The following is a 57,671-nucleotide window of genomic DNA, read 5'->3' as shown; positions in this document are numbered from 1 at the left end:
TTCTCGAAAATCTTCTCCTCACCCTCGAAAGCCTCGACCCTGGCGGAGGTGATCCACTCGGATTCCGTGCAGCCGAGGCGGGACGTCGAGACGGTCTTCAGCGATTGCCGCCCACGCCGCGCGATGCAGGTCCAGGTCGAGACGCCAGTCATCGAGTGCGGATCGTCCGGCGCGATCGTCCAGGTTTCGTCGCGGATGTCCTGAGTCGCGTTGCCCGTGCCGGGATGCTCGACGAGGCCGGTATTCTCGTAGATCCGGTAATGCGTCAGGCCCTTGCTCATGTCCCGTTCGACGGTGCGGCGCGTCTCGGCCGGCGAATGCTCGATATAGTGCGGCAACGGGTCGGGATTGGCCGGCTGCGGCACGACGATTTCGCGATGGTCGCCGAGAAGCGGCAGGGAAAGGGAGACGCTGGCCGTGTCGATCCTGACCCCCGGGTCGGTCGGCGACGGGAGGATGATCGGCCAATAGGACGTCGACAGCGACAGCCGGATGCGGTGGCCGGCGCGGAAGCGATAGCCGCAGGCATCGAGCACCAGCGTGACGCGCGTCTTGCGGTTCTTCTCCATCGGCACCGGCTTGGCATTGCCGTTGCGGTGCGCCAGGTTGAGAACGCCGAAGGCGACGCGGGTCGCCGTTCCGTCCGGATGGACGTCGACGATGCGCGCGGCGAGATTGGCGGTTTCGGCACTGCAGGAAAGCTCGAGGTCGAGCACCGGCTGGCCGAGATAGTCCTCCGCTTCGAGCAGGGGATGCGTATCGAAGGTCAGCGCGCCCGCATCGTCGATGCGCTGGTCACCGGGCATCTCGGCGTCGGGCTTCAGCGTGAAATACTCACCGGCAGCGGTGCCGGTATCGAGCGGCGAGCGCAGGTAAACATCGCCTATCCCGCGCCTGGACGAGGAACCGGCGGCCAGGCTTCCCTCGCTCGAAACCGCGAAGGTCCGCATTTCGGGCGTGGTCCAGGCGTCCTTGGCGATCCATCGGCCGGGGTCTTCATTGCGCCTGACCGCCGGCCTCGGGCCGTCGAGGATATAGGCGCGTACCTGCGGCAACTGCTCGGCGTCGTTCTCTTCATCGCGAAGCCAGCGGTTCCACCAGCGGATAGCCTCTCCGAGAAAGTCCGCTCGCGGCTTCGGCCAGGCGAAATGCGGATATTTGTGGACCCACGGACCGACGAGCGCCTTGGCCTTGTCGCCCAGCCCCTCGACCGCCTTGATCGGCGTGTTGCGGTAGCCGTCCGCCCAGCCGGCGATCACCAGCGCCGGAATCGGAAAGCTTTTGAAATCCTCGCAGATCGAGCCATGCCGCCAGAAATCGTCGCGGCGCTGGTGCTCCAGCCATTCCTCCAGGAAGAAGGGCTCGTTCTCGAGGCGCTCCAGCCACATCTCCCGCCAGCGCTCGCCGACGAGCTCCGCATCGGGCGATCGGGACTGGTAGGCGAGCATCGTTGCCGCCCAGGAGAGTTGCGCCGAGAGATGGCAGCCGTTCTTGTAGTGGATGTCGTCATTGTAGCGGTCGACGGTCGAGGCGATCGAAATGACCGCCTTGAGGGCCGGAGGCTTGAGGGCCGCCACCTGCAGACAATTGAAGCCGCCCCAGGAGATGCCCATCATGCCCACCTTGCCGTTCGACCAGGGCTGTGCCGCAATCCACTCGACGATCTCACAGCCGTCGGAGAGCTCGCGCGGCGTGTATTCGCCGTCGATAACGCCCTCGGATTCGCCCGAGCCGCGGATGTCGACGCGAATGCCGGCAATGCCGGCGGCCGCGAAGGCCGGGTAGGTGGATTCGTCCCTTGCACAGGTCCCGTCGCGCTTGCGGTAGGGCAGGTATTCCAGAACCGCCGGCACCGGTTTCTGTTCGGTGCCTTCAGGCATCCAGATGCGCGCGGCAAGCCGGATTCCGTCTTTGAGGGGTATCCATTCGTTTTCGATGACGGTGAAATTGCGATCGACCATCGCGGCTGCCTCCGATCGGTGCCTTACTGTTGAGACGCGCGGTGCAGGCGGAAACCACCTGCACCGCTCCTTGCACTCTAGCTGTCGAACCAGACTCGGCTTCCGACGTAGCCGTTTGAAAGGTCGTTGCCGATGTCGTGGACAAAGCCCTTCAGCGAAGCGGAGGCGGCGTTCACATAATCGTTGAAGACCGGGAGTATCAGGCCGCCTTCGTCGCGCACCATGAGGGCCATTGTATGGTAAAGCTCCTTGCGCCTGGTTTCGTCAAGTTCGGAGCGCGCCTGCAGGAGCAGCTTGTCGAAGTCCTCCCGTTTGAAACGCGTGTCGTTCCATTCCGCGCTCGAAAGATAGGAGGTGGAATAGCGGGAATCCTGCGTCGGACGGCCGCCCCAGTAGGAAGCGCAGAAGGGCTGGACGTTCCAGACATTGGTCCAATAGCCGTCCTCCGGCTCGCGGCGTACTTCGATTTCGATACCGGCCTTGCGGGCGCTTTCCTGGAAGAGGACCGAGGCATCGACCGCGCCCGGGAAGGCGGCATCGGAGGTCCGCAGCAGGATCGGCCGGTCATGGCCGGACTTCTTGTAATGGAAGGCTGCCTTGTCGGGATCGTAGGCGCGCTGCTCGATGTCGTCAGGCGCCAAAGAGTAGTTTTCGTTGACGGGATAATCGTTGCCGAGCGTGCCGTATCCGCCGAGGACACGGTCTAGAATTGCCTGCCGGTCGATCGAATATTTCAGAGCGAGCCTCAGGTCGTTGTTGTCGAAGGGGGCCGTGTCGCAATGCATGAGGAAGCTGTAGAAACCCTTGCCCGAGGTCTGCAGGATCTCGACGCGGGGCGCACGTTTCAGAAGCGGGACCGTCTTCGGATCGACCCCGTTGATGAAATGCACCTGCCCGGAAGAAAGCGCCGCAATACGCGCCGTGTTGTCGTTCATGACGATGATCTCGACGCTGTCGACATAGCCACGGTCCGAACGCCAGTCGGCGGCGTTCTTCTCGAAGGTTGCCCGGATGCCTGCCTCATAGCTGGCGAGTTTGTAGGGGCCGGTGCCGATCGGCGAGGCCGGGTTGTCGACGCCGCCGCCGGGCTGAATGATAAGGTGATAGTCGGTCAGCAGCAGGGGCAGGTCCGCATTGCCTTCCGTCAGCGTCAGGACGAGATCGCCGGCTTTTTCCTCGATTGTCTTGACGGATCGCATCAGCCCGAGCGCGCCCGACTTGGAGCCCTCGTCGGAATGCCGCTTCAATGTCGCGATCACGTCCGCGACGGCGAGCTTGCTGCCGTCGTGGAAAGCGATGTCCTTTCGAATCCTGAATGTCCAGACTGAAGCATCCGCCGACGACTCCCAGGAGGAGGCGATCGACGGCAGCGGAGCGCCGGTCACCGGGTCGGATTCGACCAGCGTGTCGCCCCAGAGATGGCCGATCACGAAAGATACCGAACCGCTATAGGTCGCCGGGTCGAGCGAATCGGTCGTCGCACCGCCGTCAAGGCCGAGCTTCAGGTGGCCGCCGCGTTTGGGCTCCTGCGCTCGTGCCTCGCCCAAGCCGATGGAGCTTCCGATGCCGGCGGCGAGGCCGAGCGCTGCAGTGCCTGCGAGGAAGCCGCGCCGGTTGACGCCGGCCGGTACGATGAGGCCGTCGGGACGCTTCGTGAATTCGGTCATTTCCAGTTCCCCTTTGAGTGTTTGTTCGAGAGAAACCTAACGCCTGCCGGACATCACACAATTTCGCGACTTGACGCGAGTTTTCGCTGGTTTACGCTGTCGGCAATCCCCGGGGGCTGGAACACTGCAGCAGGACGACACATTCGCAATCAATCTGCGTTTTGCCTGTGCGACGCGGCGCTCGATCTCGCAGGTTTGCCGGGAGATCGGCATCAACCGTCAGCAGTTCAACCGCTACATCAACGGCGAGGCGCGGCCCTCGGCGCACAATGCCGCACGGATCGCGGCATTCTTCGGGCTTTCGGCCGAGGACTTCTCACTCTCGCCTAAACTCTTCGAAGGGCGCATGATCCGTCCCGAGCGGCACCGGCTGGAGGCGGGGCAGCTTCTCGAAGGGTTCCCCGGCGATGCCGCAGCCCTTCGCCACCATTTCGGCTACTACCAGACCTATCATCTTTCGCTCTCCTGGCCCGGCTTCGTCGTCTGTTCCTGCGCCCACATCTATGAAGAAGGCGGCTCGATCCGGGTAAAGTCGATCGAGCGCATTCGCGACAGGGCAAACGAAATAGAGCAGTTCTCGAAATATGTCGGACTTGTCACCTTCTGGCGAAACCGCATCTTCATTGCCGAGCGCACCGTAGGGCAGGCATCGATGCTGGCGCAGACGATCCTGATGCCGTTCGAGGTGCACCAGCGGGTCTATCTGCGCGGCACAACGATGGGGGTGTCGTGGCGGAAGGAGAATCTGCCCTATGCCTCGCGAATGATCTGGCGGCATATCGGACAGGATCCGGACAAGCGCCAGATGCTTTCGCGCTGCGGTCTGCTTCCTTTCGGGTCGCGGCATTTGCCCGCTGCGGTCAGGCGCTTTCTGGAGGCGCCGGAGGCCGAGGTGCTGACCATTCCGGCGGAGTATTAAGGAAGGCGGATCACCGCAGCACGGAGCATCCTGCGGCATCGCCGATGGGGGCAAGGGGCGGCCGCGCCTCAGCCGCCCCTCTCGATCAATTGCCGGCGCTCTCCATGCGGCGGGTCTGCAGCACCTTTTCCAGCCAGCCGATTTCCATTTCGGGAACCGACTTCAGGAGCAGATCGGTATAGTCGTCGAAGGGCGGCGAAAGGACCTTCGACTTCGGGCCGAAGCGCACCAGCCGGCCGCGATGCATCACGGCGACGCTGTCGGCGATTGCCCGGACGATGGCGATGTCGTGGGTGATGAAGACGTAGGAAACGGCGGTTTCCTCCTGCAGCTTCAGCAGCAGGTTCAAAATGCCTTCCGCCACCAGCGGATCGAGCGCCGAGGTCGGCTCGTCGCAGAGGATGAGTTCCGGCTTGGCGGCAAGCGCCCGGGCGATCGCCACGCGCTGCTTCTGCCCGCCGGAAAGCTCGGCCGGGTAGCGATCGAGGAAGCGCGTGCCCATCTCGATCTGGTCCAGCAATTCCTTCACCCGCTCGGTCTTTTGGACGCCGTGCATGCCGAAGTAGAAGGAGAGCGGCCGGCCGACGATCTCGCGCACCGTCTGGCGCGGATTCATCGCCGTGTCGGCCATCTGATAGATCATCTGGATCCGGCGCAACTCGTCGTTGGTCCGGCCCTTCAACGCCTTCGGCAGTTCCTTTCCTTCGAAGGTGATGCGGCCTTCGCTCGGCGGCAGCAGGCCGGTGATCACGCGCGCGAGCGTCGACTTGCCGGAGCCCGATTCTCCGACGATCGCCAGTGTCTGACCCTTCGGCAGGTGCATCGAGACATCGTGCAGTACCTTGAAGCCGTTGGCGTAACCGGCATGGACATGCTCGATCTTGAGAAGCGTGCCGGTCTGGTCCTTGGCTTCGTCGCGCTTGGTTTGGCGCACGCTGACGAGGGCGCGGGTGTATTCCTCCCTCGGAGCCTCGATCACCTGCTTCGTGGTGCCGTATTCGACGGTCTTGCCGTGGCGCAACACCATGATGTCGTCGGAGATCTGGGCAACGACGGCGAGGTCGTGGGTAATGTAGAGTGCCGCGGTATCGGTCTCCTCGATCGCGTGCTTGATCGCCGCGAGCACGTCGATCTGGGTCGTCACGTCGAGCGCCGTGGTTGGCTCGTCGAAGACGATCAGTTCCGGATTTGGGCAGAGCGCCATGGCGGTCATGGCGCGCTGCAATTGCCCGCCCGAGACCTGATGGGGGTAGCGGTCGCCGAAGGAATCGGGATTGGGAAGGCCGAGCACCCGGAAGAGATAGAGTGCACGCTTGGTCGCCTCTTCACGGCTCATGATGCCGTGGCGCAGCGATGCCTCGATCACCTGGTCGCCGAGCTTGTGGGCGGGGTTGAACGCAGCCGCGGCGGACTGCGCGACGTAGCAGACATGGCGTCCACGAACCGAATTGATGCCGCCGCGGCCGAGCTTCAGGATGTCGCGGCCGTTGAGCAGCACCTCGCCGCCGGTGATGCGGCATCCGCCGCGGCCATAGGCGAGTGCCGAGAGACCGATCGTCGACTTGCCGGCGCCGGATTCGCCGATCAGGCCCAGGACCTTGCCCCTTTCGAGATCGAAGGAAACGTCCTCGACCAGCGTAACCACTTTGGGCGGTTCGCCCGGCGGGTAACTGGTCGCTTCGATCTTCAGGTTCTTGACGGACAGCAGCTCAGGCATCGCCGCGGCCTCCTTTCAGGCTCGAGGTGCGCTTCATCAGCCAGTCGACGACGAGATTGACGCAGATGGCCAGGGCGGCGATCGCGCCGCCCGGAATGAGCGCGGCCGATATGCCGAAGATGATCCCATCTTTGTTGTCCTTGACCATGCCGCCCCAGTCGGCGGCCGGCGGCTGAATGCCGAGGCCGAGGAAGGAGAGGGTGGAGAGGAACAGGATCGAGAAGGCGAAGCGCAGACCGAACTCGGCGAGCAGCGGCGACAGCGTGTTCGGCAGGATTTCCCGGAAGATGATCCAGACATTGCCTTCGCCGCGCAACCGCGCAGCCTCGACGAACTCCATCACCGCGACGTCGAGGGCCACGGCGCGGCCGATGCGGAAGACGCGTGTCGAGTCGAGCACGGCCATCACGAGGACCAGGACCCAGAGATGCTGTGGCAGCACCGCCAGAACGACGAGTGCGAAGATCAGCGTCGGCACCGCCATCATCAGATCGTTGAAACGGGAGAAGAACTGATCGACGAAGCCGCCGGTGACGGCTGCGGTGAAGCTCAGGATCATGCCGAGGGCGAACGACAACACGGTTGCCGCCAACGCCACGAAGATGGTCGTACGGGCGCCGTAGATCAGGCGCGAGAGGAGGTCGCGGCCGAGATTGTCCGTCCCGAGCAGGAAATCCCCGCCTGCCGGGAGCCAGATATCGCCCACGACTTCCCGCTCGCCATAGGGCGCCAGGACGGGAGCAAAGAGGGCGCACAGAAGTGCGATGGCAATGCCGATGATGCCGATCCAGGCACTGAAGGGAATAGATCTCAAGTTCATCGCGGGTGCCTCAATCTCGGATTGGCGAGAATGGCGAGAATGTCGGCCGCCATGTTGAGGAAGATGTAGAAGGCCGCAAAGATCAGCCCGCATGCCTGCACGACGGGCATGTCGCGCACCGTCACGGCATCCACCATGTATTGCCCCATGCCGGGATAGACGAAGACGACCTCGACGACGACGACGCCGACGACCAGATAGGCGAGGTTCAGCGCGACGACGTTGATGACCGGCGCCACAGCATTGGGGGCGGCGTGGCGCGCGATGATGCGGAAAGTGCCGAGTCCCTTGAGTTCCGCCGTCTCCACATAGGCCGAAGACATGACGTTGAGAATGGCCGCGCGGGTCATGCGCATCATATGGGCGAGGACGACCAGCACGAGGGTCGCGACGGGAAGTGCAATCGCCGAAAGCCGCTCGGTAAAGCCCATGCTGTCATAGACGGTCGCCGGGAAGGTGGCGACGCCCCATTTGACGGCGAAGAACATGATCAGGAGATAGCCGATGAAGAACTCCGGCAGCGAGATCGCCGCAAGCGATATCACGTTGATGATCTTGTCAGGCAGGCGGTTGCGGAATTGCACCGCGAGCATCCCGAGTCCAACGGCGAGCGGCACGGAGATGATTGCCGCGAAAAAGGCGAGGAAGAGCGAGTTGCCGAGCCGGTTGCCGATCTGCTCGCTGACGGAATTCCTGCTCGCCCAGGAGGTGCCGAAGTCACCCTGCACGGCGCCGCCCAGCCAGCTGAGATAGCGCTCGCTCCAGGGGCGGTCGAGCCCGAGATCCTTACGGATGTTCTCGACGGCCTGCGGCGTCGCCGACTGGCCGAGATAGGTGGTGGCGAAATCGCCGGGCAAGGCCTCGATGCCGCCGAAGATCATCAGCGACACGGCGAAGAGCAGGCCGACGCTCAGTCCCAGGCGCTGAAGGATCAGCGCCGCGAGAGGACGGCGAAAGGCGAAGCGCCGCCAGAACGTGCCGCCGAGCTCGTCGGCGGCCGGGTCGGGTTTGGCTGGGACACCGGAAAGATCGGGGGACCGCAGGGCTGTCTCGCCTGCGGTCGCATCCGTCACGACCGGACCCGTGATCGGTCCGCTTTCCATCATCAGGCGTCCAGCCATACCCTGGTCGCGACATAGCCGTTCGACATGTCGTTGCCGATGTCGTGGACGTAACCCTTCACCGTTTTACCGGCCGCGTTCACGAAGTCGTTGAACATCGGCAGGATCAGGCCGCCTTCGTCGCGCACCATCATCGCCATGGTGCGGTACATGTCCTTGCGCTTGGCTTCGTCGAGCTCGGAACGCGCCTCGAGCAGGATCTTGTCGAAATCCGGACGTTTGAAACGGGTGTCGTTCCAGTCGGCCGTCGAGAGATAGGCGGTGGAGTACATCTGATCCTGGGTGGGACGGCCGCCCCAATAGGACGTCGAGAAAGGCTGAACGTTCCAGACGTTGGACCAATAGCCGTCGCCCGGCTCGCGCTTGACCTCGATCTCTATGCCGGCCTTCTTGGCGCTCGCCTGGTAGAGAACGGCGGCATCGACCGCGCCCGGGAAGGCGACGTCCGAGGTGCGCAGCAGCACCGGACCGCTATGGCCGGATTTCTTGTAGTGGAACGCGGCCTTGTCCGGATCGTAGACGCGTTGCTCGATGCCTTCCGGAAAAAGCGCGTAGGTGTCGTTGATCGGAAAATCGTTGCCGACCTTCCCGTAGCCGCCGAGAATGCGCTGGACGAGCGTCTCGCGGTCCATTGCGTATTTCAGCGCCATGCGCAGGTCGTTGTTGTCGAACGGCGCCGTGTTGCAATGCATGATAAAGACGTAATGGCCGCGGCCGGACGTGTTGAGGATTTCGACGGTCGGCGCTTTCTTCAACAGGTTAACCGTCTTCGGGTCGACGCGGTTGATGAAGTGGACCTGGCCCGAGGAAAGCGCCGCGATGCGCGCCGTCGCATCGTTCATGGCGATCAGTTCGACGGAATCGACGTAGCCGCGATCGGTGCGCCAGTCGTCGGCGTTCCTTTCGAATGTGGCCCGTACGCCCGGCTCGAAGCTTGCGACCTTGTAAGGCCCTGTTCCGATCATCGCGTCGGGATTGTCGGTGCCGCCGTTCGGCTGGATGATGAGATGATAGTCGGTCAGCAGCAGCGGCAGGTCCGCGTTGCCCTCGGTCAGCATCAATACGAGCTTGTCGCCGTCGGCCTTGATTTCCTTGATGGACTTCATCACGCCGAGCGCGCCGGACTCGGACTTCTCGTCCGTGTGTCGCTGCAGGGTCTTGATGACGTCGTCGATCGTCAGTTCCTTGCCGTCGTGGAATTTGACGCCCTTGCGGATCGTGAAGGTCCAGGTGGCTGCGTCGGCGGAGGGTTCCCAGGACTCCGCAAGCGCCGGCACCGGTTCGCCGGTCGTCGGGTGGCTCTCCACCAGCATGTCGCCCCAGTTGCGGCCGACGACGAACATGAATTGCGACAGCGCCTTTGCCGGATCCCGCGAGTCGGTGGCAGCAGCCCCTTCGAGGCCGAGCTTCAGGTGACCGCCGCGCTTCGGCTCCTGCGCCGCGGCGCTGGACGCAAAGAGCGTATTCGCCGTCGACACGGCAATGCCGAGCGCGGCAGCGCGTCCGAGAAATTCACGCCGGTTCATTTTGCCGAGCATGACCTGACGTGCCAAAAAGTCTTTGTAATCGCTCATTCCCCTGTTCCCTTCTTCAGCCGGCATTCGCCGTTCGTTGTGATTGGTAGAGTGTTCGCGTATTGCCATCGGTCGAGATGGCCGGAGGTGGTTTGCAGTCCACCGTGATCGTCTCTGTCCTGACCTCCTTGTCTGGGCCCTTTGCGCGCTATCCGCGCTGTTCATCCATAAGGCTAACCGCTTGGACGGGGCTTGTAACGTCCTAAATTATAAATCTTTTCCATAAGCGTGTCTTATGGAATGACTGCTCAGCCGCACGCGCCGGTGCTCGCGGCGCGTCACGCTGAAGGGCCGGCATCCTCCGGCTCCAAATCCGCCCGCGGCCGAAGAGCCGCGTATCTCAACGTCCCTTCCAGACCGGGTCGCGCTTTTCTGCAAAGGCGCGCGCGCCCTCGAGCTGGTCCTCGCTCGAGTAAAGGACGTCGACGGTCCTGAACTGGCGACGGGTGACCTTGTTCATGGTCGTCTGGAAGTCCCGACCTTCGGCATCGCGGACCACTTCCTTGATGGCGGCATAGACGAGCGGCGGTCCGCTTTCGAGCAGGCGCGCCAGTTCCCAGGCCCGGTCCATCAGCCGTTCAGCCGGCAGGATTTCGTTGACGAAGCCCCAGCGGTTCGCTTCCACGACGTCGAGCCAGCGGCCGGTGAGCAGCATGTCCATGGCGATATGGTAGGGGATGCGCTTCGGCAATTTGATCGAAGCGGCATCCGCAAGCGTACCCGAGCGGATTTCCGGGAGTGCGAAACTCGCATGTTCGGCTGCGAGAATGATGTCGGTCGAAAGCGCGATCTCCAGTCCGCCGCCGCAACAGATGCCGTTGACGGCCGCAATGATGGGCTTGTTGAGGTCGCGCAGTTCCTGCATGCCGCCGAAACCGCCGACGCCGTAGTCTCCATCGACGGGGTCGCCTTCCGCGGCCGCCTTCAGGTCCCAGCCGGGGCAGAAGAACTTTTCGCCGGCACCGGTGATGATAGCGACCCGAAGCTCCGGGTCGTCCCGGAAATCGCGGAAGATCTCGCCCATGATGCGGCTGGTCTTCAGGTCGATGGCATTGGCCTTCGGCCGGTCGATCGTGACTTCGAGAATGCCGCCTTCGCGGCGCGTAAGGATCGGTCCGGTCATGGGGCGTCAGTTCCTCCGGCGGATCAGGGCGTCGGCGGCGAGGGCTCCCTGACCCTCCGGCAACACCATTATAGGATTGATATCGAGTTCTTCGAGTTTGGAAGCGTTTGCAACGACATAGGATGCCGCTGCAGCGACAGTTCGGACCAAGGCGGCTATATCGCCCTTGGGATTGCCGCGATAGCCATCGAGCAGCTTGCTGATTTTCAGGCCCGCAATCGCATCGCGGATCATCTCTTCGGTGGCCGGCAGCGTGAGGATTGCCGAATCCCCCAGCAATTCGACGAGAATGCCGCCCGCGCCGATGGTCAGTACCGGACCTGCGATCGCGTCGCGCATGGCCCCGACGATCAGTTCCGCCACCGGCCTCGCGATCATCTTCTCGACGAGATAACCGGAGGCGATCGCTGCCATGCCTTGCGCCGCCGCGATGACCTCGTCACGGCTCGTCAGATCGAGCTTGACCGCACCGGCTTCGGTCTTATGCGCCACACCGAGGCCCTTGAGGACGACGGGGAAGCCGAGGGCATCGGCAGCGGCCGCGGCTTCCTCGACGGTCGTGGCGGTCCTGCCGCGGGGAACGATCACGCCCGCTGCTGACAGCTCTTCCTTCGCTTCGGCCTCGCTCAGGGTGACGATCTCGCCTCCATCGGGATGCGAGCGAAGGAGGGGAGGCGCTGCGGGTTGCGCCCAGACGGCGCCGATCGCAGCGGCGGTCTCGACGGCGGCGAGCGCTTCGTCGATGCCGAAGAAGGGCACGACCCCCGCCGACACCAGCGAGAGCGCGGTTTCCTCGGGCATGTTCTCGCCAAGGCTGGCGACGATGCCGGCGACCGCGCCGGTAGCCTTCGTGGAATCGATGACTGACTCACAGGTCGTGGCCCAGTCGGCCGCGTCGCAGCGATCGAGCCGCGGGAAATCGAGCACGATCAGGTTGAGCGCATAGCCGCCCTGCATCATGGCCGTGAAGGCGGCCGTCTGCTTCTCGCGATTTCCCCAGACGAAGGTGTGGTAGTCGAGCGGATTGGCGATCGTCACCATTTCGCCGAGGCTCTCGCGCAGCGGCTGACGCTGTTCCTCCCTGAGTGCCCGGAAATTGACTTTGCGCCGGACCCCGGCATCCGCCATCAGCGATGCCTCGCCGCCCGAACAGCTCATCGAGGAGATATCGGCACTGGAGAGCGGCCCATGAAGATGCAGCAGCTTCAGGGTTTCAAGCAACTCGGGCAGCGTATCGACGCGGCCGATGCCGACGCGGGCGAGCAGGGCCGAGGAGACCCGGTCGTTGCCGGCCAGCGAGGCGGTATGCGAGACGGTGGCAAGCTGGGCGGCTTCCGATTTCCCGACCTTCAGCGTGACCACGGGTTTGCGCAGCTCGCGTGCGCGGTCGGCGAGCCTTTCCAGCGCCTCGATGCTGTCGAAGCCTTCGATATGGAGACCGACGGCGGTGACGCGCGGATCCTCGAGCACGGCGCAGGCGATGTCGGAAAGGCCCGTCTGCGCCTGGTTGCCGGCCGTCATGACATAGGCCAGCGGCAGCCCGCGCTTCTGCATGGAGATATTGCAGGCGATGTTGGAGGACTGCGTGAGGATCGCGACGCCCCGTTCGACCCGGAGCATGCCGTGCTGGTCGGGCCAGAGCAGTGCGCCGTCCAGCATATTGATGAAGCCGTAGCAATTGGGTCCGACGATCGGCATGCCGCCGGCCGCCGCGACGAGCGCCTCCTGCAGATCGTTGCCGTCGGCAAGCTCGTTTGCCGCCTCGCGGAAACCGGATGCGTAGCAGACGGCACCCCCGGCGCCCCGCGCGGCGAGATCGCGGACGATCTCGATCGTGAGCGCCCGGTTGACCCCGACGAAGGAGGCATCCGGCGCCCCCGGCAGGTCGGACACCGAGCGATAGCAGCGGCGGCCGAGAATCTCTTCTTCGCGCGGATGGACCGGCCAGATATCACCGGCAAAGCCCATCTTGTCGCACTGCTCGATGACGCGGCGCGCCTCCTTGCCGCCGAAGACGGCGATGGAGCGCGGGCGGATAAGGCGGTCGAGGGAGCGGGGAGGGATGGTCATTGCGTCACCTTCCGAACGCTGCCATGCCCCTCATCCGGCTGCCGCCACCTTCTCCCCGCAGGCGGGGAGAAGGAATATGCCGCGCCATTCTGCTCAACTGCAGCCACTGCGCAAAGGGTTAGTCCTCGGGTTAAACCCGAGGAGAGGGGCAAGCTGCCGAAACTAAAGCGCTGCCGCATCCTCAAGCTCCCAGCGGCCGAAGCAGATCGCGGCTGATGATGTGCCGCTGGATTTCCGACGTCCCGTCCCAGATGCGCTCGACGCGCGCGTCGCGCCAGAAGCGGGCGAGCGGCAGGTCGTCCATGAGCCCCATGCCGCCATAGACCTGGATCGCCTCGTCGGTGACGCGGGCGAGCATTTCGGTGGCAAAGACCTTGGCGGAAGCGATCTCGCGGTTGGCCGGCAGGCCCTGGTCGAGCCGCCAGGCGGCCGAGAGCGTCAGGAGGTCGGCCGCGTCGATCTCGGTGATCATGTCGGCAAGCTTGAAGGAGACGCCCTGATTGGCGCCGATCGGCTTGCCGAACTGCTTGCGTTCGGCTGCGTAGGAGAGCGCGTAATCGAAGGCGCGACGGGCGCGGCCGACGGAGGTGGCGGCAACCGTCAGGCGCGTGGCATAGAGCCAGTCATTGGCCAGATCGAAACCTTTATGGACCTCGCCGAGGATCTGGGCGGAAGGCAGCCGGCAGTCGTCGAAAGTCAGGATGCAGTTCTTGTAACCGCGATGCGAGACGGAATTGTAGCCCTCGCGGATTTCGAAGCCCGGAGTGCCGCGGTCGACCAGGAAGCAGGTGATCTTCTTCTTCGGTCCGCGCGGCGTCTGCTCCTCGCCGGTGGCGATGAAGACGATGACGAAATCGGCGATATCGGCATGGCTGATGAAATGCTTCGTCCCGTTGACGATCCAGTCGTCGCCATCCGGCCGGGCGAAGCATTTCATGCCGCGCACGTCCGAGCCGGCATCCGGCTCGGTCATGGCGAGTGCGTCGAACTTGTCGCCGCGCACGGCCGGTAGAAGATAGCGCTCTCGCTGATCCTCGTTGCAGGCCATCAGGATGCCGGACGGGCGGCCGAAAAAGACGGTGAGGCCCATGGACCCGCGGCCGAGCTCGCGTTCGACCAGCGTGAAGGTCAGATGGTCGAGGCCGGCGCCGCCGACCTCTTCCGGGAAGTTGCAGGCGAAGAAGCCGAGCTCCTTGCATTTGCGGGCGATTTCCAGCCCGAGTTCGCGCGGCACCACTCCGGTCCGCTCGACCTCGTTCTCATGCGGATAGATCTCGGTCTCGACGAAGGTGCGGACCGTGTCGACGATCATCTGCTGTTCTTCGGTCAGTGCGAAATTCATTGTTCTCCCTCATTTCTTTGCCCCTCCCACGGTAGATGGGTGCAAGCGGCTGCGGCATATCCCTTCTCCCCGCAGGCGGGGAGACGGTGGCGGCAGCCGAATGAGCGCTGCCGCACGCAGTCCTTACCGCTTCTGCCCTACATGCCGCCCCGCGCCATCAGGAGCGTCCAGCTTTGCATGACCTTCCGCGATCGGCTTCAGCTTGGCCATCACCTCCGCCGGTGCCGGCACGGATTTGCCGGCCTTGGCGTCGACATGCAGCATCATCTGTTCGGCGGTGGCGATGACGTCGCCCGAAGCCGCATCGTGAATCCGCGTGAAGAAGTGGATCCGCTTCTCGTCCGACGAAAGAAGCTGCAGGGTCGTATAGAGCGCCTGTCCGAGCTTGGCTTCGCCGAGGTGTCGGATATGGGTCTCGACCGTATAGTAGCTGTGGCCGGCCTCGACATAGGCGAAGTCGACGCCGATCAGTCGGAGCAGGGCATCCGACGTGTCGCCGAAGAGCTGCAGATAGCGATGCTCGGTCATGTGGCCGTTGTAGTCCACCCAGGCGGCATTGACCTTGGTATCGACCAGACGCAGCGGATCGGACGCGTCCGGGCTGTTCGACGGGCCGCCGCCCTTTTCCCAAAGCCGCTTCTCGAAATCGGCGAGCAGTTTGCCGGCACCCCAGCCCTTGCCGCCGTCGCCCGCCTTCAAGGCATGCATGATACCGACGAGGTTTTCGTCACGGATGCGTTCGAGTTCACGGATCGAGCGGCCGGCGGCCTGCGCGTCCGATTGCGCTCCGATCTTCTCGACAAGCGCGTCGTCGAGATCCACCACGTCGGTGAACTTCGTCCAGGGCCATTTGAGGCAGGGGCCGAACTGGGCGAGGAAGTGGCGCATGCCGGCTTCACCGCCGGCGATGCGATAGGTCTCGAAGAGACCCATCTGTGCCCAGCGCATGCCGAAGGAGTATCGCATGACATCGTCGAGTGTTTCGGTGTCGCAGATGTCGTCCTGAATCAGCCAGAGTGCTTCGCGCCAGAGCGCTTCGAGCAGACGGTCGCCGACGAAAGCCTCGATCTCCTTGGCAATGACGACACCCTTCATGCCGATCTCGGCGACCGCTTCCTCGGCGCGCCTGATCGTTTCCGGCGAGGTCTTCCTGCCGCCGACGAGCTCCACCAGCGGCAGCAGATAGACCGGGTTGTAGGGATGCGCGACGAACATGCGATCGGGGCGCTTCATCTCCGCCTGCAGGTCGGACGGGAGCAGGCCCGAAGTCGAGGAGCCGATGAGAGCGTCGGGGCGGGCGGCCGCATCGATCTCGTTGATGACGCCGCGCTTCAACTGCAGCCGTTCGGGCACGCTTTCCTGAATCCAGTCAACGTCCTCGACGGCTTCCTGAATGCTCTTGCAGAAGGTGAGTTTGCCGCGCGGCGGCAGCGGCGCCATGGTCAGCATGCCGTAGGCGCGTTCCGCATTGGCCATGACCTCGCCGATGATGCGTTCGGCTTCCGGATGCGGGTCGAAGATGTTGACGTCTATTCCTGCAAGCGCGAAACGCGCGGCCCAGGCCCCGCCGATGACGCCGCCGCCGACACAGGCGGCCTTGGTGATTGTGGTCATTCCCCCTCCATTAAAATTGTTGTAAGAGCCCCTCTCGACCCCTTCGGGACCACCCTCCCCACAAGGGGGAGGGATAGGCGGTGCCGGCGCGGCAGGTCAGCCCTCCCCTTGCGGGGAGAGTTGGGAGGGGTCTTGTTACCGCTTCGTCAGCTTCAGCTTCCTGCGGACCTCCTCCGGCCCGATGATCTTCGCGCCCATGCCCTCCACGACCGACGCCGCCTTTTCGACAAGCTGGGCATTGGTCGCGAGCTGGCCCTTTCCGACATAGAGATTGTCTTCCAGACCGACGCGGACGTTCCCGCCGGCAAGGATCGCGGCGGCCGGATAGGCCATGGCGTTGCGGCCGATCGAGAAGGCGGAAAAGGTCCAGTTCGAGGGCACGTTGTTGACCATGGCCATGAAGGTGTTGAGATCGTCCGGCGCGCCCCAGGGGATACCCATGCAGAGCTGGATCAGCACCGGATCCTCGATCAGGCCTTCTTCGGCGAGTTGCTTGGCGAACCACAAATGCCCGGTATCGAAGGCCTCGATCTCCGGACGCACGCCGAGTGCGGTCATCTGCCGTGCCATCTCGCGCAGCATCGACGGCGTGTTGGTCATGACGTAATCGCCAAGCGAGAAATTCATAGTGCCGCAGTCGAGCGTGCAGATTTCCGGCAGGCATTCGGCGACATGCGCGACGCGTTCGGTGGCGCCGGCCATGTCCGTACCCTTCTCGTTGACGGGGAAGGGGCTCTCGACGCTACCGAAGACGAGGTCTCCGCCCATGCCGGCGGTCAGATTGAGCACCACGTCGATATCGGCGGAGCGGATGCGATCGGTCACTTCCCTGTAGAGATCGAGCCGCCGGGCAGGCGCGCCGGTTTCGGGATCGCGGACGTGACAGTGGACGACGGCGGCACCCGCTTTGGCGGCCTCGACCGCCGACTCGGCGATCTGTTTCGGCGTGACCGGAACGTGGCTGGATTTCGAGACGGTGTCTCCGGCGCCGGTGACGGCGCATGTGATGAACACCTCGCGGTTCATGCTGAGCGGCATTGATGTCCTCCCTTTCGTTGTCCGTATTACGAGCCAGAAAGTGCCGCGCTGCTTTTCATTATGAGAAGCATCCTATACATTATCGGAATTCTCGGGAGGAAGTTTCGCCTTGGACAGCAGCATCGCGCAGGCGCAGCATATCGATCTTCTAATCCTGCCGGAGACCAATCTCATCCTTGTCGCATCGGTCGTCGAACCGCTGCGCGCCGCCAACCGCATCGCCGGGCGCACGCTTTACAGCTGGAGCCTGTTCAGTCCGGACGGGAGGGCGATCGATACGAAGAGCGGCATTCCGATCCCGGTGGCCGGCCCCTTCCGTCCGCAGCGGGAGACGGCGCCGCTCTTCGTGCTTTCCAGCTACAACTGGCAACGCAGCGCCACGTCGCAGCTCAGGATGCTCCTCTCGCAGACGGCGCGGCACAGGGAAGTGATGGCCGGCATCGAGTCCGGCTCCTGGCTGCTGGCGGAGACGAGCCTCCTCGACAATTTCTCGGCCACCACCCACTGGGAGGATTTCGAGGATTTCGCCGCCGCCTATCCGCAGGTGACGATGGTGCGCGAGCGTTTCGTCGTCGACCGGAAGCGCATCACCACCGGCGGCTCGCTGCCGACGCTGGACCTGATGCTGGAACTGATCCGCCGTGCGCACGGTTATTCGCTGGCGCTCGAAGTGTCGCGCCTCTTCATCTACGAGCAGGAACGCACGCGCGGCGACCTCCTGCAGGTGCCGGCAATCGGCAATATGCGCATCCTGGACGCGCGCGTCGGCGCCGCGGTCAAGCTGATGGAGGAGACGGTCGAGTCGCCCCTGACACTTCAGCGGCTGGCGCGCCGGGTAGGGGTGAGTGCCCGGCATCTACAGGATCTGTTCAAGGAGACCATGGGCGTCGCACCGCACGAACACTATCTGGCGCTGCGGCTCAACGCAGCGCGGCGCAAGGTGATCGAAACGCGGATGGAGTTCGCCGACATCGCGGCGATTTCCGGCTTCAACTCGTCGTCTTCATTTTCGCGCAGCTATCGCGCGCACTATCGGGAAAGCCCCAGCGAGACGCGCAGGCGGCTCAAGCTGAAAACCTGACTCAAGGGCGCACGCATCGCTTCGGCGCGCTTCGCGTTCCTTCCCTGCGACAAGCACAGGGAAGAGGGAGAAATATGTCTCAAACCACCGTCTCGCCCCCGTCCACCACAAGGATCTGCCCGGTCATATAGGAGGAACGGTCGGAAACAAGGAAGAGGATCGACTCTGCGATCTCGTCGACGCTCGCCCAGCGGCCGAGCGGAACTTTCTCGCGGATATAGGCTTCGATTGCGCCGCGCCCGCCCATCTGAGCGATGAAGGGCTCGTTGAAGGGCGTGTCGACCCAGCCGGGGCAGAGCGCATTCACCCTGACGCCGTATCGCGCATAATCGCCTGCCATCTGCCGGGTCATGGCGATAACCGCGTGCTTGGTCGTCGTGTAGGCGATCATCTCGCGATCGTAGAGCACACCGGACGATGACGACGTGTTGACGATCGCGCCGCGGCCGGCCGCCCTCATCGAGGGCATGACGAGGCGGGCGGCCATGAAATGGGCACGGACGTTGAGGTTCCAGGAGCGGTCGAAACCCGCCACGTCGACCCCTTCGAGATCGCCGGCGACCTGTGCGCCGGCGTGGTTGTGCAGGATGTCGATGCGGCCGTGCCGGTAAAGGATATCGGCAATGCCGTCCGCAAGCGCCTCATCATCGGTGACGTCGAGGGCGAGCACCTCGGCGCTGCCGCCCGTGGCGGCAATGGCCGCCACGGTTTCTCCGGCGGCTTGCGCGCTCCGGTCGACGACAACCACATGGGCACCCTCGCGGGCCATGATGGCGGCGCCCGCCTGGCCGATCCCGGAGCCCGCTCCGGTCACGATCGCGATCCGGTTGTTCAGGATCATTTGGTTTACTCCCCGGATTTGCTTTTCTTTTCGCGCATGAGCACGCGGGCGGTCAGGATCAGAAGCAGCGAGGCGACCAGCACCAGGGTCGCGATCGCGTTGATTTCCGGCGTCACGCCGCGGCGGATCGAGGCGAAGACATAGATCGGCAGGGTGGTCTTCGAGCCGGCGACGAAGAAGGCGATGATGAAATCGTCGAAGGAGAAGGTGAAGGCCAGCAGGAAGCCCGCGAGGATCGAAGGCAGGATCTGCGGCAGCACGATGAGCCGGAAGGTGGTGAGCGGCGTCGCGTAGAGATCGCCCGACGCTTCGACGATATCGCGACCGAGGCCTGCGATGCGCGCCTTGACGATCATGGTGACGAGCGCCATCGAGAACAGCCCGTGGGCGGCGATGATCGAACCGTAACCGAGCCCCAGTTGCGGCGGCTTGCCGCCGGGCCAGAGGGCGGCGATCGTCGGGTTGACGAAGGAGAAGACCGCGACGAGCGCGACCAGTGTCGCGATGCCGATGACGACGCCGGGGACGACGATCGCCGCGGCGAAGAGGGCGTCGAACAGCGCCCGCATGCGGGGGCTGAGCCGCTCCATGCCGAGCGCTGCCATGGTGCCGAAGACGGCGGCCAGCCCGGCGCTCGTGAAGGCGATGATCAGGCTGTTCTGCAGCGCCGAGACGAGAAAGGTGTTGCCGAGCGCCTTGCCGTACCAGGCGAGCGAAAAGCCGGTGAACTCGCTCGCATTGCGGCCGGCATTGAACGAGAAGAGCACGACCAGCGCGATCGGCGCGTACAGGAAGAGATAGACCGAGGAGATGAAGGTGCGCATCAGACGAGATCCACCTGTCTTGTTCCGGCGACCTTCCAGGCGATCCGCATCGCCACCATGAGGACGACGACGACTATGGCGACGAGGGTCACGGCGATCGCCGAGCCGAAGGGCCAGTTCCGCGACTGCAGGAAAAGGTCGACCAGCGCATTGCCGATGAAGAAGACCTTGCCGCCGCCGAGCAACTGCGGGATCAGATATTCGCCGAGCAGGAGAATGGTGACGAGCGCGACGCCGGTCATGACGCCCGGCAGCGACAGCGGCAGGGTGACGCCGAAAAACGTGGAGACGGGCTTGCCGCCAAGATCGGCGGAGGCCTCCAGCAGGCGGCGGTCGAGCCTTTCCAGGCTCACATAGATCGGCATGATCATCAGCGGCAGGTAGCCGTAGACGATGCCGAGCAGCACCGCGCCGGGCGTATTCAGCATGCGCACGTCCTCGATGCCGATCATCGACAGGAGATTGGGAATACCGCGCGAGCCGAGGATGTACATCCAGGCATAGGTGCGCACGAGCAGGCTGGTCCAGAACGGAACGACGACGAGGGAAACGAGGATGAGGCGGTAGCGCGGGTTTGCCCTGACCGCGAGGAAATAGGCGACCGGATAGGCGACGACCAGACAGAGCAGGGCGCCAGCCGGCGCGAGCAGCAGGGTATTCCAGAAGGCGGCCGCGCGGGTCGGCAGATTGGCGAATTGCGCAAAGGTGAAGGCCGCCTGATAACCACCCTCGGGCGCCCGCTCGCCAAAGGCGAAGACAAGCATGGCCGTGAAAGGGAGAACCAGGAAGACGGTGAGCCACGCGGCCGCCGGCGCAAGCAGTGCCGCCGTTATCAGGTTCCTCTTCGTGTTCGTTGCCACGCGCATGATTTGTCCGTGAACTGGAATGAAACTGCCCCTTACCCTAACCCTCTCCCCGCAGGCGGGGAGAGGGGACTGGGGCGTCGCGGCTTGTGTCCTTCTCCCCGTCAAACGGGGAGAAGGTCGCGGCAGCGGGATGAGGGGCGATCTTGCCCGTATGCTCAAGCCGATTTGAAGCGCGCCATCAGTTCGGCGCGGCCGGGATCGGTGAGCGTCACCGCGGCGCCGAATTCGAGCGGGGTCAGGGCCGCTTCGTCCGGATAGACGATCTTGTTCGAGGTCACATCGGCCGGGAGCAGCTTCATGACGCGGCTGTCGGTCGTCGGCGCGCCGTTGGCGATGTGTTCTTTCACGGCGTTTTCCGGGGCCATCAGGTAATCGAGCAATGCGTAGCCGGCAGGCTTGTTCGCGGCACTCTTCGGGATCGCATAGAAGTCCGACCAGATCTCGCCGCCGTCCTTGCCGAGCACGAACTTGATGTCCGGCATGTCGCGATTGAGTTGGGCCCCGTCATTGGTCCAGCACATGGTCATCCATGCATCGGTGGCGCGCATCGCCGGCTGATAGTCGCTGTTGATGGCGTAGAGATGCGGCTTGACCTTGATCAGCAGTTCTTCGGCCTTGGCGAGCTCTTCGGGCTTGACCGAGTTGAAGGAGAAGCCGAGCGAGACCAGCGCATTGCCGATCGTGGTAAGCTGATAGTCGTGCACCATGGCGCGGCCGTCGGCTTCCGTCATAGCCACCTCGAAGAAGTCCTTCCAGCTCGCAACGGGAGCCTTGATCTTGTCGGAATTCACCGCGATCCCGGTGGTTCCCCAGTTCTTCGGCACGGCATAGGTCTTGCCGTCGACAATGCCCTCACTGGTGAAGCGCGCATTTTCCGTCGAGGCATCGTAGTTCGGCAGCTTCGAGAGGTCCAGCTCGTCGATCAGGCCGAGCTTTACATAGGTCGAGATCGTGTAGTTCGTGGGTACGAAGAGGTCCCAGCCGGTGCCGCCCGCCTGCAGCTTCGCCAGCATTTCCTCGTTCGAGCCGAAGACGTTGACTTCCACCGCGACGCCGGTCGCGGCGGTGAACGCTTCGAAGGTGGCGGGGTCGTGATAGTTCGGCCAGGTGGCGATCGACATCTGCGTGCCGAGGTCTTCGGCGTAAGCGGTGGAGTTGAAGAGGCCGGGCTGGCGCGCCAACACGGCCGTCGCGAGGCCGAGGCCGGTGACGCCAAGGAAGTGGCGGCGCGAAACGGAGCCGCGCTTGAGGCGCATCAGCTCGTCGGCGAGCTTGTCCGCGGTGATCGGGGCATTTTCTCTGTACCACTTGGTCATGATGCTGTTCCCTTATCGTTGACGTCAATTGATTGCGGCAAACCGGTTCCTTCAGGCCGGAAAGACGTGCATTGCATTCGGGTCGAAGCTGAGCCCGATCCTTTCGCCCGGCTCGGCGAGATCGCTTTCGTTGAAGCTGCGGCGGTCGGCGGTGACGAGAAAATCGCCAAGGCCCTCGACCTCCACCGAATATTCGACGGACGAGCCCAGGAAGATGCGGTGGGTCACCGTGCCGCGCAGCGCGGCGTTGCCGTCGCGCACCAGACGTATCGCCTCCGGGCGCAGAGCCACCGTGACCGGGCCCGCCGTGCCGTTGGCGTGGGCGGGCCTGGCCAGCCCGATGCCGTTTGCGAGAAGCACCGCATTCGCGCCGGGCGCGATCGTCGCGGCGATGCGGTTGGCCTTGCCGACGAAATCGGCGACGAAAAGGCTTGCCGGCCGGTCGTAGATCTCCTGCGGCGGCCCCATCTGCACGATACGGCCAGTGCTCATGACGCAGACGAAATCGCTCATGGAGAGCGCCTCTTCCTGATCGTGCGTGACGAGCACGAAGGTGATGCCGAGCTCGCGCTGCAGGCTCTGCAGCTCGATCTGCATGGCCGTGCGCAGCTTCTTGTCGAGTGCCGCGAGCGGCTCGTCGAGGAGCAGCACCTTCGGCTTGTTGACGATGGCGCGGGCGAGCGCCACGCGCTGCTGCTGCCCGCCCGACATCTCGTGGATGCGGCGCTTGCCGAAGCCGCCGAGGCGGACCATCTCCAGCGCCTCCTGAGCGCGACGGGTGATCTCGGCGGCCGGAATGCGGGGGCGCATCTGCCTAAGCCCGTAGGCGACGTTCTGCTCGACGTCGAGATGCGGGAAAAGAGCATATTGCTGGAACACCATGTTGACCGGCCGGCGATAGGCAGGCACGCCGTTCATTGGCTGGCCGCCGATATAGACCATGCCTTCGCTCGGCTGCTCGAAGCCGCCGATCATGCGCAGGCATGTGGTCTTGCCGCAGCCGGACGGCCCGAGCAGCGCCACGAAGGCGCCCGTCGGCACCGCCAGGTTGATGTCCGACACGGCCGTCACGCTGCCATAGCGTTTGGCGACCGAACGGAATTCGATGTCGTTCGTCGAAGCGGATGTCACGTCTGTTCCCTGCGGTCGTTCTTGGAATCGCTCGCGGTTCTTGCGCCGCCGCTTCCACCGTCATTGTCTGTCAGACTAGTCAAATGCGTCCGGGCCGGTATATACCCCAAGAGAGGTATTTCAACCGGGAAGGCGCTGTGGAAGGAGTATACCTCACAGCGGCGGAGCGAGCCGGGAGAACCGTTTGGGCATCGACCTCGACAGACTTTTTCAGGCCATGGCGCCGCTGGTAAACGGCGCAGCGATGGGGGACGAGGCTGTCGGGGATACGTTCCGCCGATTGATGTCCACCCTGATGACGTTCGATTACGTCGTCGTCTTCGCCTATCGGGGAAAGGAACGGCCGCTCGATCTTTACAGCACGTTCGATGCCAAGGATCACGTACTCTTCGTGGGCCTCTATCAGGCCGGACCTTATCTGCTCGACCCGTTCTACCACGCCGCGCGTGCCCCTAAGCCCGGCGTGTGGCGCATGCGGGAACTGGCGCCCGACCGCTTCTTCTCGAGCGAATACTACCGGACCTATTATGTCCAGACGGGGCTCGCCGAGGAAGTCGGCTTCTTCGTGCCGGTCAGCGAGCAGGTTACCGTCGTCCTGTCGTTGATGCGGCGGGAGGCGACGGGCGTATTCAGCGCATCGGAGTTCGCGCTGCTGAAGAAGGCGGAGCCGCTGGTGGCGGCCCTTGTGCGCCACCATTGGGCGGAACTCGACCGTCGCTTCGATACGGCGCTCGCCAAGACCGGCAGGGGCCGCCGCAAGGCGGCGCATCCGCCGGCAGACGGCGTCTGGCGGCACCTTAACCTCACCGAGCGGGAAGCGGCGATCATCGAGCTCGTGCTTCAGGGGCATTCTTCCGAATCGATCGGACTGAAGCTCGGCATCTCGACCGGCACGGTCAAAGTCCATCGCCGCAACGTCTATCGGAAGCTCGGCATTTCCTCGCAAACCCAGCTTCTGTCTCTCTACATCAAGAATCTCGGTCAGTAGATCGGTCAGTAGAGAAGAGAGGTCAGCCCCTCTCTGCCGCCCCCACTTCTTTGCCGTTTCGAAAAAATCCGCCGCGGAACGCGTCGCCGAGGATTTGCCCGCATTTTTTCGGCATGCGACCGACTGGGACTTGACAATTTTTTCAACGCGTGAAAATTATTTCATATCGAGATAAAAATATCATGCGATGCAAAAATTATCATGCAGCGCAGCATCGGGTGGAGACATGGCGATCATCGGTGGAATGGCTGTCCGCGACGACGAGGCGAGCATGGCGACGCGCGCCGCGTGGCTGCATTATGCCGGCGGGCTGACCCAGGCCGAGGTCGCCAAACGCCTGGGGCTCACGTCGCTCAAAGCGCACCGGCTGATCATGAAGGCCAACCAGGAGGGGCTGGTCAAAGTCTATATCGACGGCGACGTTTCCGAATGCGTCGAGCTGGAGCAGAAGCTTTCCGGCCGTTACAGCCTGGACTATTGCGAAGTGGTCCCTGACTTCGACAGCGACGACCTGCCTCTGAAGGCGCTCGGCATCTCCGGCGCACAATTTCTCAGGCGCGAGATCGAACGCGGAGAGACCGCGCTGATCGGCGTCGGCCACGGGCGCACGCTGGCAGCCAGCATCGAATACATGCCGCGCATCGCGAGCAACAATACGCGCTTCGTTTCGCTGCTCGGCGGGCTCACGCGCAAATTCTCCGCCAATCCGCATGACGTGATCCATCGCCTGGCCGAGCGCACGGGCGCCGAGGCCTATGTGATGCCGGTGCCGTTCTTCGCCAACACGGTGGAGGATCGCGATGTCCTCTTCAGCCAGCGCGGCGTGCGCGAAGTCTTCGATCTCGCGAAGTCGGCCGACCTGCTGATGGTCGGCATCGGCACGGCGGAGCGCGAAGCCTCGCTGGTGGCGACCGGGATGATCGAGATGCGCGAAATCGAGCAGATTCAGAAAGGTGGCGGCATGGGCGAACTGCTCGGCCACTTCTTCGATGAGAAAGGCAGGCCGATCGAAACCGCGCTTTCCAACCGGACTTTCACGCTTGGCCGGGAGGACCTGAAGAACCGCCGCACCGTTGCGGTCGCGGGAGGCAGGATCAAAACGCGCGCCATTCGCGCGGTGCTCGAAAGCGGGTTCCTGAGCGGGCTCATCACGGACGAGCGCACGGCACAGGCGCTTGCCGCCTGACATTCACGCGGGCCGCGAAAGCGACGAAAATTCGGCGCCGCGGTCCGGGGAGGCAATACCGGTTGGGTAGCCGGCAGCTCAGTCGAGCAGTTTTACCCGTAGTGGAGGAGAGAACAGATGTACGACAAGGAGAAAGACCTCATTGGCGCATTCCTGCGCGGAGAGGTGGACCGCCGCGGCCTGCTGAAAGGCCTCGGCGCGGCAGGCCTGACGGCGGGAACCGCCGGCACCCTGTTCAACATGATGTCGACCCAGGCGCTTGCCGCCGACTTCGACTGGAAGGCACATTCCGGCAAGTCGCTGAAGCTGCTCCTGAACAAGCATCCTTACGCGGATGCGATGATCGCCAATCTTCAGGCGTTCAAGGACCTGACCGGCATCGAGGTCACCTATGACGTCTTCCCTGAGGACGTCTATTTCGACAAGGTGACTGCGGCACTTTCTTCCGGCTCGTCGGAATACGACGCCTTCATGACGGGCGCCTACATGACCTGGACTTATGGTCCGGCCGGCTGGATCACCGACCTCAACGAATGGATCAACGATCCGTCGAAGACCAATCCGCAATATGGCTGGGACGACTTCCTGCCGGGCGTCAAGGCATCCTGCGCCTGGAACGGCCAGCCGGGCGGCGCACTCGGTTCGGAAGATGCCAAGCAATGGTGCCTTCCGTGGGGCTACGAGCAGAACAATCTCTCCTATAATCAGGAGATGTTCGAGAAGGTCGGCGCCAGCGTTCCGAAGAACCTCGATGAACTCGTCGCCACGGCGGCGAAGCTCACCAAGGATGTGGGCGGCGGTGTCTACGGCATCGGCGTGCGCGGTTCCCGCTCCTGGGCGACCATCCATCCGGGCTTCCTTTCCGGCTATGCCAATTTCGGCCAGAAGGATCTGAACGTTTCGGAGGACGGCAAGCTTTCGGCCGCGATGAACACGGCGGAATCCAAAGCCTTCCATGCCAAATGGGTACAGATGATCCAGGAAAGCGGCCCGAAGGACTGGTCGACCTATACCTGGTATCAGGTCGGCACCGACCTTGGCGCCGGCGCCTCCGCCATGATCTACGACGCCGACATTCTCGGCTACTTCATGAATGGCGGCGACAACAAGATGGCGGGCAAGCTCGCTTACGCGCCCTTTGCCGCCAATCCGGAGGCGACGGCACCGACGCCCAACATCTGGATCTGGTCGCTGGCCATGTCCAACTTCGCGAAGGACAAGGATGCGACCTGGTATTTCCTGCAATGGGCATCGGGTCTCGAGCATGCGATCTTCGGTGCGACCAAGATGGACTTCGTCAACCCGGTCCGGGCATCGGTCTGGAAGGACGAAATCTTCCGTGAGCGGCTGAACAAGAGCTATCCCGGATATGTGGAGATGCACGACGTTTCGGCGCCGGGTGCGAAGATCCACTTCACTCCCCAGCCCCTTTTCTTCGATCTCACCACCGAATGGGCGGCGACGTTGCAGAAGATGGTAGCGAAGGAGGTGCCGGTCGACGAGGGCCTCGACAGGCTCGCCGAAAGCATCAACCGGCAGCTCGCGGAAGCCGGGCTCGGCTGATCAAAGTGCGGGGCCCGGAGCGGATGCACTTCCGCTCCTGGCCCGCCCGCCGCCGGCGGGCCGCCGTTCTCGGCACGACAAGGCAAACGAAGAGGGGGGTCTGGCTGCGCCGGCCGCGGCTGACCCCCTATGTCATAGACACAGGCATTTTAGACGGAGCTGGCCATGGCTTCAGTAACGCACTCCGGCGCGAGGAGCGGCAGGTTCAGGATCAGCAGGAGGGCCTTGCCCTATGTGCTCTCCCTGCCGGCGCTTCTCGTGTGCATCGGTATCCTGATCCCGTTCTTCACGGCGGTGGTTTATTCCTTCCAGCGCTACCGGCTGAGCCAGCCCTGGGCACGCCAGTTCAACTGGGGTGAGAACTATCTGAACTTCTTCACCGATCCGGGCTTCTGGAACACGCTCAAGATCTCTCTGCTCTATGCGGGCGTCACCGTTACCCTGGAGCTGCTGCTCGGTCTCGGCATCGCGCTGCTTCTGCAGCGCCGTTCCACGGTCAACAACTTCATCTCGATCATGCTGCTCCTGCCGCTGATGACGGCGCCGGCGCTCGCGGCGCTGATGTGGAAGCTGATGACCAATCCGGGCTTCGGGATACTGAGCTATCTCGCAAGTCTCGTCGGGCTCGAGAACTTCCGCTGGGCATCGTCGCCGGACACGGCGCTCCTGACGGTCGTGCTCGTGGACATCTGGGTCTATACGCCCTTCATCATGATCCTGCTGCTCGCGGGCCTCCGCTCGCTGCCGACGCAGCCTTTCGAAGCGGCGGCGCTCGACGGCGTGCCGCGCAGCTTCGTCTTCTTCCGCATCACCTTGCCGATGCTGACGCCCTATATCCTGACGGCGACGCTCTTCCGCCTGCTCGATTCCATCCAGCAGTTCGACATCATATACGCGATGACGCAGGGCGGGCCCGGAGACACGCTGACGGTCTTCCAGGTCGAGGCCTACCTCAACTTCTTCCAGTCGACCAATGTGGGGCGGTCCGCGGCGCTGCTGATCATTCTGTGGGCGATCACCTACACGCTGTCGAACGTCTTCATCAAGAATTGGCTCCGGCTGCGCGAACGCGCCCGCGGCGAAGCGTAAGGAGGTCACAATGGAAACCACGTCTCCGGTCGAAAGACTTCTGCGCGGCGTCGCGCTGACACTGGTCGTGATCTTTTTCATGTTCCCGATCGTCTGGATCTTCCTCATGTCCTTCCAGACGAACGAGACGATCCTGAGAATACCCCCATCGGTGGTCTTCACGCCGACGCTCGAGAACTATGCGGCGCTGATCACCGGCAAGCTGCAGACCGCCTCCGGCACGCTTGACATCGCGTTCATGCGCAATCTCGGCAATTCGGTCCTGCTGTCGGTCGCTTCCGTGGCTCTCGCGCTCCTGCTCGGCGTGCCGGCGGCCTATGCCTTCGCGCGGCACAAGTTCCGGGGATCGGAGGACATCGCCTTCACGCTGCTGTCCTTCCGCTTTGCGCCGCCGCTGCTCGTGCTGCTGCCCCTGACGCAGTATTTTCAGTGGCTCGGCCTCTCGAACACCTATTTCGGTCTCATCTGGATCTACCAGTTGATCTGCCTTCCACTCATCCTCTGGATCGTGCGCGGCTATTTCGAGGACATCTCTGCCGATGTCGAATACGCCTACCGTATCGCCGGCCACTCCTGGTTCTCGACCTTCCGCAAAATCGCCCTGCCGCTGGCAGGTCCCGGGATTGCGGCAGCCGGCCTGCTCGCCTTCATCTTCGCCTGGAACAATTTCGTGTTCGCGTTGGTGCTGGCTTCGGCCGACAAGCAGCCCGTAACGGTCGGCGCGCTCGCCTTCGTCACGGCTTCCGGCATCCAGTACGGGCAGATCGCCGCGGCGATCGTGCTGTCGATCACGCCGACGCTCGCACTCGCACTCTACGCCCAGCGCTACCTCGTAGAAGGCCTGTCGCTCGGTGCGGTGAAGGGATAATCGTAATGACCACGCTGCAATTGAAAAACATCGTCAAGCGCTTCAAGAGCCAGGCGGTATTGGACGATCTCTCGCTCGACGTGGCCGATGGCGAACGGCTGGTCCTCTTCGGCCCGTCGGGTTCCGGCAAGACCGTTCTGCTCCGGCTGATCGCCGGCGTCATCGAACCGGATGGCGGCCGGGTCCTGATCGGCGGCGAGGACATGACGGACGTGGACGCCGAGCATCGCGGCCTCGGCATGGCGTTCCAGAACTTTGCGCTGTTCCCGCATATGAGCGCCTTCGACAACATCGCCAGCGCGTTGACCTCGCGCAAGTCGTCCAGGGACACCATTGCCGCCGGCGTGCACAAGGTCGCAAAGCTCCTGAAGATAGATCATGTGCTGAGCCATCATCCGAAGGCGCTCTCCAACGGCCAGAAGCAACGCACGGCGCTTGCCCGCGCCTTGGTCGGCTCGCCGCCGCTGCTGCTCCTCGACGATCCGCTCCGCAACGTCGACGCCAAGCTGCGTTTCGAGATGAGGCTGGAACTGCCGCGCCTGCTTGCCGCTCAAGGGGCAACCGTCATCTACGTCACCCAGGACTATAAGGAGGCAATGGCGCTCGGCGACCGCATCGCGGTCATGGCGCATGGGCGTATCCGGCAGATCGGCACGCCGGCGGAAATCTACAACGCGCCCGCCGACATCGAGATCGCCCGGCTCTTCGGCGATCCGACCATCAACCTGCTCGATGTCGTGCCGCAGCGCGGTCCGGACGGCGCTTTCGTCGAACTCTCCGACGTGCGGCTGCGCCTGCAGGGCTTCGGGGCGGACATCGTCGCAAAGCAGTGCGTCCTCGGGCTGCGTCCGGAAACGATCGCCTTCGCCGAAGCCACCGCGCATGGCGCGATCCCCGTGACGGTCGAGGCGGAAACGCCGCTCAACGAGAAGACGGTGACCCTGGCACTGACGGCCCGCGGCAGGGAGATCCTGGTGTCCCGCCCTGCCGGCACACCCGGCCCGGTCGCCGGACCGGCGCATATCGCAGTCGACGGCCGCGCAGCCCTTCTGTTCGACAAGGCGACGGGCCAGCGCATCCTTCCTTCCGAATTGGCATCCAAGCGCAATGGAGAAGCGGCATGAACGCCACCGCTCTTTTGATCGACAATGTCGACAAGTTCTATGGTCCGGTCGACTATGGCGTTCACGCCGTAAAGCAGTTGAACATGGAGGTGAAGAAGGGTGAGATCATCGCGCTTCTGGGCTCTTCAGGCTGCGGCAAGACCTCGACGCTCAGGATGATCGCCGGCTTTGAACCCGTATCGCGCGGGACGATCTCTGTCGCCGGCCGGCAGGTGCATATGCTCGCGCCGGTCCGCCGCAACGTCGCCATGGCCTTCGAGGGCTATTCGCTCTATCCGCCGCTGACGGTACGCGAAAACATAGCCTTTGCGCTCAAGGCGTCGAAACTTTCGCAGAGTGTTGTCGACGAGAAGGTGGCGAGCATCGCCAAGCTGCTCGAGATCGAAGACATTCTCGGGCGTTATCCGAGTTCGATTTCCGGCGGCCAGCAGCAGAGGGCGTCCCTCGGACGTGCGCTTATCCGCGACGCCGACCTGCATCTCCTCGACGAGCCGATGGGTCAGCTGGAGCCGCAGTTGCGCGCCGTGCTGCGCGGCCGCATCAAGCACTACATCAAGGAGCGCGGGCTGACCGCCATTCTGGTCACCCATGATCAGACCGAGGCGAATGCACTCGCCGACCGGATCGCCGTCATGGAAGGCGGGGTGCTGCAGCAGTTCGACACGCCGCAGAAGATCAAGGAACGGCCGGCGAATCTCTTTACCGGAACCTTCGTCGGCGAGCCGCCGATGAACGTGTTCGAGGCAAGCGTCAGCGCCACGGACGCCCGCATGACCTTCGGTCTCAAGGACGGAGTCCGCCTCGAATACCAGGCTGCCGATTTCTCGCATGCGGTTCGAGATGCGCTGATGAAGCGCCAGAATGTGGTTCTCGGTATCCGTCCCTATTCCGTCCGGCGCAGTGCCGACGGGGTGACGGGGCGGGTTGCCGTCAATCAATGGCTTGGCGACCAGACCCATATCGCGGCCGATTTCGCGGGCGGCACCATGGTGCTTGTCGAACATGACCGTACCAGCCTGGAGATCGGTCAGCCGATCGGCATCCGGCTCGACCCTGCAAGCCTGCACGTCTTCGACAGCGAGAGCGGTATGGCGATTTCGCACGGAGAGGAGCTCGCCTGATGCGCGACATCCTCATCGGCATCGATGCCGGGACGTCCGTCATCAAGTCGGTCGCTTTCGATCTCGGCGGCCGGCAGCTGGCGATGACGGCGGTTCCGAACAGCTATGAGGCGGTGGGCCGCACCGGCAGCGTTCAGGAGTTGCGGCGTACCTGGACGGACACAGTCAAAACCCTGGTCGAGCTCTCGGCCAGGATAGAGAACCTCCCTGGCCGTGTTGCCGCCATCGCGGTGACCGGTCAGGGAGACGGCACCTGGATGATCGATCGCGGCGGCGAACCCGTCGGCAAGGGTTGGCTCTGGCTCGACGCGCGCGCGAGCACAATCGTCGAGCGCCTGCGTGCCGAAAGCGGCGATGCGGAGCGTTTCTTGCGCACCGGCTCGGGTCTCGCCGCCTGCCAGCAGGGTCCGCAGTTGCGCTGGATGAAGGAGAATGCGCCGGAGATGCTGCAAGGCGCTGCGACCGCTTTCCATTGCAAGGACTGGCTCTATTTCAACCTCACGGACAAGCGCGCGACCGATCCCTCGGAGGCGAATTTCACCTTCGGCGATTTCCGCAAGCGCCAGTATTGCGATGAGGTGATCGACTTTCTCGGTCTCAACGAGCTCAAGCACCTGCTGCCGGAAATCGTCGACGGGGTGAGCACGCATCACCCGCTCTCGGCCGCCGCCGCGGCCGCCACGGGCTTGCCGGCGGGGACGCCGGTCGTGCTCGGCTATGTCGATGTGGTCTGCACGGCGCTCGGCGCCGGCCTCTACGAGCCCGGAACCGACACGGGCTGCTCCATTATCGGCTCGACGGGCATGCACATGCGTCTGGCGGCCGGCGCCGACGATGTCCGGCTCAACCAAGACCATACCGGCTACACCATGTGCATGCCGATTCCCGGCACCTATGCGCAGATGCAGTCGAATATGGCGGCGACGCTCAATATCGACTGGATCCTGCAGCTCGCGGGAGGTCTCCTCAAGGGAATGGGAGTCGAGAAATCGAAGAGCGATCTGCTCGCCCAGGTGGATGGCTGGCTTGCCGAGGCGAGGGAAGCCCCGCTTCTCTTCCAGCCCTATATTTCGGAGGCCGGTGAGCGCGGACCTTTTGTGGATGCCTCGGCTCGCGCCTCCTTCGTCGGGCTTACGATCAATCACGGCTTCGGCGACATGGTGCGCGCGGTCTTCGACGGTCTCGCCTTTGCCGCGCGGGACTGTTACGCCGCGATGGGGCCGCTGCCGTCCTGCGTGCGACTGTCGGGCGGCGCCGCTCGCAGCGCCTCACTCCGCCGCATCCTTGGCGGGGCCCTCGGCGCCAGCGTCCAGACGAGCGAACGCGAAGAGGCGGGTGCCGCCGGCGCAGCGATGATCGCCGCCGTCTCCCTCGGCATGTACCCCTGCATGGCCGATTGCGTTCACGAATGGGTGCGGCCGCACCATCGGCCGGCAGAACCCGCGGATGCAGAGCTCGCACGCCGCTATGACGCGCTTTTCCCCGCCTACAAGCAGTCGCGCCTTGCGCTTCAACCCGTCTGGCATGCGCTCTCCCACGCAGCCGGAACGGGAAAACAACAGGAAAGACCGCAATGAAGAAGATAGCCATTATCGGCGACCGGTTCATGCTGCCGGATGTTTTTCGCGACAAGATCGTCGAGGCATGCGGCGACGGGCATGAGATAAGCATGCACGAACTGCCCTGGCCGGACGTGCCGATGGAGCACGGCTATGCCGTGGAGGGCATGGACGGCCTCAAGGAATATCTCGGCAAGCCCGGTGAAATCGTCGACTTCATCGGCGATGCCGAAATCCTCGTGACGCAGCTTGCACCCCTGTCGCGAACGATGCTGGCCGACCTGCCGGGATTGAAGCTCGTCGCCGTCTCGCGCGGCGGCCCCGTCAATATCGACATGAAAGCTGCTCGCGATGCGGGAGTCCGGGTCGTCAACACGCCCGGCCGGAATGCGAGCGCCGTCGCCGAATTCACGATCGGCGCCATTCTGGCGGAGACGCGGCTCATTCGCGTGGGGCACGAGGCACTGAGGCGGAGCGAGTGGCGCGGCGATCTCTACCGCGCCGACCGCACCGGCCGCGAGCTCTCCGAAATGACGGTCGGCGTCATCGGCTACGGCAATATCGGCACCAAGGTGGTCCGGCTGCTCCGCGCCTTCGGCACCAAGGTGCTCGTCCACGATCCCTATGTGCAGCTCAGCGCCGAAGACCGGAATGCCGGTGTGGAGCACGTCTCGCTCGACGATCTGCTCGCCCGCACCGACCTGGTGACGCTGCATCCGCGCGTCAGCGAAGAGACGAAAAACATGATGAATGCGGAGACCTTCGCGAAGATGAAGCCGGGGGCGATCTTCGTGAACACGGCGCGGGGGCCGCTCTGCGACTATGATGCGCTCTACGACAATCTCGTCAGCGGCCATCTTGCAAGCGCCATGCTGGAGACCTTTGCCGTCGAGCCCGTGCCCGAAGACTGGCCGCTGCTGAAGCTCCCCAACGTGACGCTCACCCCGCATATCGCGGGTGCGTCGGTGCGCACCGTGACCCACGCGGCGGAAATGGCCGCAGAGGAAGTGCGCCGCTACATCGCCGGCCTGCCGCCGGTCAATCCGTGCTGAGGTAGGAAGATGAGCGAACTTCAACTGCGCCAGTCGATCATCGACCATTGCCGCCACATGAATGCGATCGGTCTCAACCAGGGCACGTCGGGCAACATCAGCCTGCGTCACGGCGACACGATGCTGATCACGCCCTCTGCGATACCCTATGCCGAGATGACGCCTGACATGATCGTCGCCATGCCGATCGGCGCCGAATACGGCGCCTGGTCAGGGCCCAAGAGGCCGTCGGTCGAATGGCCGTTCCACCTCGACATCATGCGGGCGCGGCCGGATGTCGGCGCAGTCGTCCATACCCATGCGACGTTTTCGACGATCCTGGCCATCGCACGCAAGCCCATCCCCGCCTGTCACTATATGATCGCCGCCTTCGGCGGCTCCGACGTGCGCGTCGCCGATTACGCCCGCTACGGCACGAAGGCGCTGTCGGAAAATGTGCTGAAGGCGATGGAGGGGCGTTCCGCCTGCCTCATGGCCAATCACGGCATGATCGCGACCGGTTCGAGCCTGGAAAAGGCGATGTGGGCGGCGGTCGAACTCGAGACGATCGCCAAGCAATATTACCACGCGCTCCTGATCGGCGGCCCGGTGGTCCTGCCGCAGGAGGAAGTCGCCGGCGTGATCAAGGGATTTGCCACATACGGACATCAGGACAAACCCAAGGGCGAGGCCGCCTGACCGCATGACGACGACAGGAGACAAGCACGTGAGTTCCGAAACCGGCACATACGACCTTTTCGTCATCGGCGGCGGCATAAACGGAGCCGGCATTGCCCGGGACGCGGCAGGGCGGGGGCTCTCCGTTCTGCTCTGCGAGAAGGACGATCTGGCGCAGGGCACGAGTTCCCGCTCGGGCAAGCTCGTCCATGGCGGCTTGCGCTACCTTGAATATTACGAGTTCCGTCTGGTGCGCGAAGCCCTGATAGAGCGCGAGGTCCTGCTGGAATCCGCACCTCACATCATCTGGCCGATGCGTTTCGTGCTGCCGCACAATCCCGCCGACAGGCCGGCCTGGCTCGTACGGCTCGGCCTCTTCCTCTACGATCACCTGGGCGGCCGCAAGCGCCTTCCCGGGACGCGGGTGCTCAACCTGCGCACCGCCCCGGAAGGCGCTGCGATCAAGCCTGCCTATCCCAAGGCCTTCGAATATTCCGACTGCTGGGTGGACGATGCCCGCCTCGTCGTGCTGAACGCGCTCGACGCGAAAAGGAAAGGCGCCCGGATTCTGACCCGCACGGCCTGCACCGGTATTCGCCGGCGAGACGACCTCTGGCACGTCGAGATGACCGATACCGAGACCGGCGCGAAGACGGAGGCGAAGGCGCGCTGCGTGGTCAACACCGCCGGGCCCTGGGTCAACGACGTTATCGGCCGGGTTGCGGGACTGAATTCGAGCCGCAGCGTGCGGCTCGTCAAGGGCAGCCACATCGTCGTGCCGAAGTTCTGGGAGGGGCGGCAAGCCTATCTCGTCCAGAACCCCGACAAGCGCGTGATCTTCATCAACCCCTATCAGAACGACCTGGCGCTGATCGGCACCACGGATATTCCCTATGACGGGCGGCCGGAGGACGTCACGGCCGACGAAAACGAGGTCGCCTATCTCCTGAAATCGGTGAACCGCTATTTCAAGCAGCAACTGACGCCGGACGACATCCTTCACAGCTTCTCGGGTGTGCGTCCGCTTTACGACGACAATGCCGAAAATCCGTCGGCGGTGACGCGCGACTATATTTTCGAGCTCGACGCCGCCGGCAAGGAAGCGCCGCTGCTCTCGGTTTTCGGCGGCAAGATCACGACGTTCCGCAAGCTGTCCGAACACGCGCTCGAACGGCTGAAACCTTTCTTTCCGCGCATGGGGCCGGCCTGGACGGCGCGCGCGCATCTGCCGGGCGGCGACATGGCGGACGCGGATTTCGACCAGTTCCTTGGCGAGTTGCGCGCGCGCTACCGATGGCTGCCGGCGGACCTCGCCAAGCACTACGCCCGGCTTTACGGCACGCGGGCGCATGAACTGATCGGCAGCGCCACCTCTCTCGACGAGCTTGGAATGGCGTTCACCCCGCTCTTTCGGGAGCGGGAGGCCCGCTTCCTCATCGAAAACGAATGGGCGCGAACGGCGGAAGACCTGATGGAGCGGCGCACGAAGCACGGCCTGCACATGAGCGAAGCCGAGAAGCGGGCCTTCAGCGGCTGGCTCGAAGGTCAGCAGGCTGCGGCGTGAGAAGGAAGAATTGATGTTGCGAAGCTCCGAATTCGAAGCGCTTCTCGATCTCTCGGCGCGCGTCGGCGCCGACCCGGATCTCGTTCAGGGCGCGGGCGGCAATACCTCGATCAAGGAGGGTGGAATCCTCTGGATCAAGGCTTCCGGCCTGTGGCTCGCCCATGCCCGTCAGCGTGACGTGATGGTGCCGGTCGCGCTCGACCCGCTGCTCGACGCATTGGAGCGGGACGACCCGGCGACGGAGAAGGCGCAGGATTTCGTCGTCAAGACTCTGAACCCCTCGGGCCTCAGACCGTCAATCGAAACCACGGTTCACGCGCTGATGCCGCAGAAGGTGGTGGTTCACGTTCACTGCGTCGAGACGATCGCAACCGCCGTCAAGGCCGATGCGGCGGCGATTGCCGGGGAGAAGCTTCAGGGAATTCCCTACGCCTTCGTTCCCTATGCCAGGCCGGGGCTGCCGCTCGCCAAGGCAATCGCCGAGCGGATTCAGGAGGACACCTCGGTCCTGGTGCTCGGAAATCACGGGCTCGCCGTCGCCGCCGAGACGGTCGGGGAAGCGGCGCGTCTTCTCGCAGAGGTATCCCGACGCTTTGCCGTGCCGGTGCGGCGGGCGCCTTCCGCCGACCTGGAGGCGCTGTCGCGTCTTTCGGTCAACAGCGCCTATCGGCTGCCGGACGACGAGCGGCTGCACGATGCTGCGACCGACCTCGAAAGCTGCAGGATCGCCGCAGGAGGAAGCCTCTATCCGGACCACGTGATCTTTCTCGGCAAGGGATCGGTCATCGCCGCTCCGGGCGAGAATGCCCTCGCCCTCGAGGAAGGTTTCCGCCGCACCGGAGAGAGCCTGCCGCCGCTCCTTCTCTTTCCCGGCAAGGGCGCATTGGTGCTCAAGGAAATTTCGGCCGGCGCGCTCGCCATGGCGCGCTGCCTTTCGGACGTGACGGCGCGCATTCCGGCCGGCGCAAGGCTGCGCTACCTCACCGATGCGGAGAATGCGGAACTCCTCGGCTGGGACGCGGAAAAATATCGCCAGCAGCTGAACCGGGCAGGGCAGGTGCTGCAATGAGCGGGGAAAGCGGTCTCGTTCTCGGAATCGACATGGGCACCTCCGGCGCGCGTGCCGTCGCGATGACGGCTGCGGGCGAAGTGGTCGCATCGGGTGCGGCCAAACTGGCCGCCCTTACCGATGACCATCGCGATCCGCTCGGCTGGTGGAGGGCCTTAAGGTCCGCGCTCGCGGAGACGCTTGCCGCGATCGACGTGTCGCGTGTGCGTGCGATCGGCATTGACGGCACGTCGGGCACCATGCTCCCGGTCGCCGCCGACGGCGCGCCGCTCGCGACGCCGCTGATGTATAACGATCCGGTTGCCGACCCGGCGATTCTCAAGCGCATCGCCGCCCATGCACCGGAGGAGAGCGCGGCGCATGGCGCAACCTCCGGCCTCGCCAAGCTTCTGACCTTCCAGTCGCTCCCGGAGGTCTTCCGTGTCATTCACCAGGCGGACTGGCTCGCCGGGCATTTTACCGGGCTCTACGATGTCAGCGACGAGAACAACGCGCTGAAGACCGGCTACGATCCGGTGGCCCGCAGTTGGCCGGAGTGGATCCAGCGGACGGGGGCGCGCGTCGAACTCCTGCCGGACGTGCTGCCGGCGGGGGCACCGGTCGCGACGATCTCGCCGGCCGCGGCGGAAGCCTTCGGCCTGCCGAGCGAAACCGTTGTCGTTGCGGGTACGACGGACGGCTGCGCCTCATTCCTTGCGACCGGCGCTGATCGGCCGGGTGACGGCGTCAGCGCGCTGGGCACGACGCTGACGGTGAAGATGCTCTCCGACAGGCCGCTCTTTGCCCCGCAATATGGGCTCTACAGCCACCGGATCGGCGATATGTGGCTTGCGGGCGGCGCCTCCAACACAGGCGGCGCGGTGCTCGCGGCGCATTTCAGCGCCGAGCGGATCGCCGAGCTTTCGGAAAGGATCGATCCGGCCACCGACACGGGCCTCGACTTTTATCCTCTGCTGAAACCCGGTGAGCGGTTTCCGGTGGCCGATCCCGCCTTCATGCCGCGCATGGAACCGCGCCCGGCGGAGGACTCCGAATTCCTGAAGGCGACCTTCGAGGGCATCGCGGAGGTCGAGCGCCGTGCCTATGAACGGCTCGTATCCCTCGGCAGCCCGGCCTTGGGTTCGATCCGCACCGTCGGCGGAGGCGCGAAGAACGGGGTGTGGACCGAAATCCGAGAACGAAGGCTCATGGTTCCCTTCCTGCCGGTGCTATCGGAAGAGGCGGCTGCCGGCGCCGCTCGCCTGGCGCTTTCCGGAGCGAAAGAGGCGGGCGTGCTATGAGCGTCGTCCGGGAAATTCCCGCCCTCTCTGCGGTCGCAGACGCATATGACGCTTTCCTCGTGGATCAATACGGAGTGCTGAGAGACGGGCGCGGACCGTATCCGGGTGCTGCGGAAACGCTTGTCCGCCTCAAGCAGGCCGGTAAGCGGGTCATCATCCTCTCCAATTCCGGCAAGCGCTCGGCCGAGAACGATCGGCGGCTGGAGGCACTCGGTTTCGAGGGCGGAAGCTGGGACTGGTTCCTGACCTCGGGAGAGGTTGCCTGGCGACTCCTGAAACGCGAGGCCGAAGGCGAGGGTGGCACGGCGCGCAAATGCCTTCTGATCAGCCGGGATGGCGATCAGTCGCCGCTCAAGGGGCTGAATCTCGTCCGCACCGAGAGCGGTGAGGACGCCGACATCGTGCTGCTGGCGGGGAGCGAGGGCGATATCCATCCGCTTTCCCATTACGAAGATCTGCTGGGACCGGCCGCCCGGCGGGGCATTCCGTGCCTCTGTACGAACCCGGACAAGGTGATGCTGACGCGAAGCGGACCGGCCTTCGGCGCCGGTCGCATCGCCGAGCTTTACGAAGGGCTGGGAGGTCCTGTGCGCTGGATCGGCAAGCCGTTTGCCGACATCTACGACTTCGCGCTCGATTTTCTCGGGCGGCCGGAGCCGCAGCGCGTCTGTGCCATAGGCGACAGCGTCGAGCATGACATCGCCGGGGCTGCGGCGGCCGGGCTAGGCTCGGTGCTCGTCACCACCGGCATTCTCGAGCACCGGTCGGACGCGGAGCGCCGGCAACTCTTCCGGGAGCACGGCGCTGCGCCCGATTTCATCCTCCGGAAATTCCTCTGGTAGCAAGGAGCCGGCTATGGCCTTTACGCTGTCGCTCAATACCAATCCTCTGGTCAACCGCTTTGCCGACGCGGACGACCTGATCGACACCATCGCCGAGAAGATCCGTATCGGTTATGTCCAGCTCACGCACGAATTCGTCAATCCCGGCTGGCCGGCGGCGACGATCAACAAGACGCTCCGGCAATTTCGGACTGCGCTCGGCCGTACCGGCGTGAAAATCACCTCCGGCATGACGGGTCCCTATGGTCGTCTCAATCATTTCGGACATCCCGACCCGGACGTCCGGCGCTATTATGTCGACTGGTTCAAGACCTTCGCCGATATCTCCGCCGAGCTCGGCGCTTCCGGTATGGGCACGCAATTCGCGATCTTCACGCTCAGGGATTATCACGACCCGGCGCGTCGCGAGGAGCTGATCGCGATCGCCATCGAGTGCTGGCGCGAGGTGGCGGAGCACGCCAGGGCGGCGGGCCTTTCCTATGTCTTCTGGGAGCCGATGTCGGTCGGCCGCGAGTTCGGCCACACGATCGAAGAGTGCAGGGCACTCGACCGGCGTCTGGCGGCAGCCGAGCTGCCGATCCCGATGAGGATGATGGTCGATATCGACCATGGCGACGTGACGTCGCCGAACCCGGCCGATGTCGATCCCTATGCATGGGCAGAGGCCTTTCCGCGGCAGTCGCCGATCATCCACGTCAAGCAGTCGTCCATGAACAAGGGCGGTCACTGGCCTTTTACCGCCGCCTATAACAGGGACGGCAGGATCACGCCCGAACGACTGCTCGAGGCCGTCAGGAGGGGAGGCGGCACGGATAATGAAATCTGCCTGGAACTCTCCTTCCGGGAGCGCGAACCGACCGACCGCAACGTCGTGGGGATGATCCGCGAATCCGTCGAATTCTGGGAGCCGCACATCGATACGGGCTTCGGTCCGAAGTGAAATGTCACAAATAAATATAACAAAATACCAACATGAGTGTTGAAAAATAACATATCGGTGTTATGTTTCCCGTGAACGGCAAAGGACCGTGCATGACGGGTCGATGCGATGAAACCGGAAGACAGGCGCCAGGCGATCATGGATGTGCTGATGGAGGCAGGCACGGCCTCCGTCGAGGAACTCGGCCTTCGCTTTGGCGTCAGCAAGATGACGGTTCATCGGGATCTTGACGATCTCGAGCAGGCGGGCCTGCTGCGAAAAGTCCACGGCGGGGCCTCCATCCAGTCGAGTCCGCAATTCGAAAGCGATTTCCGTTACCGCGAGAAGATCGCGACGGGCGAAAAGCGCCGCCTTGGCGCATATGCCGCAACGTTGATCGAGCCGGGCCAGAGCATCATCATCGACGACAGTTCGACGGCCGGCGCGATCGCCGGGTTTCTGAGGGACGTTCGCCCGCTCACCGTCATTACCAACAATCTCGGTGTCATCGCCGATCTTTCGGGAGCCCCGGGCATCAACCTGATCGCGCTCGGCGGCCATTACAGCAAGAAGTTCAACGGCTTTTTCGGTGTGGTCACCGAGGAGGCGCTGCGTTCGCTGCGGGCCGACGTGGCCCTTCTGTCGAGTTCGGCGGTCGAGGGTACGGCGGCTTTCCACCAGGACCAGGAGGTCGTGCAGATCAAGCGGCAGATGGTGAAATCCGCCAGCCGCAAATATCTCCTCGTGGATCACGGGAAGTTCGGCCGTTCGGCGCTGCATTTCCTGACGGAACTCACCGCGTTCGATGCGGTGCTGACCGGGAGCGGCGTCTCGGATGAATACGCAGCCGCACTCGGCGACGCCGGGGTCAGGCTCGTCAGGATCGACGACGGGAAAATATTGGAGAAGGCATGAGCAAGTCTGGACTCTGGGTCGGCACGAGCTGGAAGATGAACAAGACGCTGGTTGAGGCGATGGCCTTCGCCGATGGCCTGGCGGCCGCGGACGATGCGCGCGACGAGCGCGTACAGCGCTTCGTCATCCCGCCGTTCACCGCCGTTCGGCAGGTGAAGGAAAGGTTGAAGGCGACGAGCGTCAAGGTCGGCGCGCAGAACATGCACTGGGACGATGCGGGCGCCTGGACCGGCGAAATTTCTCCCGTCATGCTCAGGGACTGCGATCTCGACATCGTCGAGCTCGGACACAGCGAGCGGCGCGAGCATTTCGGCGAGACCGACCGGACCGTTGGCCTGAAGACGGCAGCGGCGGTGAAGCACGGATTGGTTCCGCTGATCTGCATCGGCGAGACGCTCGCAGAACGTGAGGCCGGCGAGGCCGACACGGTGTTGAAGCGCCAGGTGGAAGGCGCCTTTGCATTTCTTGAAGGCGCGGCGCGCACGGCGCCCGTTCTTCTGGCCTACGAGCCCGTCTGGGCGATCGGCGTCAACGGCATACCGGCGACGGCCGACTATGCGGACGCCCGTCATCGCCGCATCGCCGAAGTCGCCGAGCGAGCGCTCGGCGTGAAGGTTCCGGTGCTCTATGGCGGCAGCGTCAATCCGCAGAACTGCGAGGAATTGATCCTCCAACCGCATATCGACGGCCTTTTCATCGGCCGCTCCGCCTGGGACGTCGGCGGCTATCTCGACATCTTGCAACGCGTAGCCCGGGCGATCTGAGCATCGCGGGGTCAGGCAACAACACCTCACGGAAAGGAAACGACATGAAAATCGCGATCGGAGCCGACAGCGCCGGCAAACCCTTGCTCGACGTCATCGCCGCGCACCTTGGCAAGAGAAGCGACCTCGAAGTCAGGGACCTAAGCCATGCCGGCTATTATGCCGATCTCTCCCGCGATCTGGCGCAAACGATCACGGCCGGCGAAAACGAACGCGGCATCCTGATCTGCGGCACCGGCATCGGCGTGTGCATCTCGGCCAACAAGGTGCCCGGCATCCGTGCCGCGCTGACCCACGACACCTATTCCGCCGAGCGGGCGGCCAAATCCAACAACGCGCAGATCATCACGATGGGCGCGCGCGTCATCGGCCCGGAACTGGCAAAATCGATCGTCGATACCTGGCTCTCCTCCGAATTCGACCCGAACGGTCCTTCGGCGGCAAATGTCGAAGCGATCGACCGCCTGGATCAGGCGAAGTAACGATCGCGAATTCTGCGGCGCGTGCTGATCCTCCCTGATGCGCGGCAGCGAGACGCCCGGCAGCGATGCCGGGTGTTTTCGCTTCGGGCATGCAGCAAAGCCTGCGATATGTGGCGCGCTCGCTACGCAGCGGATCTCAGTCCCACCGCGGCGGCCAGACTCCGTGCGCGTTCCAGGCATGCCGGTTGCTGATCGGCAAACCGTTCGGCTCCGATTTCCATGATCAGTGTCGTGTCCGGAAGGAAGGTCAGTTCGGAGAAGATGTCGTCCCAGGCAATATCGCCCCAGCCGATCGGGAGATGCAGGTCTCCGATGCCGAGCGCGGTCGCCTCCGCCGGATGATAGAAGCGAGTCATGGAATAGGGCAGCCCGAAACTGTCGTGAACATGCAGGTGACCGGTCACCGGCGCCATTGCCCTCAGCTCGTCGCGGAAATCAAGTCCGCGGTGCGTGGCTTCGATGTAGGCATGCGAGAAGTCGATAAGCGCGACGACGTTGTCGGAACCGATCGCGCGTACGGTTTCGGCAACCTGGCTCGGCGTCTGCCGGTACTGGCCGATTTCCGTCGTGAAGATGTTTTCAAGCGCGATGCGTACCCCGTATCCTTTTGCGACCTCCGCCATTTCCGCGAGAGCGTCGCGTTCCATCCTGTCGAGATCGGCGGAGCTTTTGCCGGGGGCGAGCTGTGCCGCGCCGGAATGATGAACGAGGATCCCGGCGCCAAGCCGGTCACACAATTCGAGCATCGCCTTCACGACCTTTTTCTGCAGATGATGGTGCTCGCGATCCATGAAGTTGGACAGGATCTGACCATGCAGCGAGAGCTTCTTGAAGGCGTATTTTTTCGTAATGTCGGCGACGCGCCGGACACGGTCTTCGATTATGCGGCCGCCACTGACGATTTCTTCGCCATAGATTCCGATTTCACAGGCGTTGGCTCCCGTTTCAGCAACTTCGCGCAAGGACGCATCAAGGCTCGAAAGATCGCCCTTGCCCGTTCGATTGCAAAAGCCTACGGCGGATATGATTTCGTTCATCGCGTTTCTCCTTCGGATGCAGGGGATCAAACGGTTTCGAGTGCCGGATGGCCGGCGGAGCCAGGGACGGCGCGAGGATCCAGATCGACCTCGATCCTTCGGCCTGTCTCTCGGTCGAAGACATGCAGCTGCGCCAATGGCATGGCCAGGCTGATCCAATCGCCCGGCCGGACGCGCGTTTGCTCGTCGACGCAGGCGGCGAAGGGATGGCCATTCAGCTCCGAGTGGATGACGCGGCCGGATCCGAGCTCCTCGATGAACTCCACCTTCATCGCGACGCCGCCTTTTGCTTCAGGCGCCACGACGCACTGCTCCGGGCGAATGCCAACCGTGACGTTTCCCGAGCCCAGGCGTGCCGCAAGCCTCCTGTCGATCGGCAGCTTCGCGCCGGCGAATGCCAGGCAGGCGCTGTCGACGTCGATACGGGCATCGAACAGATTCATTGCCGGCGAGCCGATGAAGGACGCGACGAAAATGCTTGCAGGACGATGGTAGATGTCGAGCGGCTGTCCCACCTGTTCGACGACGCCCTTGTTCATGACGACGAGCTTGTCGGCGAGCGTCATGGCTTCCACCTGATCGTGGGTGACAAAGATGGACGTTGCCGAAAGACGCTGATGCAGCTTCCGGATCTCGGCTCGCATGGTGACGCGCAGCTTGGCATCCAGGTTCGAAAGGGGTTCGTCGAAAAGGAATACGCTCGGTTCGCGGATAATCGCGCGAGCCATGGCGACGCGTTGGCGCTGACCGCCGGAGAGTGCCGCGGGCTTGCGGTCGAGATAATCGGAAAGCCCGACGATCTTCGCTGTCTCCTCGATCCGCCGCAGGCGCTCCGCCTTTGGTATGCCGGCTACCTTCAGGGCATATCCGATGTTTCCCGCGACGGTCATGTGGGGATAGAGGGCGTAGTTCTGGAACACCATGGCGCAGCCGCGTTCGCGCGGCTCGAGTCTGTTGACGACCCGTCCGTTGATGGCAATCTCACCACCCGTGATTTCCTCCAGCCCCGCGATCATCCTCAGGAGCGTTGACTTCCCGCACCCGGACGGGCCGAGGATCACGACGAATTCTCCCGACGCAAAGGCGAGGTCGATGCCATGCAGGGTCGGGTTCTTTCCGTAGGATTTACGCACGGCACGAATTTCGATGTCAGCCATGAGCGCAGACCTCTCTGTCTATTTCTGTTTGGGGAAAGCGGGTCATTTTTCCGTCGCCACGAGGCCGCGAACGAACCACCGCTGCAGGACGGCAACGACGATGAGCGGGGGCAGCATGATGATCAGGGACCCGGCGAGCGTCACGTTCCAGTCCGGGGTGCCGTTTTCGGACGGCAGGAGCGCGACCAGCGACATCATGGTGGTCTTGTATTGAGGGTCCGTCACCATCAGCAGGGGCCAGAGATACTGGTTCCACCCATAGACGAACATGATCGTGGTCAGCGCGAGCATGTTCGTACGCGAGAGCGGCAGCAGCATGTCGATGAAAAAGCGGATCGCACCCGATCCGTCCATCCGCGCCGCCTCTGCCAGTTCGTCGGGCAGGGTCAGGTAGAATTGGCGATAGAGGAATGTTCCCGTTGCGGTCGCGATCAAGGGCAGCGTGAGGCCGGCGTAGGAACTGAGAAGATTCCAGTCGACCGAGAGTTCGAAGCCCGTTACGGCGGCAATCAGGAGCCGGACGGGTTGGAATAGATCGGCAGCGACGGCATAGGTGGGCACCACGCGCACCTCGAGCGGCAACATCAGGGTAATGAAGACCATCCAGAAGAAGAAGCCCTTGAGCGGGGTTCGGAAGAACACGATGGCGAAGGCCGTCAGCGCCGACAGCGCCACTTTGCCGACCGTGACCAGGCCGGCCATGACGAAGCTGTTCAGCATCGCCGTCCCCAGGTTGGCGCGCGTCCAGGCGGTGCTCATGTTATCGAGCAGGCGATCCTGCGGCAGGAAACTGAAGGGTATGGCGTTCACCTGCTGAAATGTCTGGCTGGCGCCCGACACGATCACGATGAAGGGACCGATCAACAGCAGGAACCCGAAGATCATCACACCATAGGTGAGGGCGTTGGCGAAAGGTGTCCGCTGTATCATGTGAGCCTCACTTGTAATGAACCTGCCGCTCGATGAAGCGGAACTGGAGGAAGGTGAAGATCATGATGAGGCCGATGAGCACGAGGCTTTGGGCCGAGGCGCCGGAGTAGTTCAATCCGCGGAATGCCTCCTCGACGATGCGGTACACCATCACATCCGTGCCGTGGTTGGGGCCGCCATCCGTCGTTCGGGCGACGATGCCGTAGGTGTCGGCCCCGACGAAACCTTCGGTCATCATGATGACCAGCAGGAAGAAGAGCGTTGGCGCCAGCATCGGTATCTGGATATCGACTGCACGGCGAATAGGGCCAGAGCCGTCCATGGCGGCAGCCTCGATAAGCGACCGAGGGACCGACTGCAGGCCGGCGAGCAGGAAGATGAAGGTGTAGCCCGCCCATTTCCAAGCAAACACGACGATGACGAGGATCAGGGCGTGGCTGCCGTATTTGGCCGGGTTCCAAAAATCCGGGAAAGCGGCGTTGACCGATGCCATCAGCCCTCGTTCCGGTGACAGGATGAAACGAAAAGCCATGCCAGCGGCGGGGCCTGCAATCGCGTAAGGCAGGATATACAGGAACCGGAACGGAGCGGAGCCGGGCAATTGCCGGTCAACCGCAAGCGCAAGAACAAGACCGATAAAGATGGTGGCCACGGTGCCGCAGAGGGCGAATGCCAGGCTGACGCCGACGGAGTTCCAGTAGAGCGGATCGGCGAACACCTCCTGAAAATTGGCAAGGCCGACGAATTCCGCGGCGCCTCCGAATGGCGGCTCCAGCGTGAACGCCCATCGCAGCACGGCGACTGCTGGCCAATAGAAAAAAAGCAGGATCAGAATGATCTGCGGCAGGGCGAATAGGCTGGGCAGCCACCAGCTGCGAAAGGCCGCGCGCTTGTCCATGGGGTCGATTTCCGATGCAAGAAGAAAATCGGAGCCTGCCGATGCTACGCAGGCTCCGGGTCGGATCAGGTTAGTTCAGCGTCTGTCCGGCGTAGGTCTTCTCGAAACGACGCAGAACGGCATTGCTGCGGCCAACGGCGTTGTCGAGTTCCGCCTGCACGTCTGCATTCTGCATAAAGATCGCTTCGAGGGCGGTCGCGAATTCCTTGCGGATCTGCGTGAAGCCGCCAAGACGAATGCCGCGGGTGTTCTCCGAGGTTGGGGTGAAGGACAGGCTCTCGATGGCGAGTTCGCGCCCCTTGTAGGGTGCCTTGTCGTAGAACCCGTTGGACTTCATCGCGTCAAAACCGGTCTTGGTCACCGGGATGTATCCCGTTACCGTAGACCACCACTCGGTCATTTCGGGCGTCGCAAGGAAATTGAGGAAGGCAGCCGCACCCTTGTATTCCGCTTCCGGACGACCGGCGAGCACCCACAGCGACGCACCGCCGACGAGAGAGTTCTGCCGCTCCGTGCCGTTCCATACGGGCAACATGGCAACATCCCACTTCACACCCTCGGGAAGGGACTTGCCGATGGTGCCATGGTCGGCGATCGAGGTCTGTATCATCTGGCAGGTCTGCGACGTGAAGGCTGGGACAAGATCCATGCCGAGCTGCTTGGTCTTGACCACGAAGAGCTTCTCGTCGGCCATTTTTTTGAAGAACTTCACGTGGTCCACGAACTTGGTCTTGTTGACGACCAGTTCGGCATCCAGCCCATTGTAACCATTCGCCTTGGTGGCAAGCGGCTGGTTGTGAATGGCCGAGAACTGCTCCATGAGCTGCCAGGTATCGAAGTTGAAGGCGAGCGGGCATTCGTATCCGGCTGCCTTGAGTTTGCGGGCCGCTTGCTCGACCTGTTCCCAGGTGTCCGGCTTGAAGTCGATGCCGGCCTTCTGGAAGGCGTCGACGTTGTAGTAAAACATCGCAGTCGAGGAATTGAACGGGAAGGAGTTCAATTCTCCCTTGGCGGTCGCATAATAATTGGCGATGCCGCCGAAATAATTGTTCCAGTCGATGGTGTAGCCATTGTCGGCCATCAGCTTCCTGGCGGGCACGAATGCACCCGAAAGCATCATGTCCAGAGTGCCGGCGTCGTAGATCTGCGTGATCGCCGGCTGCTTCTTCGCGCGATAGGCGGCAATCGTGTTTTGCAGGGTCGCGTCGTATCCGTTTTGCGAGGTGCAGACGATCTCGAATTCGGATTGGCTGTCGTTGAACTTCTTGCAGGCATCCTGGACGCGTTCCCCAAGATCGCCCGAAAGGCCGTACCAGAACTCGAACTTCGTCTTCTCGGCTGCCGCGGCCGACGGACCAAGCGCGACGCCTGCCATCAAGCCGATAAATATGGACGTGGTGACGGAGATTCTCATTGCAAAACGCTCCTTGCAGATTGGTGGCACGAATGAAGCCGGGCGCTTGCTACCAGCTGAGTGTGACAGTCTTTGCCAATCTGCATGATGGAAAGATGAAAGTTTCCATCGATGAGCGGGGCGGCCCTCATCCCGCTGCCGCGCCTTTCTCCTCCTTCTGACCGGGAGAAGGGACGGGTGGCGAGTGCCGTGAGTCTCCTTCGCCGCCTGCGGGGAGAAGTGCCGGCAGGCGGTTGAGGGGCGAAGTGCCGCCCGTTACCACTTCTTGCTGAGTTTCAGCGTGAAGGTCCTGCTTTCGCCGTAGCCGCAGGTCAGGAGACCCTGGCATCCGGCGACATATTCCTTGTCGAAGAGGTTGGCGACGTTGAGCGACGCCGTCCAGTCGTTCTTCTCGTAGCGGATAGCGGCATCCACGAGCGTCGCCGCCGGAACTTTTTTCGTGTTCGCGGCATCGGCCCAGGACTCGCCCTGGCGGCGTACGCCTGCACCGAGGCTCATGCCTTCGAGCGCGCCGCTGGTCACGGTGTAGTCCAGCCACAGGGCAGCCTGCGTTTCAGGTATGAGATAGGGCGACTTGCCGAGCAGCGACGGATTGGTGTCTTCCGTAATCTCGAGGTCGGTATAGCTGAACGCCGAGATAATCTTCCAGTTTTCGTCGAGGTTGATCTTGCCTTCGAGCTCGAAGCCACGGGAGCGCACTTCGCCGAGCTGCGTGGAGATCCCGAGGGTGTCGGTCACCTGGACATTCTGCTTGGTTATCTCGAAAATCGAGGCGGTGAACAATCCATCGATGAATGTCGGTTCGTATTTGATTCCCGCTTCGTACTGATAGCCTTCTTCAGGCTTCAGCGGCACTAAAGTGGTGATCGCAGGATCAGGGTTCGAGTCGCGTGAGCCTACGAGCGGATTGAAGAAGGTCGCGACGCTCACATAGGGCGTGAAGCCGTTGTCGAATTCGTATGCCAGACCAGCACGACCGCTGAGCGCGCCGTCGTCATATCCGAAGTTGGAAGGTCCGGCCCAAGCGGTCGCGCCGTTCTTGAGGTCCGTATCGACATAGTCGTAGCGCCCATTGAGGGTGACGAGCCAGCCATCGCCGAAGCGCACCTGGTCCTGCGCATAGATGCCGATCTGCTGCTGTGTGAAAATCTGATTGATATAGACGGCAGTCGGGCCCTGCGGCACGCCGTAGACCGGGTCGGTGGGGCTGATCGGCGTTGCGCCTCCTGACGCCCCGATATGGTCGAGGCGGTAGTATTTGTAGTCGAGGCCGGCGACGAATGTGTGATTTGTGGCGCCGAGATCGAAATCCGTTTCCACCCGGTTGTCGATCGCGAAGCTGTCGACCTTCGACGTCGCCTCGAAACCGATGCGGTTTAGAAGGTAGTCAGGAGCGATGGGCTCTACGTTCCCGAAGCCCGGACCGACATAGCCGTAGGGGTACGGGTACTTCTCGTGTTTGTGAAGATGGGCGTAGCGTGCGTTCTGGGTGAACGTCCAGCCGCTGTCGAAATCGTGCGTGAACTCGTAACCGAGCATCTGCTGGGCGTAGCTTCCCTCGTCGATGTCAGGCTCGCCGAAATAGGCGTCGCGGTCGATCTTGCCGAAGGGCGCGTCTTCGACGGTTCCGACATAAGGCAGGAAGCCGTTGCCTACATGGACCTGATCGAGGCCCTGAAGCAGGCCGAAGACGGTCAGGCTGGTTGCGTCATCAGGCGCATAGGTTACCTGAGGAAGGATGAAGCCGCGCAGGTCTTCGGAATAGTCCGAATAGTTGTCGCCGCCGGCAACCTTGCCGGTGAGGCGGTAGCGAACCGTTCCGTCATCGTTCAGCTTGTCGCTGACGTCGAAGCCGGTGAAGGCGTTGCCGTTGCTGTTGATGCCGGCCTCGGTGTAGTACAGCGGCTCGTCAAGCGGCCGTTTGCTGATCAGGTTGATGATGCCGCCCGGATTGGACCCGCCGTAGATGACGGAGGCAGGCCCTTTGAGCACCTCTATCCGCTCCAGCATGAAGGGGTCGATCTGGAAGTTGCCGAAGGCGAAGCTGAAGAGTGGCAGGCTGTCGAGGAAGAGGCCTGTCTGTGCCGCATCGAAGCCGCGGATGTAGAACCAGTCCGTGTCCGGATCGGTGCCGAACGGTGCCGACAGGACGCCCGGCGTATAGCGCAATGCTTCATCGACCTTGTTGACCACGGCGCGATCGTCCAGTTCCTCACGCCCGACGACGGAGACCGACTGGGGGATTTCGTTGAGCGGCGTGGCGGTCTTCGACCCGGTCGCGGTCGCCTTTGCGACGTAGCCGTCCACTGGTCCGGTCGCGGTAGCTCCCGCCCCATTGCCGCCCTCGACGACGATTCGCTCAAGCTGTGTGGCGCTTCCCTCCTGCGCCAGCGCCATTCCGCTCATCATCAGCGGCGCGAGCGCCGCTCCGCTCGCCAAAAGAGTCTTCAGATGCGCCCCGCGAATCCTGCACTTCATCTCATTCGTGCCCCGAAATCGGCCGGCCCCGCCGTTGCCCCGCGTGACCGGCACTGTCAACGATAAGATGAGTGTCTAGATCAACTATTCTGGCCGCGCTTGTCCCGATATCAGGAAATTGAACGATTTTGGGCAAAATTGCGTGGTGCCGGCGGACTCGTCAGGCGGTGTGACTTTTCTTCCAGTAAGCCGGAGTCGTGCCCACCATCCTGCGAAAAACGCGGGTGAAATGCGCCTGATCCGCGAAACCCGTCTCGGCGGAAATCGACGTCAATGTGGCGTCGGACTTGAGCAGCATCTGCTTTGCCCGTTCGACTCGTGCATTCATGTGCCATTGATGGGGCGCTACACCCGTCGAGGCCTTGAAGGCATGGCTGAAATGCGACTGGGAGAGGCCGGTGAGGTCGGCGAGTTCCTCGAGCCGGACGTTGCGGGCAAAATTCTCCTCGATGAAGTCGACGGCCCGCCGCAACTGCCACGCCGCAAGCTGGCTGCGCTTGCGGCCGCTGCGCTTGCCGATCTTCATGAGATCGATGAAAAGCGCCACCGTAAGGCCGTCGCCGTAAAGATCGTGGAGGGGCTGGGGATTGAGGCACTCGGCTGCGATCAGGCCGGCGAGCGTGAGGAAGCGTTCGTCCTGGAACATCAGCCGGGGCGTTTCGATTGCCGCGGCGTCCAGGTCTTCCTTCAGGCGCCTGCCGAGCCCATCGACATCGAAGTGCAGATCGAGATGCCGGATGTAATGGATGTCGACGACATCGGTCCAGAGCTCCATTCCGGCCGGAATATAGGAGAGGGCCTGCCGATGATAGTTCTGGACGGCACCCTTGCCGTTCGCTGCGAGCTTCACCTTGCAATTGCCGCCGCCCTTGGCATCGAGCACGATGAACATGCGGGGGTCCTCGGCGACATAATAGCCGCCCGCATGCGGAACGCATTCCACATCCCAGACATCCGCGATCACACCGTTCCACTCTCGGCGGTTGAGACCGCCTATGATCGAAAACCCGCTGATCCTGTTCTGCATGCGCGGCTGGAATGTCATCGTCGCCTTCTCGGTCCTGCCGGCGCCCTGGTCCGACCGCAGTATTCCTTCCAAATATAGTCAAGTTTATTAGCGCGGGCGGCGCGGGTTTTCAATCGCTTCAATGAAAGGGGCGCGGCCGATAGCGGCCGCGCCCCTTTCCGATCCAACGTTCCAGCAGATCAGGCGTCGACCAGCGCGAGCTTCGCACGCGCATCGAGGATCTGCGCGCAGGCATTCGCAGCCTCTTCGCCCTTGACGACGAAGTGGTCGCGGAAGAAGGCGATCAAAGGCTCGCTTTCCTGGAAATTGTGAGGCGTCAGAACCGCGGAGAGCACCGGCACGTCGGTATCGAGCTGCACGCGCATCATACCGTCGAGCACCGTGCCGGAGACGAAATCGTGGCGATAGATGCCGCCATTGACGACGAAGGCAGTGCCGAGGATCGCGGCATAGCGGCCGGTTCTGGCGAGGGTCTGCGCATGCAGCGGGATCTCGAGCGCTCCCGGCACGTCGAAGATCTCGACATCGGCGGCGCTGCCCCCAAGTTTCGTCCACTGCGCGACGAAGGCGTCGACGCAACGATCGACGATATCGGCGTGCCAGCGGGCGCGGACGATGGCGATCTTGGCGGAGGGATGGGAAAGTATGGTCATGGTCTCAAGCCTTTCAGGGTTGGCATTTTTCCAATGATCCCGTCGGGCGAACATGCATGCGCGAAGACCCCTCGGGAGGGGCGACGCTTCTGCTTGCTCTCTTCCATCCGGACTATAACCGTCGGCTCCGGAATTCGACCGGATCTGCTGACCTTCGCACGAAAATGCAAAGCGCTCGCGGGCTCCGACCACCGACCATTCCCGATCCTGTGCTCGCTACCGCCGGTGGGGATTTTCACCCCGCCCTGAGAACGCCTGCGACTATAGCGGCTGTTTCGCCGCCGTCAAATCTGCGCTGCGACGTGAAAGCGAAAAATCACGACAGAATTTTCCAAGGATTTCACGCCCCCGAACAATTCGTTCCGGCTGCTCTATTCGCGGATGACGAGCAGGTCCTTTGCCGCGAAACGCAGCGTGACGCTCTCGCCGGCGACCGGTGGGGCCATGCCCGGGTCGTTGAACATGTCGAAGGAGATGATGTCTTCGCCGACCCGCAGCTTGGTGCGGATGACGGAGCCGAGAAAGCTTCTCGATACGACTTGCCCCGGAAGCGCGGTATCGCCCCTGGCGCCCTCGGCGATCGAGCCCGCTTCCGGCCTCAGTGCCAGCGAAATGCTGTCGCCGCCCTTCGCCCCGGCTATCGGCTCTTTCAGCGAAATCCGCTGCCCGCCGATGGTGACGGCACCGCTTGCGGGATCGGCCACCTTGCCCTCGATTATGTTGAGCGTGCCGACGAAGGAGGCGACGAAGCGTGTCGCCGGGGTGTTGTAGATTTCGAAGGGCGTGCCGATCTGATCGGCGCGGCCGGCATTCATGACGACGATCCGGTCGGAGATCGACAGTGCCTCCTCCTGGTCGTGCGTCACGAACACCGTGGTGATGCCGAGCTGCTGCTGGATCTGCCGGATTTCCTCCCGCAGCGAGATGCGGATTTTTGCATCGAGCGCGGAAAGCGGCTCGTCGAGGAGCAGCACCTGCGGCTTGACGGCTATGGCGCGGGCAAGCGCCACGCGCTGCTGCTGGCCGCCGGAGAGTTGATAGGGGAAGCGATCCGCCAGATGCTCGAGCTTGATCAATCCGAGCATCTGCTTCACCCGGGCCGCGGTCTCCGTTTTGGAGGCGCCGGCGACCTTGAGGCCGAAGGCGACATTGTCGTGAACGTTCATGTTGGGAAAGAGCGCATAGGCCTGAAAAACCATGCCGATATTTCGCTGGTTCGGCTTCAGCGCGCCCTGGTCCTTGCCGTCGATGAAGATCGAGCCCCCGGAGGGCGTCTCGAAACCGGCAATCATGCGCAGAACCGTCGTCTTGCCGCAGCCGGAGGGACCGAGGAAGGAGACGAACTCTCCTTTTTCGATTCCCATGTCGAAATTATGCACGACCTGAACCGGGCCGAAGGATTTCTGTATGTTGGTCAGTTGCAGGAATGCCATTTGATCAAGCCTTGGCCGGAGCGGATTTCTGGAAGCGCGACACGAGCTGGATCAGTCCCATGCTGAGCCAGGTGATCGCGAACGCGATGACGGCGAGCGCCGAGGGCTCGTAGGCTTTGTTGGCGCCGACAAGCTGCAGATAGGGGCCGAAGGCGGGCCGGTTGAGCAGCGCCGCCATGGTGAATTCGCCCATGACGATCGCGAAGGTGATGAAGGCCCCGGAGAGTACGCCGCTCATCACATTCGGAAAAATGCAGCGAAAGAGAATGGTTGGCCATTTGGCGCCCAGGCTTTCGGCAGCCTCCGTGAGCGTTCTGACGTCGATCGCCCGCATCGCCGTGTCGACGGCGCGATACATGTAAGGAAGCGACAGCGTCATATAGGAAAACATCAGGAGGGCGTTGGTGCCGGAGGTGGAGCCGGTCAGCGGCAGGATCGACGAGGAGTTGTAAAGCCTGAGATAGCCGAAGACGATGACGATCGCGGGGATAACGAGCGGCAGCAGCGTGATGAACTCGATAATCGGGCGGACCTGCGGCAAGCGCAGCCGCACCCAATAGGCCGTCGGCACCACCAGCAGCATGCCGAAGATGATCGTGAAAAACGCCATCAGCATCGAATAGCCGAAGGTCTCGCGAAACTGGAAGTCGGAGAAGACCGACCGGTAGGCGTCGAAGGAATAGGCGTCGCGGCGCATGCGCAGCGAGAATTCCAGCGTTCCGAGCAGCGGAATGATGAAGTAGCTCGCTCCGATGGCGATGGCGATCCAGGCGCCGAGACGTCTTGCTTTCATTTCTGCCACCGTTCGGCGCGGATCCGCAGCCAGATATAGAGAATATTGGAGATGCCGGTGATGACGATCATGCCGAGCGCCAGCGCATAGCCGAGGTTCGGATTATGGAGCACGTCGCCACGGATCTGCGCATAGAGCAGGATCGGCACGATATTGAGCGAACTGCCGGTCAGCGCGTAGGCGGTGGCGATCGCGCCGAAGGCGTTGGCGAAGAGCAGGAGCGTCGTGCCCAGCAGGCTCGGCCAGAGGATCGGCAGCGCCACCATGCGCCAGTATTGCCAGGTGGAGGCGCCGAGAATTTCGGAGGCTTCGCGCCACTCCTTCTTCATGCCGTCGAGCGCCGGCGTCAGGATCAGCACCATCAGCGGGATCTGGAAATACATGTAGGTGATGGTGAGGCCGAGGAAGCTCAGGAGATTGAAGCCGGTCGAATAGAGATTGAAGCCGAACCAGTCGCGCAGAAACACGGTGACGAGCCCGGTGCGGCCGAGGGTGGCGAGAAAGGCGAAGGCGAGCGGAACGCCCGCGAAGTTGGAGGCGACGCCGGAAAAGGTAAGAAGGCCGGAACGGATCCACGTCGGCATGCCGCCGAGCACGATGGCCCAGGCAAGGAAGAAGCCGATGAGGGCGCCGCCGAGCGACGAAGCGACCGACACCCGGATCGAAATCCAGTAGGCGGAGAGGATCGACGGGGTGAAGAGGTCGGCGATGTTCTTGAAGGTGAACTCGCCCGCCGGCGTCAGAAAGGCGCCGGTGACGAGATAGAGCGTCGGGACGACCAGGAACATCAGCGCGAAGATCATGAAGGGTGCAATGCCCAGCCAGTCGATAATCGCTCGTTTGCTGATCAGAGGTGCTGCTGTTGTCGTGGTCATAAAGCTTTCGGCTGTCCCGGCATCGGAGGAAAATGACCTCCCCGCCAAACTTCGGGCAGGGAGGCACGCAATGGCAGTTACTTCACGCTTGCGCCGACGACGCTATCCCACTTGGTGGTGATCGCTTCCTTGCCCTTGGCCTGCTCGTCGAGCGTCGGGAACACGGCCTTTTCGTAGGATTCGGCCGGCGGCAGCTTGTCGAGCATCTCCTGCGGCACCTTGCCGTTCTTGACGAGGTCGTTGAAGCGGATCGGGTGGCAATAGCCCTTCAGCCAGCCGAGCTGACCTTCGTCCGAATAGAGATATTCCATCCAGAGCTTGGCAGCGTTCGGATGCGGAGCAAAGGCAGAGATCGCCTGCACGTAGACGCCGGCGACGACGCCGGAATCCGGAACGACGACTTCGACCGGCGGATTGCCGTTCAAGCTGTCGCGCCAGGAGAGGCCGTTATAGTCCCAGGCGATGATGATCGGCGTCGACCCTTGTGCAAGCGAGGCGGACTTGCCGATGACCGGGACGAAGTTGCCGGCCTTGTTTACCTCGGCGAAGAAGGCCAGGCCCGCTTCGCCGGCCTTTGCCGCGTCCGTTTCGCCGGCTGCGAGGCCGGCGGCGTAGACCGCCTGCACCGCCTGGTTGGATGCGCGCGGATCGCCGGCGAGCGCGATCGAGTTTGCATAGTCGGACTTCTTGAGGTCCGCCCAGTCCTTGGGCACGTCCTTGACGATGTCGGTGTTCACCACGAAGGAGAGGACGCCGTAATAATCACCGTACCAGAAGCCTTCCGGATCCTTGGCGGCGTCCGGGATCGTGTCCCAGGTCGATACCTTATAGGGCTGGATCAGGCCTTCGGCCTTGGCCGAGGGGCCGAACGAGAGGCCGACGTCGATGACGTCAGGTGCCTGCGGGCCGGTATTGCCCTTGTTGGCCTTGATCGCCTCGATCTCGTCGCCGGAGCCCGCATCCGGGTTCAGTTCGTTGACTTCGATGCCGTACTTTGCCTTGAAGCCGGCGATCAGATCGCCGTACCCGCACCAAGTGTGCGGGAGCGCGATTGTCGTTAGCGTGCCTTCCTTCTTGGCGGCTGCGATGAGCTCCTCGCTCGGCTCGGCAACAGCTACTGCCGTCGTTGCGAGCAGCATGGCAGTCGAGAGCGAGAGCAGACGTTGAGTCATTGAAATCACTGGCGTTCTCCTTATGGGTTTTCAGTCAATTTCGCCGATGCAGTTAAAGATATGCGATGAAGCTTATGTGACAGGCTTTGTCCCTTCTGCGACACGGATGTCGGCTTCGGATCGATCCGCTCCGGTTGCATTCGAGTTTTACCTGAATGCCCTTCTTTTTTAAGTTTCAAGCCGCCGGAGCCCTCCTAGACCGGCTTGCGGAAAATGCGTGTGGAATCGAACAGGCCCTCCAGCGCCTTCATCCGGTCCCGCGTTTCGTCCCAGTTCGAGCTCTGTACGGCCTCGATCAGCGTCTCCACGAGGAACAGGAGCATGACGGAACTGTCCCAGGCCGAGGGAACCTCGATCCGGGCGCGGAAGACCTTCGATGAAGACTTGGCGACCGGAGAGCCCCACTGGTCGGTGAAGAGGATGATCTCGACGCCGCGGTTTCGGGCGAAGCGGGCGAGCGTTTCCATCTCCTGCTCGTAACGGCGGATGTCGAACAGGATGAGGACGTCCCCCGGCCGCATGTCCAGCACGTAATGCGGCCACGAACTCGGGTTCGCGGCGATCTGCGTCACGCCGGTTCGGATGACCTGAAGATGAGTGAAGAAATAGTCCGCAAGCGATCGGGTAATGCGCCCCCCAACGAGATAGACCTTGCGTTTCAGATCGGCGACGAGGGCTGCGGCCGCGTCGAATTCGGAAGGTTCGATCTGGGAGAGCGTCTGGCGCATATTGCCCATGATCGCATCGGCGAAACGGTTGAGCGTGTGGGTTCCCGGTGCGCTTGCCGCCCAGCGATCGTGTTTCGCGATCGGATTGGAGATGGTCGCCTCGAGCTCCTGGTGTAGCCGCGCCTGGAAATCCGGGAATCCCCGAAAACCGAGCTTCTGAACCATGCGGGCGACCGTCGGCGTCGAAACGCCGGCGTTCTCGGCAACCGTGGTGATCGAGCCGAGACCGGAGACCGGGTAATTTTCGAGAAGTGTCTCCGCCAACTGCCTTTCGGCGCGCGTCAGCGCGGCGAAATGTGCGTTGATCACATCCGACACCGTCATGGAAGCCGTGTTGCCGTTCAATGTTCGCCCCTCGGCCGGTCTTTGCCAGCTTGTAAGAAATTAAACATCGCTGTCACAATCGGAGTCAATCGCAATTTTGAAAAGATCGTTTCAGTTTTTCATTGACACCTGCCCATTCGTGAAGAATTCTCTTCATAATCATCGTCTGACGAGGCATTGGGGAGCCGGTTTTGACGGGAATTTTGACGCAGGCAGAGGGCGGACCGGTCGCAATAGAGAATCCCGGGGCGAAGGGAGAATTCCTCTTCGTCTGCGAGCATGCCTCCAACCGCATGCCCGAACGTTTGGGAACGCTCGGCCTTTCGAAGGATGCGCTCGAGAGCCATATCGCCTGGGACCCCGGCGCGCTGGCGGTCTCCCAATTGTTGTCCGAAAAGCTCGACGGCACGCTGATCCACCAACGCTTTTCGCGGCTCGCCTATGACTGCAACAGGCCGCCGGAGTCCGACGCGGCGATGCCAGTCCTCAGCGAGGTCTATGAGGTGCCCGGCAACAGGACGATGTCCGCGGCAGAGCGGCAGTCGCGAGTGGACGAGATCTACCTGCCGTTTCACGAGGCGGTCACGCGTGCGGTCGCAGACCGCAAGGCCGCGGGCAGGCAGCCGGTTCTCGTGACCATGCATAGTTTCACGCCGATCTATTTCGGCAAGCCGCGGACAGTCGA

At 63.1% G+C, this 57,671-nt stretch carries 50 protein-coding genes and 1 riboswitch (2 of these 51 running past the window's edge); of the genes, 21 read left to right on the top strand and 29 right to left on the bottom strand.

From position 1 onward, the window contains the following. Positions 1-1,961: the 5' portion of a CocE/NonD family hydrolase gene (locus SINAR_RS0121860; protein ID WP_028001054.1), read on the bottom strand. 37 nt of this gene lie to the left of the window's left edge; only the first 1,961 of its 1,998 coding nucleotides appear in the window; it begins with the start codon at positions 1,959-1,961; the stop codon falls past the left edge of the window. Between the two features lie 77 nt (positions 1,962-2,038). Further along, positions 2,039-3,628: an ABC transporter substrate-binding protein gene (locus SINAR_RS0121855; protein WP_028001053.1), complete on the bottom strand. Its 1,590-nt coding sequence runs from the start codon at positions 3,626-3,628 to the stop codon at positions 2,039-2,041. A 124-nt stretch (positions 3,629-3,752) separates the two neighbouring features. Between SINAR_RS0121855 and SINAR_RS0121850 the strand changes: the two genes are divergently transcribed. Next, a complete protein-coding gene (locus SINAR_RS0121850) occupies positions 3,753-4,547 on the top strand; it encodes a helix-turn-helix domain-containing protein (RefSeq protein ID WP_028001052.1) in 795 nt (264 codons plus the stop codon). An 85-nt stretch (positions 4,548-4,632) separates the two neighbouring features. Here the strand turns inward: SINAR_RS0121850 and SINAR_RS0121845 are convergent, their stop codons facing one another. The 9 genes from SINAR_RS0121845 to bcoG all read right to left on the bottom strand — a co-directional run bounded on the left by SINAR_RS0121845 (position 4,633) and on the right by bcoG (position 16,966). Beyond that, entirely contained in the window at positions 4,633-6,264 is a 1,632-nt protein-coding gene (locus SINAR_RS0121845) for an ABC transporter ATP-binding protein (RefSeq protein ID WP_028001051.1), read from the bottom strand. Beyond that, a complete protein-coding gene (locus SINAR_RS0121840) occupies positions 6,257-7,084 on the bottom strand; it encodes an ABC transporter permease (protein WP_028001050.1) in 828 nt (275 codons plus the stop codon). The genes SINAR_RS0121845 and SINAR_RS0121840 overlap by 8 nt, the downstream gene beginning before the upstream one ends. Beyond that, the gene (locus SINAR_RS0121835) at positions 7,081-8,205 is read right to left on the bottom strand and encodes an ABC transporter permease (protein WP_033057534.1); all 1,125 of its coding nucleotides are present in this window, start codon (positions 8,203-8,205) and stop codon (positions 7,081-7,083) included. The genes SINAR_RS0121840 and SINAR_RS0121835 overlap by 4 nt, the downstream gene beginning before the upstream one ends. Beyond that, positions 8,190-9,779 (bottom strand): ABC transporter substrate-binding protein, encoded by a 1,590-nt coding sequence (locus SINAR_RS0121830; protein WP_028001048.1) that lies wholly within the window; start codon positions 9,777-9,779, stop codon positions 8,190-8,192. The genes SINAR_RS0121835 and SINAR_RS0121830 overlap by 16 nt, the downstream gene beginning before the upstream one ends. Positions 9,780-10,119: 340 nt before the next feature. After that, positions 10,120-10,902 (bottom strand): carnitinyl-CoA dehydratase, encoded by a 783-nt coding sequence (locus SINAR_RS0121825; RefSeq protein ID WP_028001047.1) that lies wholly within the window; start codon positions 10,900-10,902, stop codon positions 10,120-10,122. A 6-nt stretch (positions 10,903-10,908) separates the two neighbouring features. Further along, positions 10,909-12,972: an acetate--CoA ligase family protein gene (locus SINAR_RS0121820; RefSeq protein ID WP_028001046.1), complete on the bottom strand. Its 2,064-nt coding sequence runs from the start codon at positions 12,970-12,972 to the stop codon at positions 10,909-10,911. A gap of 181 nt (positions 12,973-13,153) precedes the next feature. Continuing rightward, on the bottom strand, positions 13,154-14,314 hold the full coding sequence (locus SINAR_RS0121815; protein ID WP_028001045.1) for an acyl-CoA dehydrogenase family protein: 1,161 nt from the start codon (positions 14,312-14,314) through the stop codon (positions 13,154-13,156). A gap of 123 nt (positions 14,315-14,437) precedes the next feature. Then, entirely contained in the window at positions 14,438-15,928 is a 1,491-nt protein-coding gene (locus SINAR_RS0121810) for a carnitine 3-dehydrogenase (RefSeq protein WP_028001044.1), read from the bottom strand. Between the two features lie 135 nt (positions 15,929-16,063). Further along, a complete protein-coding gene (gene bcoG, locus SINAR_RS0121805) occupies positions 16,064-16,966 on the bottom strand; it encodes a 3-dehydrocarnitine:acetyl-CoA trimethylamine transferase BcoG (protein ID WP_028001043.1) in 903 nt (300 codons plus the stop codon). Positions 16,967-17,075: 109 nt separating this feature from the next. On the opposite strand from bcoG, the gene SINAR_RS0121800 reads away from it, so the two are divergent. Continuing rightward, complete coding sequence (locus SINAR_RS0121800; protein WP_028001042.1) at positions 17,076-18,047, top strand: GlxA family transcriptional regulator; 972 nt, start codon at positions 17,076-17,078, stop codon at positions 18,045-18,047. Positions 18,048-18,126: 79 nt separating this feature from the next. Here SINAR_RS0121800 and SINAR_RS0121795 read toward each other — a convergent pair whose 3' ends face one another. The 5 genes from SINAR_RS0121795 to SINAR_RS0121775 form a co-directional block, all read right to left on the bottom strand. Next, positions 18,127-18,888 carry an SDR family NAD(P)-dependent oxidoreductase gene (locus SINAR_RS0121795; RefSeq protein ID WP_028001041.1) on the bottom strand — a complete coding sequence of 254 codons (762 nt, stop codon included), beginning with the start codon at positions 18,886-18,888 and terminating at the stop codon, positions 18,127-18,129. Between the two features lie 5 nt (positions 18,889-18,893). Then, positions 18,894-19,712: an ABC transporter permease gene (locus SINAR_RS0121790; protein WP_028001040.1), complete on the bottom strand. Its 819-nt coding sequence runs from the start codon at positions 19,710-19,712 to the stop codon at positions 18,894-18,896. Continuing rightward, on the bottom strand, positions 19,712-20,578 hold the full coding sequence (locus SINAR_RS0121785; RefSeq protein ID WP_028001039.1) for an ABC transporter permease: 867 nt from the start codon (positions 20,576-20,578) through the stop codon (positions 19,712-19,714). Before SINAR_RS0121785 ends, SINAR_RS0121790 begins: the two co-directional genes overlap by 1 nt. Positions 20,579-20,733: 155 nt before the next feature. Beyond that, complete coding sequence (locus tag SINAR_RS0121780; protein ID WP_028001038.1) at positions 20,734-21,894, bottom strand: polyamine ABC transporter substrate-binding protein; 1,161 nt, start codon at positions 21,892-21,894, stop codon at positions 20,734-20,736. A gap of 51 nt (positions 21,895-21,945) precedes the next feature. After that, the gene (locus tag SINAR_RS0121775; protein WP_028001037.1) at positions 21,946-23,025 is read right to left on the bottom strand and encodes an ABC transporter ATP-binding protein; all 1,080 of its coding nucleotides are present in this window, start codon (positions 23,023-23,025) and stop codon (positions 21,946-21,948) included. A 184-nt stretch (positions 23,026-23,209) separates the two neighbouring features. Between SINAR_RS0121775 and SINAR_RS0121770 the strand changes: the two genes are divergently transcribed. The 18 genes from SINAR_RS0121770 (at position 23,210) to derI (ending at position 42,067) form a co-directional block, all read left to right on the top strand. Continuing rightward, entirely contained in the window at positions 23,210-24,013 is an 804-nt protein-coding gene (locus SINAR_RS0121770) for a helix-turn-helix transcriptional regulator (protein ID WP_028001036.1), read from the top strand. A 226-nt stretch (positions 24,014-24,239) separates the two neighbouring features. Continuing rightward, the gene (locus tag SINAR_RS0121765) at positions 24,240-25,199 is read left to right on the top strand and encodes a sugar-binding transcriptional regulator (protein WP_028001035.1); all 960 of its coding nucleotides are present in this window, start codon (positions 24,240-24,242) and stop codon (positions 25,197-25,199) included. A gap of 117 nt (positions 25,200-25,316) precedes the next feature. After that, positions 25,317-26,762: an ABC transporter substrate-binding protein gene (locus SINAR_RS0121760; protein WP_028001034.1), complete on the top strand. Its 1,446-nt coding sequence runs from the start codon at positions 25,317-25,319 to the stop codon at positions 26,760-26,762. Positions 26,763-26,927: 165 nt separating this feature from the next. Beyond that, on the top strand, positions 26,928-27,851 hold the full coding sequence (locus tag SINAR_RS0121755) for a carbohydrate ABC transporter permease (protein ID WP_028001033.1): 924 nt from the start codon (positions 26,928-26,930) through the stop codon (positions 27,849-27,851). 10 nt (positions 27,852-27,861) lie between these two features. Then, a complete protein-coding gene (locus SINAR_RS0121750) occupies positions 27,862-28,719 on the top strand; it encodes a carbohydrate ABC transporter permease (protein WP_028001032.1) in 858 nt (285 codons plus the stop codon). A 5-nt stretch (positions 28,720-28,724) separates the two neighbouring features. Beyond that, on the top strand, positions 28,725-29,843 hold the full coding sequence (locus SINAR_RS0121745) for an ABC transporter ATP-binding protein (RefSeq protein ID WP_028001031.1): 1,119 nt from the start codon (positions 28,725-28,727) through the stop codon (positions 29,841-29,843). Continuing rightward, positions 29,840-30,964: an ABC transporter ATP-binding protein gene (locus SINAR_RS0121740; RefSeq protein WP_028001030.1), complete on the top strand. Its 1,125-nt coding sequence runs from the start codon at positions 29,840-29,842 to the stop codon at positions 30,962-30,964. Before SINAR_RS0121745 ends, SINAR_RS0121740 begins: the two co-directional genes overlap by 4 nt. After that, entirely contained in the window at positions 30,964-32,541 is a 1,578-nt protein-coding gene (locus tag SINAR_RS0121735; protein WP_028001029.1) for an FGGY-family carbohydrate kinase, read from the top strand. Before SINAR_RS0121740 ends, SINAR_RS0121735 begins: the two co-directional genes overlap by 1 nt. After that, a complete protein-coding gene (locus SINAR_RS0121730; RefSeq protein ID WP_028001028.1) occupies positions 32,538-33,575 on the top strand; it encodes a 2-hydroxyacid dehydrogenase in 1,038 nt (345 codons plus the stop codon). The genes SINAR_RS0121735 and SINAR_RS0121730 overlap by 4 nt, the downstream gene beginning before the upstream one ends. 9 nt (positions 33,576-33,584) lie before the next feature. Beyond that, on the top strand, positions 33,585-34,253 hold the full coding sequence (locus tag SINAR_RS0121725; protein ID WP_028001027.1) for a class II aldolase/adducin family protein: 669 nt from the start codon (positions 33,585-33,587) through the stop codon (positions 34,251-34,253). Between the two features lie 4 nt (positions 34,254-34,257). Next, complete coding sequence (locus SINAR_RS0121720; protein WP_150824033.1) at positions 34,258-35,796, top strand: glycerol-3-phosphate dehydrogenase; 1,539 nt, start codon at positions 34,258-34,260, stop codon at positions 35,794-35,796. 13 nt (positions 35,797-35,809) lie between these two features. Further along, positions 35,810-36,865 (top strand): class II aldolase/adducin family protein, encoded by a 1,056-nt coding sequence (locus SINAR_RS0121715; protein ID WP_028001025.1) that lies wholly within the window; start codon positions 35,810-35,812, stop codon positions 36,863-36,865. Continuing rightward, positions 36,862-38,145: an FGGY-family carbohydrate kinase gene (locus SINAR_RS0121710; RefSeq protein ID WP_028001024.1), complete on the top strand. Its 1,284-nt coding sequence runs from the start codon at positions 36,862-36,864 to the stop codon at positions 38,143-38,145. Before SINAR_RS0121715 ends, SINAR_RS0121710 begins: the two co-directional genes overlap by 4 nt. After that, on the top strand, positions 38,142-38,987 hold the full coding sequence (locus SINAR_RS0121705) for a TIGR01459 family HAD-type hydrolase (protein WP_028001023.1): 846 nt from the start codon (positions 38,142-38,144) through the stop codon (positions 38,985-38,987). The genes SINAR_RS0121710 and SINAR_RS0121705 overlap by 4 nt, the downstream gene beginning before the upstream one ends. A gap of 13 nt (positions 38,988-39,000) precedes the next feature. Continuing rightward, the gene (locus tag SINAR_RS0121700) at positions 39,001-39,927 is read left to right on the top strand and encodes a sugar phosphate isomerase/epimerase family protein (protein ID WP_028001022.1); all 927 of its coding nucleotides are present in this window, start codon (positions 39,001-39,003) and stop codon (positions 39,925-39,927) included. 108 nt (positions 39,928-40,035) lie between these two features. After that, entirely contained in the window at positions 40,036-40,821 is a 786-nt protein-coding gene (locus SINAR_RS0121695; RefSeq protein WP_028001021.1) for a DeoR/GlpR family DNA-binding transcription regulator, read from the top strand. Then, positions 40,818-41,585, top strand: a complete 768-nt coding sequence (locus SINAR_RS0121690) for a triose-phosphate isomerase (RefSeq protein WP_028001020.1) — start codon at positions 40,818-40,820, stop codon at positions 41,583-41,585. Before SINAR_RS0121695 ends, SINAR_RS0121690 begins: the two co-directional genes overlap by 4 nt. A 44-nt stretch (positions 41,586-41,629) precedes the next feature. Beyond that, positions 41,630-42,067, top strand: a complete 438-nt coding sequence (gene derI / locus SINAR_RS0121685) for a D-erythrulose-4-phosphate isomerase (protein ID WP_028001019.1) — start codon at positions 41,630-41,632, stop codon at positions 42,065-42,067. 122 nt (positions 42,068-42,189) lie between these two features. Here the strand turns inward: derI and SINAR_RS0121680 are convergent, their stop codons facing one another. From SINAR_RS0121680 to SINAR_RS0121615, 13 genes are all read right to left on the bottom strand, one after another. Further along, entirely contained in the window at positions 42,190-43,104 is a 915-nt protein-coding gene (locus SINAR_RS0121680; protein ID WP_028001018.1) for a TIM barrel protein, read from the bottom strand. Positions 43,105-43,130: 26 nt separating this feature from the next. Continuing rightward, positions 43,131-44,261: a sn-glycerol-3-phosphate import ATP-binding protein UgpC gene (locus tag SINAR_RS0121675; RefSeq protein WP_028001017.1), complete on the bottom strand. Its 1,131-nt coding sequence runs from the start codon at positions 44,259-44,261 to the stop codon at positions 43,131-43,133. 42 nt (positions 44,262-44,303) lie between these two features. Next, on the bottom strand, positions 44,304-45,191 hold the full coding sequence (locus SINAR_RS0121670) for an ABC transporter permease subunit (RefSeq protein ID WP_028001016.1): 888 nt from the start codon (positions 45,189-45,191) through the stop codon (positions 44,304-44,306). A 7-nt stretch (positions 45,192-45,198) separates the two neighbouring features. Beyond that, on the bottom strand, positions 45,199-46,089 hold the full coding sequence (locus tag SINAR_RS0121665) for a carbohydrate ABC transporter permease (RefSeq protein WP_028001015.1): 891 nt from the start codon (positions 46,087-46,089) through the stop codon (positions 45,199-45,201). A 70-nt stretch (positions 46,090-46,159) separates the two neighbouring features. Further along, on the bottom strand, positions 46,160-47,503 hold the full coding sequence (locus SINAR_RS0121660) for an extracellular solute-binding protein (protein WP_028001014.1): 1,344 nt from the start codon (positions 47,501-47,503) through the stop codon (positions 46,160-46,162). Positions 47,504-47,758: 255 nt separating this feature from the next. Continuing rightward, positions 47,759-49,981 carry a TonB-dependent siderophore receptor gene (locus SINAR_RS0121650; protein ID WP_028001013.1) on the bottom strand — a complete coding sequence of 741 codons (2,223 nt, stop codon included), beginning with the start codon at positions 49,979-49,981 and terminating at the stop codon, positions 47,759-47,761. A gap of 160 nt (positions 49,982-50,141) precedes the next feature. Then, entirely contained in the window at positions 50,142-51,026 is an 885-nt protein-coding gene (locus SINAR_RS0121645) for an AraC family transcriptional regulator (RefSeq protein ID WP_028001012.1), read from the bottom strand. Between the two features lie 161 nt (positions 51,027-51,187). Then, the gene (locus SINAR_RS0121640) at positions 51,188-51,661 is read right to left on the bottom strand and encodes a 6,7-dimethyl-8-ribityllumazine synthase (RefSeq protein ID WP_028001011.1); all 474 of its coding nucleotides are present in this window, start codon (positions 51,659-51,661) and stop codon (positions 51,188-51,190) included. 91 nt (positions 51,662-51,752) lie between these two features. Further along, a riboswitch (FMN riboswitch) is annotated at positions 51,753-51,918 on the bottom strand. 114 nt (positions 51,919-52,032) lie between these two features. Next, entirely contained in the window at positions 52,033-53,094 is a 1,062-nt protein-coding gene (locus SINAR_RS0121635) for an ABC transporter ATP-binding protein (protein WP_028001010.1), read from the bottom strand. Positions 53,095-53,098: 4 nt separating this feature from the next. Beyond that, positions 53,099-53,887, bottom strand: coding sequence for an ABC transporter permease (locus SINAR_RS0121630; RefSeq protein ID WP_028001009.1), 789 nt, complete (start codon positions 53,885-53,887; stop codon positions 53,099-53,101). Then, positions 53,884-54,762 carry an ABC transporter permease gene (locus SINAR_RS0121625; protein WP_028001008.1) on the bottom strand — a complete coding sequence of 293 codons (879 nt, stop codon included), beginning with the start codon at positions 54,760-54,762 and terminating at the stop codon, positions 53,884-53,886. The genes SINAR_RS0121630 and SINAR_RS0121625 overlap by 4 nt, the downstream gene beginning before the upstream one ends. A gap of 77 nt (positions 54,763-54,839) precedes the next feature. Beyond that, positions 54,840-55,943 carry an ABC transporter substrate-binding protein gene (locus tag SINAR_RS0121620; RefSeq protein ID WP_028001007.1) on the bottom strand — a complete coding sequence of 368 codons (1,104 nt, stop codon included), beginning with the start codon at positions 55,941-55,943 and terminating at the stop codon, positions 54,840-54,842. 185 nt (positions 55,944-56,128) lie between these two features. Further along, positions 56,129-57,007, bottom strand: a complete 879-nt coding sequence (locus tag SINAR_RS0121615) for a MurR/RpiR family transcriptional regulator (protein WP_028001006.1) — start codon at positions 57,005-57,007, stop codon at positions 56,129-56,131. A gap of 170 nt (positions 57,008-57,177) precedes the next feature. On the opposite strand from SINAR_RS0121615, the gene SINAR_RS0121610 reads away from it, so the two are divergent. Then, positions 57,178-57,671 carry the 5' portion of an N-formylglutamate amidohydrolase gene (locus SINAR_RS0121610; RefSeq protein WP_028001005.1) on the top strand. It continues 280 nt past the right edge of the window, so only the first 494 of its 774 coding nucleotides appear in the window; the start codon lies at positions 57,178-57,180; its stop codon lies off the right edge, out of view.

Source organism: Sinorhizobium arboris LMG 14919, from assembly GCF_000427465.1.
Classification (GTDB): Bacteria; Pseudomonadota; Alphaproteobacteria; order Rhizobiales; family Rhizobiaceae; genus Sinorhizobium; species Sinorhizobium arboris.
This window is presented reverse-complemented; position numbering and strand designations above follow the sequence as displayed.

What these genes read in the sequence shown, in the direction of transcription:
- SINAR_RS0121855 (WP_028001053.1), bottom strand. Translation starts at nt 3,628, where the DNA reads ATGACCGAATTCACGAAGCGTCCCGACGGCCTCATCGTACCGGCCGGC.
- SINAR_RS0121845 (WP_028001051.1), bottom strand. Translation starts at nt 6,264, where the DNA reads ATGCCTGAGCTGCTGTCCGTCAAGAACCTGAAGATCGAAGCGACCAGT.
- SINAR_RS0121840 (WP_028001050.1), bottom strand. Translation starts at nt 7,084, where the DNA reads ATGAACTTGAGATCTATTCCCTTCAGTGCCTGGATCGGCATCATCGGC.
- SINAR_RS0121835 (WP_033057534.1), bottom strand. Translation starts at nt 8,205, where the DNA reads ATGGCTGGACGCCTGATGATGGAAAGCGGACCGATCACGGGTCCGGTC.
- SINAR_RS0121830 (WP_028001048.1), bottom strand. Translation starts at nt 9,779, where the DNA reads ATGAGCGATTACAAAGACTTTTTGGCACGTCAGGTCATGCTCGGCAAA.
- SINAR_RS0121825 (WP_028001047.1), bottom strand. Translation starts at nt 10,902, where the DNA reads ATGACCGGACCGATCCTTACGCGCCGCGAAGGCGGCATTCTCGAAGTC.
- SINAR_RS0121820 (WP_028001046.1), bottom strand. Translation starts at nt 12,972, where the DNA reads ATGACCATCCCTCCCCGCTCCCTCGACCGCCTTATCCGCCCGCGCTCC.
- SINAR_RS0121815 (WP_028001045.1), bottom strand. Translation starts at nt 14,314, where the DNA reads ATGAATTTCGCACTGACCGAAGAACAGCAGATGATCGTCGACACGGTC.
- SINAR_RS0121810 (WP_028001044.1), bottom strand. Translation starts at nt 15,928, where the DNA reads ATGACCACAATCACCAAGGCCGCCTGTGTCGGCGGCGGCGTCATCGGC.
- bcoG (WP_028001043.1), bottom strand. Translation starts at nt 16,966, where the DNA reads ATGCCGCTCAGCATGAACCGCGAGGTGTTCATCACATGCGCCGTCACC.
- SINAR_RS0121795 (WP_028001041.1), bottom strand. Translation starts at nt 18,888, where the DNA reads ATGATCCTGAACAACCGGATCGCGATCGTGACCGGAGCGGGCTCCGGG.
- SINAR_RS0121790 (WP_028001040.1), bottom strand. Translation starts at nt 19,712, where the DNA reads ATGCGCACCTTCATCTCCTCGGTCTATCTCTTCCTGTACGCGCCGATC.
- SINAR_RS0121785 (WP_028001039.1), bottom strand. Translation starts at nt 20,578, where the DNA reads ATGCGCGTGGCAACGAACACGAAGAGGAACCTGATAACGGCGGCACTG.
- SINAR_RS0121780 (WP_028001038.1), bottom strand. Translation starts at nt 21,894, where the DNA reads ATGACCAAGTGGTACAGAGAAAATGCCCCGATCACCGCGGACAAGCTC.
- SINAR_RS0121765 (WP_028001035.1), top strand. Translation starts at nt 24,240, where the DNA reads ATGGCGATCATCGGTGGAATGGCTGTCCGCGACGACGAGGCGAGCATG.
- SINAR_RS0121760 (WP_028001034.1), top strand. Translation starts at nt 25,317, where the DNA reads ATGTACGACAAGGAGAAAGACCTCATTGGCGCATTCCTGCGCGGAGAG.
- SINAR_RS0121755 (WP_028001033.1), top strand. Translation starts at nt 26,928, where the DNA reads ATGGCTTCAGTAACGCACTCCGGCGCGAGGAGCGGCAGGTTCAGGATC.
- SINAR_RS0121750 (WP_028001032.1), top strand. Translation starts at nt 27,862, where the DNA reads ATGGAAACCACGTCTCCGGTCGAAAGACTTCTGCGCGGCGTCGCGCTG.
- SINAR_RS0121745 (WP_028001031.1), top strand. Translation starts at nt 28,725, where the DNA reads ATGACCACGCTGCAATTGAAAAACATCGTCAAGCGCTTCAAGAGCCAG.
- SINAR_RS0121740 (WP_028001030.1), top strand. Translation starts at nt 29,840, where the DNA reads ATGAACGCCACCGCTCTTTTGATCGACAATGTCGACAAGTTCTATGGT.
- SINAR_RS0121735 (WP_028001029.1), top strand. Translation starts at nt 30,964, where the DNA reads ATGCGCGACATCCTCATCGGCATCGATGCCGGGACGTCCGTCATCAAG.
- SINAR_RS0121730 (WP_028001028.1), top strand. Translation starts at nt 32,538, where the DNA reads ATGAAGAAGATAGCCATTATCGGCGACCGGTTCATGCTGCCGGATGTT.
- SINAR_RS0121725 (WP_028001027.1), top strand. Translation starts at nt 33,585, where the DNA reads ATGAGCGAACTTCAACTGCGCCAGTCGATCATCGACCATTGCCGCCAC.
- SINAR_RS0121720 (WP_150824033.1), top strand. Translation starts at nt 34,258, where the DNA reads ATGACGACGACAGGAGACAAGCACGTGAGTTCCGAAACCGGCACATAC.
- SINAR_RS0121715 (WP_028001025.1), top strand. Translation starts at nt 35,810, where the DNA reads ATGTTGCGAAGCTCCGAATTCGAAGCGCTTCTCGATCTCTCGGCGCGC.
- SINAR_RS0121710 (WP_028001024.1), top strand. Translation starts at nt 36,862, where the DNA reads ATGAGCGGGGAAAGCGGTCTCGTTCTCGGAATCGACATGGGCACCTCC.
- SINAR_RS0121705 (WP_028001023.1), top strand. Translation starts at nt 38,142, where the DNA reads ATGAGCGTCGTCCGGGAAATTCCCGCCCTCTCTGCGGTCGCAGACGCA.
- SINAR_RS0121700 (WP_028001022.1), top strand. Translation starts at nt 39,001, where the DNA reads ATGGCCTTTACGCTGTCGCTCAATACCAATCCTCTGGTCAACCGCTTT.
- SINAR_RS0121695 (WP_028001021.1), top strand. Translation starts at nt 40,036, where the DNA reads ATGAAACCGGAAGACAGGCGCCAGGCGATCATGGATGTGCTGATGGAG.
- SINAR_RS0121690 (WP_028001020.1), top strand. Translation starts at nt 40,818, where the DNA reads ATGAGCAAGTCTGGACTCTGGGTCGGCACGAGCTGGAAGATGAACAAG.
- derI (WP_028001019.1), top strand. Translation starts at nt 41,630, where the DNA reads ATGAAAATCGCGATCGGAGCCGACAGCGCCGGCAAACCCTTGCTCGAC.
- SINAR_RS0121680 (WP_028001018.1), bottom strand. Translation starts at nt 43,104, where the DNA reads ATGAACGAAATCATATCCGCCGTAGGCTTTTGCAATCGAACGGGCAAG.
- SINAR_RS0121675 (WP_028001017.1), bottom strand. Translation starts at nt 44,261, where the DNA reads ATGGCTGACATCGAAATTCGTGCCGTGCGTAAATCCTACGGAAAGAAC.
- SINAR_RS0121670 (WP_028001016.1), bottom strand. Translation starts at nt 45,191, where the DNA reads ATGATACAGCGGACACCTTTCGCCAACGCCCTCACCTATGGTGTGATG.
- SINAR_RS0121665 (WP_028001015.1), bottom strand. Translation starts at nt 46,089, where the DNA reads ATGGACAAGCGCGCGGCCTTTCGCAGCTGGTGGCTGCCCAGCCTATTC.
- SINAR_RS0121660 (WP_028001014.1), bottom strand. Translation starts at nt 47,503, where the DNA reads ATGAGAATCTCCGTCACCACGTCCATATTTATCGGCTTGATGGCAGGC.
- SINAR_RS0121650 (WP_028001013.1), bottom strand. Translation starts at nt 49,981, where the DNA reads ATGAAGTGCAGGATTCGCGGGGCGCATCTGAAGACTCTTTTGGCGAGC.
- SINAR_RS0121645 (WP_028001012.1), bottom strand. Translation starts at nt 51,026, where the DNA reads ATGACATTCCAGCCGCGCATGCAGAACAGGATCAGCGGGTTTTCGATC.
- SINAR_RS0121640 (WP_028001011.1), bottom strand. Translation starts at nt 51,661, where the DNA reads ATGACCATACTTTCCCATCCCTCCGCCAAGATCGCCATCGTCCGCGCC.
- SINAR_RS0121635 (WP_028001010.1), bottom strand. Translation starts at nt 53,094, where the DNA reads ATGGCATTCCTGCAACTGACCAACATACAGAAATCCTTCGGCCCGGTT.
- SINAR_RS0121630 (WP_028001009.1), bottom strand. Translation starts at nt 53,887, where the DNA reads ATGAAAGCAAGACGTCTCGGCGCCTGGATCGCCATCGCCATCGGAGCG.
- SINAR_RS0121625 (WP_028001008.1), bottom strand. Translation starts at nt 54,762, where the DNA reads ATGACCACGACAACAGCAGCACCTCTGATCAGCAAACGAGCGATTATC.